The sequence below is a fragment of the Massilia forsythiae genome (assembly GCF_012849555.1).
GTDB classification, from domain to species: domain Bacteria; phylum Pseudomonadota; class Gammaproteobacteria; order Burkholderiales; family Burkholderiaceae_D; genus Telluria; species Telluria forsythiae.
Genome location: NZ_CP051685.1, coordinates 5288290 through 5345644, shown reverse-complemented (window position 1 = coordinate 5345644; position 57355 = coordinate 5288290). Strand labels below are relative to the sequence as shown.

Sequence of the window (57355 nt, the reverse complement as noted above, 5' to 3'; positions counted from 1 at the left end):
GCCTGCGCGAAGGCACCTACCTGGCGCGCGTGGTCGAGCATGTGACGCTCGGCCTGCAATGCCTGGCCGGGGCGCCGGCCTCGTTCGGCCGCACCCGTCCGGTGGCGGGTGTGCCCGGCCAGTACCGCGTGGTGTGCGCCTACGGGCTGGAAAAGGTGGCGCAGCCGGCGTTCGCGCTGGCGGTCGAGATCGTCGACGCGCTGGCGCACGGCCGCCCGTTCGAACTGGCGCCGCGCCTGGACGAGCTGCGCGAGCTGGCCGAGCACTACGCGATCGGCACCAGCACGGCGGCGGTGCTGGCGGCGGCCCGGGAGCGCGGCATTCCGGTGCAGCGCATCACCGAGGACGCCAACCTGTTCCAGCTCGGCTGGGGCAACCGGCAGAAGCGCATCCAGGCCACCGTTACCGGCGAGACCAGCAACATCGCGGTGCGCATCGCCAGCGACAAGGGGCTGACCAAGCAATTGCTGGCGGAAGCGGGCGTGCCGGTGCCGCAGGGGGAGACCGTCACCGGCATCGAGGATGCGCTGCGCGTGGCGCATCGGCTGGACGCGCCGGTGACCGTCAAGCCGCTGGACGCCAACCAGGGCAAGGGCGTGACCGTGAACTGCCGCAGCGACGACGAGATCGAGCAGGCCTACGCGTTTGCGCGCAAGCACGGCCGCCGCATCATCGTCGAGCGCCACATCGACGGCGTCGACTACCGCGTGCTGGTGGCCGGCGGCCGCGTGGCCGCGGCCTCGTGCCGGCGTCCGGCCCACGTGGTCGGCGACGGTGAGAAAACCATCCGCGAACTGGTGGAAATCGAGAACCGCAACCCGGCGCGCGGCGAGGGCCACAGCGGCATCCTGACCCGGATCGCGCTCGACGCGCATGCCGAGGACATGCTGCGCAAGCAGGACTTGCTGCCGGACGCGGTGCCGCCGGCGGGCGTCGTCGTCTACCTGCGCGGCAACGCCAACCTGTCGACCGGCGGCACCGCCGAGGACGTGACGGAACTGCTGCCGGAATCGACGCGTGAACTGTGCGTGCGCGCCGCCGCCAAGATCGGCCTGGACGTGGCCGGCATCGACATCGTCTGCCGCGACATCGCGCTGCCGCTGGACCAGCAGGGCGGGGCGGTGATCGAGGTGAACGCCGCGCCCGGCATCCGCATGCACCAGTACCCGAGCAACGGCCAGCCGCGCGACGCCGGCGACGCCATCGTCGACGGCCTGATGGGCGATTCCGACGGCCGCATCCCGGTCGTCGCCGTCACCGGCACCAACGGCAAGACCACCACCACGCTGCTGATCGCGCACGCGGTGCGCCTGGCCGGTCGCGTTACCGGCGTCACCACCACCCACGGCGTGTTCATCGACGGCAAGCCGGTGACCAAGGGCGACTGCACCGGCTACTGGTCGGCGCGCACCGTGCTGGCCTCGCCCGACGTCGACTTCGCGATCCTGGAAACGGCGCGCGGCGGCATCCTCAAGCGCGGCCTGGCGTTCGACCGCTGCGACGTCGGCGTGGTGCTGAACGTGGCGGCCGACCATCTGGGCCTGGACGGCATCGACACCGTGGAAGACCTGGCGCAGGTAAAGGCCGTGGTGCCGATGGCGGCCACGCGCGCGGTGGTGCTGAACGCCGAGGACCCGCTGTGCGTGGCGATGGCGCGGCGCGTGCGCCCGGACGTGGAAATCGTCTACTTCTCGATGGAGGCGGACGACCCCGTGCTGCTGCGCCACCTGGAAGACGGCGGCCGCGCCGCCTACGTGCAGGACAATGCCATCGTGGTGGCAGACGGCACCTACCACCAGCAGCTGCTGCGCGTGGAAAGCATGCCGATCTCGATGGGCGGGCGCGCGCGCTACAACATCGCCAACGGCTTGGCCGCCGCGGCGGCGCTGATGGCGTCCGGCTTCGGCAACCTGCAGATCGCCACCGGCCTGTCCACTTTTGTGAGCGACGGCAGGAACAACCCGCTGCGCACCAACGTTTTCGACGTGCGCGGCGTGACCGTGATCGTCGACTACGCCCATAACCCGGCCGCCTACGGTGCGCTGGCCGAGATGGCGCGCGCGCTGCTGCCCGGCCAGCTGGTCGGCATCGTCACCGCGCCGGGCGACCGCCGCGACGTCGACCTGCGCGAGGTCGGCCGCGTGTGCGCCGAGCGCTTCGACGAGCTGGTGGTGTACGAATCGGCCAGCCGCGGGCGCAAGCCGGGCGAGGCGGTCGACCTGATCCTGCGCGGCGCGGAAGAGGCGGTCGGGCTGTCGGACACGTTGCACCGCGAGCTGGAAGTGGGCAAGGCGATCCGCCTGGGGCTGTCGCTGTGCCGGCGCGGGGACGTGCTGGTGTTCGCGTGCGGGACGTCGCTGAAGGTGTTCGTGGAGGCGGTGCGCGAGATGGATCCGGAGAGCGCGGAAAAGATCGCGGCGCAGGTGGGGTGATAGCAGCGGAAGCGAGGAAGCGCTTCCCACGACCGGTAAACTTTACACGTCGTCCCCGCGCAGGCGGGGACCCATACCGAGTTTCGGAACTCGTAACGCCCGCACTGCGCCGGTTTATTCGAAGCCCCAGTTTTGCATGCTCACCATGGGTCCCCGCCTGCGCGGGGACGACGTCAGGCTGCCTGCTGCGGGATCGTGGAAGCGCGCAGGCTCGCCCGCAAATTCTCCCTGGCCTTCTCTTCGTAGGCATCGTGGAAGCGCTGCGTCGCGAAGATGCGGCTGCGCCCCAGGTAGCCCTCCAGCACCTCGCGCCGCTTTTCGCGGTACAGCGCGTCCGGCACGTGCGCATATTCGGCGCGGATCTGGCGTTCGTATTCGGCGAAGCGCTCGGGCGTAGAGCCCAGGATGGCCAGGTCGACGTCGATCAGCACCGCGCGGTCGGGATCCCCTTCCGGCACATGGTGGCGCGTGGACATGATCAGGGCATCGACCCGGTCGATCACCGCTGCGCCGGCGCCGGCCGCGCGCAGGCAGTCGCGGGCCATCTCGCTGCTGCGCGCCTCGTTGTCGTTGCGCTGGGCGTCGTAGACGGCGTCGTGGTACCACAGCGCCAGTGCGATCTCGCCCGGGTGCGGCCCTTCGTCGACGAGGCGGTCGAAATTGGCGAAGCATTCGTCCAGGTGCTGCAGCGTGTGGTAGTGGCGGCGCGGTTCGCGGTAGCCGGCCAGCAGCGCCTCGAATACGTCCTGGGGAGGCAGCGGCATGCCGAGCTGCTGCCAGGTCTGCTGCCAACGTGTCGTTCGATCCATCATGTCGGTCTCTCTTCTGAAAAGGCATTCTTGCGAGCGCGGCGTCTCGTGTGGAAGCGCCGCGGCTGTTGCCATTATTGTAAAGAGGCGGGGGCGCACGCGTAGCGCGTTACACAGTTTTACACCTGGGTCGACGTCGGGGCGGTGAGGTGCAGGGCGCGGTTGAGCATGGGTCGGGTGGACGCGTGGACGGCGTCGGCGGTGGCGTGATGCGCGCGGCGGGGTGCAGCCGCCTCGCCGGCCGCGTCCACCCTACGCCTGCATGAGGAGCCCGGAGGGCGTCGCTGCCATCCCGGCGTGGAGGGATCGGCGGTCCCGGCGCCTACACGGCCGCTTCGGCCTCGATGCGTTGCGCCGTCGCCGGCGAGGTCGGGCGGATCGCTTCCAGCAGTTCGCTGATCGACGAGCCGCAGCCGAACACCAGCACGTCGCCAGGCGCGCAGCGCGCCAGGCCGGCGCGGATGGCCTGGTGCACGTCCAGCTGCACCTGCAGGTGGTCGGTCTCGAAGTTGCCCAGGCGCGCGCCGCGCACCAGCAGGGCGGCGACCTCGCCGGCGGCGCGGCCGCGGTTCTCGGATTCGTACACCACGAGCTCGTCGAAGCCGGCGCCGCAGGTGGCGCCGATGTCGACCAGGTCGGCGTCGCGGCGGTCGCCCGGTGCCGCCACCACGCCCACCAGGCGGCCCGGGGTCAGGGCGCGCGCGGTCTCCGCCAGCGCGGCGTAGGCGGCGCTGTTGTGGGCGTAGTCGACGATCACGGTGACGCCGTCGACGTCGAACACGTTCGAGCGCAGCGGGTTGTGCTTCCAGTCCGAGACGAAGCTGCGCAGGCCGTCGGCGATTTCGTCCAGGCCGAAGCCGGACGCCGCCAGCGTGGCCGCCGTGGCCAGGCCGTTGGCGATGTTGTAGCGCGCCGCCCCCTTCATCGCCGCCGGCATGGTGCGGGTGTCGAGCAGCGCCTCGTGGCGCGCGCCGTTCACCAGCACCATGGTGTTGTCTTCCAGGTAGGCGGCGCGGCCGCCGTCCTCGATGTGGCGCAGCAGGACCGGATTGTCGGCGTCCAGCGCGAAGTACAGCACCTCGACGCCATCGGCCAGCTGGCCGGCCATCGCCACGCAGTGGTCGTCCTCGGCATTCAGCACCACGGCGCGGGTGGCGCGCCGGGCCACCACCAGCTTGACCTTGGCCAGGTCCTCGACGCTGTCGATGCCGTCCAGCCCCAGGTGGTCGCTGGACACGTTCAGCACCACCGCCACGTCGCAATGGTCCCAGGCCAGGCCGCGCTTGAGGATGCCGCCGCGCGCCGTCTCCAGCAGCGCCACGTCGACCTCGGGCGAGGCCAGCACGGTGCGCGCCGAGCGGTAGCCGGTGCAGTCGCCCCGGGCGATGCGCCTGCCGTCGATGAACACGCCCTCGGTGGTGGTGACGCCGGTGCGCAGGCCGGCCATGCGCACCGCGTGGTCGAGCATCAGCGTGGTGGTGGTCTTGCCGTTGGTGCCGGTGACGGCGATCAGCGGAATGCGGCCGTCGTCGTCGCCGAACAGCGATTCGACGATGGCGGCGCCGGCGTCGCGCGGGGTGCCTCGGCTCGGGTATTCGTGCATGCGGATGCCGGGCGCGGCATTGACCTCGATGATGCCGCCGCGCTGTTCGCGCAGCGGCAGCGCGATGTCCTGGCACACGATGTCGATGCCGGCCACGTCCAGGCCGATGGTGCGCGCGGCGCGGATGCAAATGTCGCGGGTTTCGTCGGGCAGCAGGTCGGTCACGTCCTCGGCGGTGCCGCCGGTGGACAGGTTGGCGTTGCCGCGCAGGTCGACGGTGACGCCTTCCGGCAGCACGTCGTCCAGGGTATGGCCCTGCCTGGCCAGGATGTCGATCGCCAGCTGGTCCAGCGGGATCTTCGTCAGGATGTTGGTGTGGCCCTCGCCGCGCGCCGGGTTGCGGTTCTCGATCCCGACCAGCTCACGCACGCTGTGCTCGCCGTCGCCGGTCACGTGCGGCGGACGGCGCCAGGACGCGGCGGCGACCTTCCGGCCGGTGACCAGCACGCGGTAGTCGCGCCCGCGCAGGTATTCCTCGACGATCACGTGGCGGCCGTACTCGGACGCAAAGGCGAACGCGCGCTCGACTTCGTCCGGCGTGGTGCAGGTGGCGGTCACGCCCTTGCCCTGATTGGCGTCGAGCGGCTTGACGGTGACGCTGCCGATGCGCCGCGCCACGCGCTGGGCGTTGGCGAGCGTGGTGACGGTCTCGCCGGCCGGGACCGGGCAGCCGGCCTGGTCGAGCAGGGTCTTGGTGAGCTGCTTGTCGCTGGCGATGCTGACCGCGATGTGGCTGGTGGCGCCGGTGATGGTCGCCTGCAGGCGCTTCTGGCGGCTGCCCCAGCCGAGCTGGAACAGGTTGGCCGATTCGGTCAGGCGCATGCTCGGGATGCCGCGCTTGTGCGCGGCGTTCACCACGGCGCCGGTGCTGGTGCCGATCGCATGGCGCTGGGCGGTGTCGCGCAGGGACGCGATCTCGGCCTGGATGTCGACCTCGTCATGGCGCGCCAGCGCGGCGAACAGGCTGCAGGCGCTGCGCAGGGCGGCGCCCGCCAGCTTTTCGATGGCGTAGCCGCACACCACGCGCACCCGCTGCGGACCCGCTGCCACCCCGGAGGCTGCCGCGGCTGCCACGGTGCGGCTGAAGGCGCCGGGGGCGCCGGCCAGGCGCTGCAGTTCCATCACGACCGGCTCCAGCGCCTCGAGCGGGCTGTGGCAGTCGGACAGGCGCGCCGCCGCCTGCGGGCACATGCCGGGCAACAGCGCCAGCAGGCGCGCGCCCAGGCCGGCGATGCGCTCGTCCGGGCCGGCGGCCTCGGCCACCGCCATCAGGCAAGGGGTGGCGGCGTAGTAGTTGGGGCCGCGCAGGGTGCGTTGTTCGATGATTCTCATGAGATCGGATTCCGTTTCGTTACATTTTCCAAGAACTCGCTCAGCGCCGGCGGCACGCGGCGCACGTCGTCGCCCTGTTCCTGTCCCGGCAGCCGGTAGTTGCTGCCCGACGGCAGCAGGTGCAGGCGCACGTCGATCAGTTCCGGCGTTTCGCGGTTGGCGATGTCGGCCAGGTTGGTGATCATGCGGCGGCCGTCGACGACGGTGACCGCGCCTTGCCCGAGCACCTCGATGCCGACGCCGCGCTCGACCACCAGCGCGGTATCCTCGTCGATGCCGATGCCCATCAGGTACGGGTTCTGCGCCACCACCGACAGCAGGCGCGACAGGCGCTGGCGCTCCGAGAAGTGCTGGTCGACCACCACCTTGTGCAGGAAGCCGAGGCCGGCGCCCAGGTGGACGGATCCCTTTTCCGGGTGCAGCTCGGCGCGGCCCTGGGTCAGCATGTGGCCGGACATGGCCGAGGCGCCGGCGCTGGTGCCGCCGATGACGGCCCCGCGCAGCTTGAGCGCGGCGTGCATCTCGGCGTCCAGCGCGGTGCCGCCGATGATCGCCAGCAGGCGCTTCTGGTCGCCGCCGGTCATGAAGATGCCGTCCGCGTCCAGCACGTCGCGGATGTGGTCTTCGTCGTTGGCGTCCTGGCGGCTGGCCAGTTCCAGGTGCACGTGGCGGCTCACGCCGAGGTCGCCGAAGGCGGCGTCGTACATCTTCCACATCTCGCCGGCGACCGAGCTGGCGGCCGAGATGACGACGATCTTGGCATCGGCGCCGCCGCACAGTTCCACGAAGCGGGCCAGGATCTGCTTGTCGTGCTGGCGGTCTTCATGGCCGCCGATGATGACCAGGTGGCCGGGACCGGCGCGGCGCCCTGCGGTGCGCGCCGGCGCCTGCCGCGGCGCCGCGCCCTGCCGGAACGCGGCGCCCGGCGCGTCGATCTGGTCTTGCAGCGGCGGTTCCTGCGGGAACGCTCGTTCTTTCGCGGTGTCGGTCATTCCTGGACGATCCTTGCTTGCGGCATGTCGCGGTTGCTGTGGGAAGCGGCTTCGGTGCGCGAGACGGCGATCAGGCCGACCGGGACCGCCGGGTCGAACAGGCCGATGCCGCGCCGCAGCGCCTGTTCCAGCGGCATGCCGTCCTCGATCCAGCCGTAGACGCGGCTGGCGAGCAGGTGCCGCACGATGTGTTCGCCGATGCCGGTGGCGGCCACCGCGCCGGCCGGGCCGGCATAGAAACCGGCGCCGATGATCGGGGTGTCGCCGACGCGGCCCAGCAGGGCCGGCGCCGAGCCGCCGGTGGACGAGGCCACGGCAAAGTGGCCGTCGGGCGCGCGCACCACCGCGCCCACCGTGTCGCAGGCGGCGCTGTCGGGCAGCTGGAGCGGGGTCTGGTAGTTCCAGAAGCGCAAAAAGGCGCCGTTGCTCACGCCCGGCATCTTCGGCACCGAGCCGGCCAGTTCCTTCAGCAGCGTCCTGTGGGCCTGGCGCTGGCGTTCGGAGATATCGTGGTGGGACGGGTGGCCGATGGCCGCGGCGAAGCGGTTGGCGCCATCGCCGGCCAGCAGCCAGTGCGGGGTGTCGGCCACGGCGCGCGCCAGCAGCACCGGATTGGCGACGTTCTGCACGCAGGCGACCGCGCCCAGGCGGCCGCGCGTGTCCATGATCGAGGCGTCGAGTTCCACCGTGGCGCCGTCCAGGCCCAGCACCGCGCCGCTGCCGGCATTGAAGCGGCCGTCGTCCTCGAGTGCGGTGACCGCGGCGATCGCCGCCTCCAGCGCATCCGCGCTGAGGGCCAGCTCGCCGGCGGCGCGCCGGGCGGCATCGCTGCAACCGTCGTCGAAATCACGCGGGCTGCCGACCCCGCCATGGACCACGATGGCACATCCCGTCCCCGTCACGCTCATTCTTGTTTTCTCCATTAAATGCAATGCCGCCGTTCATGACTGCATGCGCAGGCAGGACGGCGGCGAATGGCGCATTATGCAAAAAATGTCGGAAACGAAACATCGGTAGCGCCGCCGTGTGAATGTAAGAGGCCGCTTACAAGACGCCGGGCAGATCAGGGCAGGATCGAGACGCCGCGCAGCGCCTGGCGCAGCTCGCGCGCCACCTGGCGCCGCCTGGCCTCGGTGACGAAGCGGCCGATCTCGACGCGCACGCCGCGCTATTCCAGCCGCACCAGCGCGCGCCGGCCGCCATCCGCCACCACCACGCGCGTCCACAACGGATCCAGGCGCGCCTGGCGGCGCTCGCCGGCATGCACCGATTCCACCAGCAGGCAGCCGTCGGCCAGCAGCACGCGCTCGTGGTCGGTGGCATGGCGCGCGTACAGTACCAGCGCCAGCGCCACCAGGGCCAGTTCGGGCAGCGAGAAGGCCAGCACCAGCCACACGCCGTTCAGCAGGAAGCCGGCGGCGACGGCCAGCGAGACGCAGCACAGCCCGGCGTAGGCGCGCGCCACCTGGCGCGGGGCCAGGGAACAGTTGCGCTGCAAGGTCCATTCATGCGTCGCGGCGGGCATGGCGCCATCTTACGATTGCCATGCCGGCATGTCGACGCTTGCACGGAAGACGCGCCGCCACGGCCGCATTGTGGCGGCGGCGCGACAAGCTGGACGGGTGCAATGCGCTGCCTTGGCGGCGGTGGTGGCGCTATGTCGGCAGCGGCGGGAATCTGGTAACATTTCGCCCTTTTGTTCGAACCATCTGAAACTATGGCCAACGCTTGCGGCGTCGATTTCGGCACTTCCAATTCCACCGTCGGCTGGGTCCGTCCCGGCCAGCCCAGCCTGCTCGCGCTCGAGGACGGCAAGGCGACCCTGCCGTCGGTCGTGTTCTTCAACGCCGACGAGGATGCGGTGCGCTACGGCCGCGCGGCGCTGCTGGACTACCTGGAAGGCTACGACGGCCGCCTGATGCGATCGCTGAAAAGCCTGCTGGGCACCAGCCTGATGGACGGCCAGACCGAAGTCGCCGGGCGCGCCTTGCCGTTCCGCGACCTGCTCGGCCACTTCATCGGCGAAGTCAAGCGCCGCGCCGAGCAGCAGGCCGGGCGCGCGTTTTCCAGCGCGGTGTTCGGGCGGCCGGTGTATTTCATCGACGACGACGCCGCCGCCGACCGCCTGGCCGAGGACACGCTGGCGGACATCGCGCGTTCGGTGGGCTTTCGCGAGATCGGCTTCCAGTACGAGCCGATCGCCGCCGCCTTCGACTACGAGTCGCGCATCGAGCGCGAGGAACTGGTGCTGATCGCCGACATCGGCGGCGGCACCTCGGACTTTTCGCTGGTGCGCCTGGGGCCGCAGCGCGCCGGCCGCAGCGAACGGCGCGACGACATCCTGGCCACCGGCGGCGTGCACATCGGCGGCACCGACTTCGACAAGTACCTGAGCCTGGCGGCGGTGATGCCGCTGCTCGGCTACGGCAGCACGCTAATATCCGGCGCCGCGGTCCCCAACAGCTATTATTTCAACCTGGCGACCTGGCACACGATCAACCAGGCGTATACGCGCAAGAGCGTGGCGCAGCTGGCGGAACTGGCGCGCGACGCCGCGGAGCCGGCCAAGCTGGCGCGCTTGCGCCACCTGATCGACGAGCGCGCCGGCCACTGGCTGGCGATGCGCGTCGAGGAAGCCAAGATCGGCCTGTCGGACGCGCCCGAGGTCGCGCTCGACCTCGACCGGCTGGCGCCGCCCGAGGTGCTGCGCATCGGGCGCGACCTGTTCACCGATGCCATTGCCGGCATGGTGGACAGCGTCGCCGCCACCGTGGGGCGCCTGCTGGTGGATGCCGGGGTGGCGCCGGAGCGGGTCGATACCGTGTTCTTCACCGGCGGCTCCAGCGGCGTGGCGGCGCTGCGGGATCGCATCGGCGCCATCGTGCCGGGCGCGCGCCGGGTCGAGGGCGACCGCTTCGGCAGCATCGGCGCCGGGCTGGCGCTGGACGCGGCGCGCAAGTTCGGCAACTGACGCCGGCCGGGGCGCGGACGCGGGCGCCGGGTCTTGGCATCCGCCGCCGCGGCCTCATCTATCCGGTTTGCACAAGAAAGGATCAGCAGTGTATCAACGTCCGATTGTCATGCTCGACTTCGAGACCACCGGCCTGTCGCCGGAAGCGGGCGACCGCATCACCGAGGTGGCGGCGCTGCGCATCGCCGGCGGGCGCGTGGTGGAGCGCTTCGTCTCGCTGGTGAATTGCGGCGTGCGCATCCCGCCCTTCATCGTGCAGTACACCGGCATCACCCAGCAGATGGTGGACGGCGCGCCGCCGGTGGACGAGGTGGTGCCGCAGCTGCTGGACTTCATCGGCGCCGATCCGCTGGCCGCCCACAACGCCAGCTTCGACGAGAAATTCCTGAAGGCCGAGGGCGCGCTGCTGGGGCGCGACTGCCGCCATTCGGCGCTGGTGTGTTCGCTCAAGCTGGCGCGCCGCGTGTACCCGCACCAGGACAGCTACAAGCTGGGCCAGCTGACGCGCGCGCTCGGCATCCGCTTCAACGGACGTGCCCACCGCGCCGAGGCCGATGCCGAGGTGGCGGCCGAACTGCTGCTGCACATCGGCCGCCACCTGGGCCGGTCCTACGGCCTGGACCGGGTCGAGCCGGACCTGCTGGTGTCGATCAACCGCCTGGCCGCGGCCAAGGTGCACGGCTTCGTCGGCCAGTACGCGGCCGAGCGGCGCGCCAACGCCTGAGCCTGACCGGGCGTCCGCCCGGTGTCCTGCCCCGGCACGCCGTTGCGCGTGCAGCACAAAACGCCCGATCGCGTCCGCGCAGCCGGCGGCGCGCATGCGCATGGCATGCCTGCGCACATGCCGGCATACCGCGCGCATGCGCGCCGTACCCCGTAGAACGCATTTCGTGCGGATTTTACGCGTGCCGTCCATCCCCTCCCTATTGTTCCAGATCAAATCCGCCAAGCTGGCATTTATTAAACTTTTGCCAACTCTTCCATTGCAGCGGTCATCTGGAGAACCAGCATGCATTTTCCCAAGCCCGAATCCGAGCCGGCGCCGGTCCCGTCCGTGTTCGCCTGGTTCGCGCGCGCGGCCGCGCGCGGCGACGCCTATGCCCAGTTCAACCTCGGCCTGCTGTACCGTAACGGTGACGGCGTGGCGCGCGACGATGGCATGGCCTGCCTGTGGCTGTCCAGGGCGGCGCGCCAGCGCCTCGCCTTCGCCCAGAACCACCTGGGCAGCATGTATTCGCAGGGGCGCGGCGTGGCCCGGTCGGACAGCCTGGCCGCCTACTGGTTCGGCCTGGCGGCGGCCCAGGGCGATGCCTCGGCCCAGCAGAACCTGGGCGACCTGTACCGCGCCGGGCGCGGCGTGGCGCGCCAGCCTGAGCAGGCGGTGGCCTGGTACTACAAGGCGGCCGAGCAGGACCTGGCCAGCGCCCAGCGCCTGCTCGGCCAGTGCTACCTGGCCGGCGAGGGCGTGCCGGCCAGCCATCCGCTGGCCATGGCGTGGTTCCGCAAGGCCGCGCTGCTCGAGGATGCGGCGGCCGAGGTCGAGCTCGGCCTGATGTACCGGCGCGGCCAGGGCGTGGCCGGCAGCGAGCGCGAGGCGCTGTACTGGTTCCGGCGCGCCGCCGGACGCGGCCATGCGCCGGCGCAGCGCCTGCTCGGCCTGTCCTGCCTGGAACGCGACCGGCGCGCCGGCCGCACCGCTGCGCGGCGCACGGCGGGACCGGCGTCGCCCGCCGCGCGTGCCACATCCGGCACCGCTGCGCATGCGGCCTCTCATTCTGCTTCGCAGTCGGCTTCGCATTCAGCCTATGTATTGCTGCATCGCGCCGCGCGCCAGGGCGACGCCGAAGCCCAGTTCAGCCTGGGCCGGCTGCTGGCCGGCGGCCCCGAAGGCCGCGCCGGCGCGACCGACCAGGCGCGCGCGCTGTCCTGGTACGCGCGCGCGGCGCACCAGGACCATGCGCCGGCCCAGTACTGCCTCGCCAACATGTACGCCCACGGCCGCGGGGTGGCGGCCGACCCGCAGCGCGCCCTGTACTGGTACCGGCGCGCCGCCGAGCAGGGCGCAGCCAATGCCCAGTTCACCCTCGGCGTGATCCATGCCAACGGCCAGGGTGTGCGCCGCGACGCGGCCCAGGCTGCCGAGTGGTACCGGCGCGCGGCCGAGCAGGGCGACGCCAGCGCCCAGAACAACCTCGGCGTGCTGTACGCCAACGGCCAGGGCGTGCGCCGCAACGACGCGCTGGCGGTGCACTGGTACCGCATGGCGGCAGAGCAGGGCCATGCGCTGGCCCAGTACAACCTGGGCGGCATGTACAACAGCGGGCGCGGCGTGGCGCGCGACAGCGTGCGTTCCTACATGTGGATGCTGCTGGCGGCCGATGCCGGCGACCCGGCCGCCGGCGCCAACAAGGCGATCGTGGCGCGCCGCCTGTCGCCGCAGCAGATCGACAGCGCGCACGACCTGCAGCGCCAGTGGCGCCGCGCGCACGGCGCCGAACACCCGGAGCGGCGCGCCGCCTGAAGGAGCGCCCGGCGCCGGCGGCGCTCGAATTGCTTCCCGGCGGACATTTATCATCTGGACAATTCGCGCTATCATGCCCCACGGCATGAGCCGACAACCGTCCAGGACCATCAACATGCACATCAGATCCGCCATCCGCGCCATCCGTGTCACCACGCTTGCGGCCGCCACCGCGGGCGCCTGCGCCGTCATCGGCGCCGCCCCCGCGAGCGGCCAGACCTGCGCCGGAACGCCGCTGGCCTATCCGGTCGCCAGGAAAGTCGACCAGGCCGACGATTACCACGGCACGCTCGTGGCCGACCCTTACCGCTGGCTGGAAGACGCCAACAGCGCCGAGACCAAGGCATGGGTCGACGCCGAGAACAAGGTGACGCAGGCCTGGCTGGCGCAGATCCCGCAGCGCGAAGGCATCCGCCGCCGCCTGACCCAGCTGTGGAACTTCGAGCGCTACAGCACGCCGTACAAGGAGGGCGGGCGCTATTTCTACAGCCGCAACGACGGCCTGCAGAACCAGGCGGTGCTGTACACGATGAAGTCGCTGGGCGACACGCCGCGCGTGCTGCTCGACCCGAACACCCTGGCCGCCGACGGCACGGTGGCGCTGGCCGGCGCCGCGGTCAGCCCGGACGGCAAGCTGCTGGCCTATGGCACCGCGGCCTCCGGTTCCGACTGGAACGAGTGGAAGGTGCGCGACATCGAGACCGGCAAGGACCTGGACGACCACCTCAAGTGGGTGAAATTCTCCAGCACCGCCTGGACCCGCGACGGCAAGGGTTTCTTCTACAGCCGCTACGACGAGCCGAAGGAAGCCACCAAGCTGGCCGACGTGAATTACTACCAGAAGCTGTACTACCACCGCGTCGGCACCGCGCAGGATGCCGACGTGCTGGTCTACGACCGTCCCGACCAAAAGGAATGGGGCTTCCAGGCCACCACCACCGACGACGGCCGCTACCTGCTGGTGACCGCCACCAAGGGCACGGCGCACAAGTACCGCGTGTTCTACAAGGACTTGAGCAAACCGGACGGTAAGGTGCAGGCACTGGTCGACAACTTCGACGCCGCCTACGACTTCATCGACAACGTCGGTCCGGTGCTGTACTTCGCCACCGACCGCAAGGCGCCGAAGAAGCGCATCGTCGCGATCGACCTGCGCCGCCCGCAGGAAACCAACTGGAAGACCATCGTGCCGGAAGCGCAGCAGACGCTGGTGTCGAGCCACATGATCGACAACAAGCTGGTCAACGAATACCTGGCCGATGCGCGCGCCGTGGTCAAGGTTACCGACCTCAAGGGCAAGGCGCTGCGCGAGATCGCGCTGCCGGGCATCGGCACCGTGTCCGGCTTCAACGCCAAGCGCACGGACACCGAAGCCTTTTATTCGTTCACCGGCTTTACCACGCCGTCGACCATCTACCGGGTCGACTTCAAGAGCGGGGCAAGCAGCGTGTTCCGCCAGCCGAAGCTGCAGTTCGATCCGGCCGCCTACGAGACGCGCCAGCAATTCTTCACCAGCCGCGACGGCACCAGAGTGCCGATGTTCATCGTGTCGAAGAAGGGCATCAAACTGGACGGCAACAACCCCACTTACCTGTACGGCTACGGCGGTTTCAACATCTCGATGACGCCGGCGTTCTCGCCGGCCAACCTGGCGTGGATGGAAATGGGCGGCGTCTACGTCAGCGCCAACCTGCGCGGCGGCGGCGAGTACGGCGAAGCCTGGCACGAGGCCGGCACCAAGCTGCACAAGCAGAACGTGTTCGACGACTTCATCGGCGCGGCGCAATGGCTGATCGACAACAAGGTGACTTCGCCGTCGAAACTGGCGATCGGCGGCGGCAGCAACGGCGGCCTGCTGGTCGGCGCCGCCATGACCCAGCGCCCGGACCTGTTCGCCGCCGCCATCCCGCAGGTCGGCGTGATGGACATGCTGCGCTTTCACAAGTTCACCATCGGCTGGGCCTGGACCTCGGACTACGGCTCGTCGGACAACGCGGACGAGTTCAAGGCCCTGGTGAAATATTCGCCGCTGCACAACATCAAGCCCGGCACCTGCTACCCGGCCACCATGATCACCACCGCCGACCACGACGACCGCGTGGTGCCCGCGCACAGCTTCAAGTTCGCCGCCACCGCCCAGGCCGCGCAGGCCGGGGGCAACCCGGTGATCATCCGCATCGACACCAAGGCCGGCCACGGCGCCGGCAAGCCGACCGGCAAGCAGATCGAGGAAGTGGCGGACCGCTGGGGTTTCCTGGCCAGGGCGCTCAGGATGGACGAGGCGCCGGCGGTGGCCGGCGGCGCCGAATAAGCTCGTGCAAGCCTAAATGGCGCCGTTCGAGCACGCCGTTCGAGCGTTTTCGCAGCCGGTACCTCGTCGTCCCCGACCTGGCCGGCCGCCTTGGCGCACTGCTGTCCAAAATAAGCGTTAGCTCTGCTTTAAGTGAGTTTTGTTCCTAGCAGTCACGCTAAATCATTCTTAGCCAACAGCTCGTCGTTCCCGGCACTGCCGAGAACGACTCCCCGCGAAGGCGGGGATAATGCCACTGGCATTATCCCCTCCATACTGAGCTAGAAAATTTGGTATTTCAGAAGAAGCGAAAGTGCTTCCAAAATCCCAACTTTGGATATACAGCATGGGTCCCCGCCTTCGCGGGGAGTCGTTTCAGGCAGTGCCTGGAACGACGGTTTTTAAGCCAGCAATACTATCTTGGACAGCAATGCGCCTTGGCGGAGACCCAGGCTCGGCACCAAGCATCGTTACGTCACGAGCACCTCGAACTTTCGACGCATTCGAGTTGCTTCCGGCCGAGGGCTGGCGCCAAGCCGTCAACCCGGCAGCAGATGGCGGAAAGTCGGTTCGATGTTCTTGGCATGCAGGCAACGCACGATGTCTTCCAGTGTCGCATCCTTCAGCAGCAAGCCTTCCGGCACGTCGGTGGATGGTGCTGCTGTACGGCCAGCATAAGCCGGGTGCGCCGCCGCTGCGGCATCCACCGCCGGCATACCCGATGCGGCGCCCGGCGCTGCCGGAGCTGCAACTGTCGTCGCGGCAAGTGGGCCTTCCGTTGCGGCGGGCACGCCGTGCGCCTGGCGCAGCACGGCCAGCGCCCGGGCGAACGCGGCCGCGCCGATGCTTTCCAGGCCTTCCAGCAGCGCGGCCTGGCCGGCGGACGGCGGCGCCATGTCCAGCCCCGCCTCGTCGGCGAACGCCGCGCCCATGCCCGGATGGATGAAGGCGGCCCATTTCCCGCTGGCCGGATGCAGGCAGGGCGGCAGCGCCACCGGCGCGTCGGCCGCGGCGCCGGCGCGGTCCATCTCCGGATAAGCCCGGCGCAGCAGGTCGACGAAGGCTTGCGCCTGCGCCAGCGGCACGGGCGCCGCCAGCGACAGCCACAGGCGGTAGCCGTGGTCGCCGGCGATGCTCACCGCTGGCGCCGGCAGGCCGAGATCCGCCTGCAGCGCGTTGGCGAGCGCGCACAGGCGCGGCCAAGGCTGGCTTTCCTCGTCCTTGCCGCGCTCGTCGAAGGCGATGACGATGGCGCGCGTCAGGCCGCCGTACGACAATGCCAGCGGCTGGGCATCTTCCCCGCGCAGGCGGCCTGCCAGCGATGCCGGCACGCCTGCCCCATCCACGTCCGTCGCCAGATACAGGCGCGCCAGTTCGGCAATCAGTTTTTCCATATACGTTCTTTCGATTCGCCCGGGACGGGCTGCGACCGCGATGATAACGTGCTGGGCGTCGCCACGCCGGGCGTCGCCACGCCGGGCGTCGCCACGCCGCGCGTCGCCACGCCGGCCGTCACCGTGCCGCGTCCGCCGTGCGGGCGCCGGCCCGCCATCATCTATCCGCGGCGCGCCCCGGCTGGATGGCCGCGCGCCACCAGTCGTCGATCATCTGCTTCTCGGCCGGCCAGCGTTCGTCGCGCGGGTAGGTGCCGATGCGGTTCAGGTAGTTGCGGTCGCTCAGCAGCGCGTCGCCGTCCGCCACGGGACGGCCGCCTTCCGTGAACGCGTAGTGCAGGCGCATGCGCGGCCAGTCGCCGCGCTCGCGGATGCGGATGGCGTCGGTGCTGAAGCCGTTGGGACGCTCGCGCCCGGCCAGGTCGACGTCCAGCACGTCGATGACCAGGTCCTGCCCCGGCGGCAAGGTCTTGCCGAGCTGGCGGAAGTGCTCGGCCAGGTCGTCCAGTACCTGCTGGCGCTGCCACGGGATGCGCGGCAGGTCGGTGAACTTGTCGGCGTCGACGTAGTTGACGGTCACCGCCGCCAGCGCCGCGCCCTGGGATGCCAATAGCAGGCCGGCCAGTGCCAGCAGGCGGAATCGTCGGTTCATTGCCACCTCCATCGGAATCGGTCTTGGCTGCGGATGTGGCGTTCAATATACGCCGTTCGTGCCGGCCGCGCCCGCCCGGTGCAAACGCGCACCCGCTGCGGCGCCAACGCTCAGCGCTGCACCACCACCAGCAGCGCGCGCGCCTCGGTCTTGCCTGCATTGCGGATCACGTGGGCCTGGTCGGCCGGGTAGCGCGCGGTGCCGCCGTGCTTGATCCTGCGCTTTTCCGGACCCACCTCCAGTTCGACCGCGCCGGTGAGGACGGTCAGGTGTTCGCTGGTGCCCGGGTCGTGCGGCTGCGAGGCCAGTTCGCCGCCCGGCGCCAGCGTCAGTTCGTACCACTCGTACTTGCCGGCCAGGTCCATCGGTCCCAGGATGCGCAGCGCGTAGCCGGCGTGGGCGCCGGGCAGGGTGGGGGTCTCGTGGGCGTCGACCACGCGGATCAGGTCGACGCTGCGCACCTCGGACGACAGCAGGTCGCCGATCTCCACGCCCAGCGCGTTGGCCAGGCGCCAGGTGATGGCGATGGTCGGATTGGCCTTTTCGCGCTCGATCTGCGACAGCATCGATTTCGAGACGCCGGCGATGCGCGACAGGTCTTCCAGCGTCAGGCCGCGCGCCAGGCGCAGGCGCTGCAGTGAGGCGCCGACTTCCGGCGGGGCGCTGTGGGTGATCGTTTTGTTCATTCGGTGTGCTTGGTTCGTCCGCATGCGCGGCCGGCTTGCCAAGTTCAATGGCCAGGAGTAAGATTCATTATATTGAATTTCTGTTCGACATACAGAACGACGCTCGGAGCAGCGAACTTCGTACAGCGAATGGACCAACGGTACAACATCCGCCAACCACCGGTCAAGACGGCCAGCAAAGGACGAACACATGAGCGACCAGGCATTCTATAGTTCCCTCCAGCAGAAACTCGACACGCTCAAGGGCGAGGGATTGTTCAAGCCCGAGCGCGTGATCGCCTCGCGCCAGGGTTCGGAAGTGGTGGCCCAGGACGGCCGCACCCTGATCAACATGTGCGCCAACAACTACCTCGGCCTGTCCGGCGACGAAGAGACCGTGCAGGCCGCGGCCGCCGCGCTGGAAACCTACGGCTACGGCCTGTCGTCGGTGCGCTTCATCTGCGGCACCCAGACCGTGCACAAGGAACTGGAAGGGGCGCTGTCGCGCTTCCTCGGTCTTGAAGACACGATCCTGTACGCGGCCGCCTTCGACGCCAACGGCGGTGTGTTCGAGCCGCTGTTCGACGAGAACGACGCCATCATCTCGGACGCCCTGAACCACGCCTCGCTGATCGACGGCATCCGCCTGTGCAAGGCGGCGCGCTACCGCTACGCCAACAACGACATGGCCGACCTGGAAAAGCAGCTGCAGGCGGCCACCGATGCCGGCAAGCGTCACAAGGTGATCGTCACCGACGGCGTGTTCTCGATGGACGGCACCATCGCCCAGCTCGACAAGATCGTGGCACTGGCGGAACGCTACGGCGCGCTGACCCTGGTCGACGAATCGCACGCTTCCGGCTTCATGGGCAAGACCGGGCGCGGCACCCACGAGCACTGCGGCGTGCTGGGCAAGATCGACATCATCACCGGCACGCTGGGCAAGGCCCTCGGCGGCGCGATGGGCGGCTTCACGGCCGGCCGCAAGGAAGTGATCGAGACGCTGCGCCAGAAATCGCGTCCCTACCTGTTCTCCAACACGCTGGCGCCGATGATCGCCGGCGCCTCGCTGGCGGTGCTGGAGCGCATCAGCAAATCGACCGAACTGCGCGACCGCCTGCACGAGAACACCGCCTACTTCCGCCGCGAGATCGAGCGCATCGGCTTCACCATCAAGCCGGGCACGCACCCGGTGGTGCCGGTGATGCTGTTCGACGCGCCGGTGGCGCAGAAATTCGCCGCGCGCATGTTCGAATTGGGCGTGCTGCTGTCCGGCTTCTTCTACCCGGTGGTGCCGATGGGCCAGGCGCGCGTGCGCGTGCAGCTGTCGGCGGCGCACACCCGCGAGCAGCTCGACACCGTATTGAAGGCCTTCGAGCAGGCCGGGCGCGAACTCGGCATCCTCGAAGCCTGAGGCCGGCCGCCGCAACCAACCGCCACCACGGCCGGCCGCGTGCCCACGAGGCGCCGGCAGCCATACCAGCCGGGCCCGGACCGGGGCCGGCGCATTCAGCATTCAGCAGGAACAGGACGACAAGCATGGAACGCATTCTCATCATCGGCGCCAACGGCCAGATCGGCAGTGAACTGGCGGCCTTCCTGGCGCAGCAGCACGGCGCCGACAACGTGATCGCCTCGGACATCGGCGCGGACAACGTCTACGGCGCGGCGCGCTACACGCGCCTGGACGTGCTCGACCGCGACGCCGTCGCCGGCCTGGTGGCCGCCGAAGGCATCACCCAGGTCTACCAGCTGGCGGCGCTGCTGTCCGCCACCGGCGAGAAGGCGCCGCTGAAGGCCTGGACGCTGAACATGGACGGCTTGCTCAACATCCTGGAAATCGCGCGCGAGCGGGTCGAGGCGGGCACGCCGCTGAAGGTGTTCTGGCCATCCTCGATCGCCGCCTTCGGCCCGAACACGCCGGCGGAAAACACCCCGCAGTACACGGTGATGGACCCGACCTCGATCTACGGCATCAGCAAGCTGGCCGGCGAGCGCCTGTGCGAGTACTACCACGCCAGGTACGGCGTCGACGTGCGCAGCATCCGCTACCCCGGCATCATCAGCTTCAAGTCGCCTCCGGGCGGCGGCACCACCGACTACGCCATCGCGATCTTCCACGCGGCGCTGCGCGGCGAGACCTACGAATGCTTCCTTGGCCCGGAGACCACGCTGCCGATGATCTACATGCCGGACGCCATCCGCGCCACCGTCGAGCTGATGGACGCGCCGGCGGAGAAGGTCGCGATCCGCTCCTCTTACAACGTGGCCGGCGTCTCGTTCAACCCGCGCGAACTGGCGGCAGCCATCGGGCGCAAGCTGCCGGCGTTCCGTATCGCCTACCGGCCGGACAGCCGCCAGCAGATCGCCGATTCCTGGCCGCAGAGCCTGGACGACGCCCGTGCCACGGCCGACTGGGGCTGGAACGCGCGCATCGGTGTCGATGAGATGGTGGCCGACATGCTGGAAAACGTGGATGTGGGGCAGGCGGCCTGAATTTCGGTCTGGAGACATTGCGGTCCATTTTCTAGGCGACGTCCTGTAAACCGTCGTCCCCGCGCAGGCGGGGACCCATGCTGAGTATCAGAAATCGTTACATTGAGAGCATCGCGGTGCTTTCGAGTATGTGACTTCGCAAGCTCGGTATGGGTCCCCGCCTGCGCGGGGACGACGTATCGGGCGGCGCGTCCAGGCAGGCCATTTGCAGCACTTTATAAGCAACAAAGCAAGCAACAAAGGAGACACCCCATGGACATGAGCGTATTCGACCTCTTCAAGATCGGCATCGGCCCCTCCAGTTCCCACACGGTCGGCCCGATGGTGGCGGCGCGCCGCTTCCTGCTCGATTACGTGGGCGAGTTCGGCAACCTCGACGAGGCCGCCGGGGTCGAGGCGCACCTGTACGGCTCGCTGGCGCTGACCGGCGTCGGCCACGCCACCGACAAGGCGGTGATCCTGGGGCTGATGGGCGAGACGCCGCAGGACATCGACCCGGACACGGTCGAGGACAAGCTGGCCGAGGCCGAGCTGGACGGCGAATTGTCGCTGCTGGGGCAAAAGACGGTGCCGTTCGGCGCGCGCACCGGCCTGGTCTGGCACAAGCAGTCGACGCTGCCCGGCCACCCGAACGGCATGCGTTTCGTGCTCAAGCTGGTCGACGGCAGCGTCATCGAGCGCATCTATTACTCGGTCGGCGGCGGCTTCATCGTGGCGGCCGGCGATACGCCGCAAGCCGCGGCGGAGGCGGCGCCGCCCGCGGTCCCGTTCCCGTTCGACACCATGGCCGGGCTGCTGGCGCAGGGCCGCGCGCATGGCCTGGGCATTCCCGCCATGCTGCGCGCCAATGAGCTGGTGCGCATGACCGAGGCCGAGCTGGACGCCGGCCTGGACCGCATCTGGCACGTGATGCGCGACTGCATCGCGCACGGCCTCGTTACCGAGGGCCAGTTGCCGGGCGGGCTGAACGTGAAGCGCCGCGCCGCCAAGCTGTGGCGCCAGGAGCAGGACGCCAAAGGGGTGGCGAATCACCTGCCGCACGACGCCGTCAACCAGGTCAGCCTGTACGCGATGGCGGTGAACGAGGAAAACGCTGCCGGCGGGCGCGTGGTGACGGCGCCGACCAACGGCGCGGCCGGCATCATCCCGGCGGTGCTGCGCTACTACGCCGAGGATTGCCGTCCGAGCGACCCCCAGCGCGGCGTGCGCGATTTCCTGCTGACCTCGGCGGCGATCGGCATGCTGTGCAAGAAGAATGCCTCGATTTCCGGCGCCGAGGTCGGCTGCCAGGGCGAGGTCGGCGTGGCCTGCGCGATGGCGGCGGCCGGCCTGGTGGCGGGCTTGAAAGGCACCAACGAGCAGATCGAGAACGCCGCCGAGATCGGCATCGAGCACCACCTGGGCATGACCTGCGACCCGATCGGCGGCCTGGTGCAGATCCCGTGCATCGAGCGCAACGGCATGGGGGCGATCAAGGCGATCACCGCGGCCTCGCTGGCGCTCAAGGGCGACGGCACCCACATGGTCAGCCTGGACGACGTGATCGAGACCATGCGCCAGACCGGGGCCGACATGCAGGCCAAGTACAAGGAAACCTCGCTGGGCGGACTGGCGATCCACGTGGTGACGGTCAACCACGCCGCCTGCTGACGCGGACGGACAGGCGCTGCGCAGGGTGGACGCAGGCCCGTCCACCGTACGCATTACCCGCTTTCTAACGGAACAATATTCGGTAAAAAGACAACTTTCCGCGGGCCGGACTATAATGAATGTCCCTTGCCAGCCACCCCGGAATCTTTTCATCGTATGCATTATGTGTCCACCCGCGCCACCGGCGCGTCCGCAGCACGACAACCCGATACCTTCTCCGACATCCTGCTGAGCGGCCTGGCGCCGGACGGCGGCCTGTATTTGCCGGCGGACTACCCGCAAGTCAGCGGCGCCGAACTCGACGCCTGGCGCACCCTGTCCTACGCCGAACTGGCCTTCGAGATCCTGCGCAAGTTCGCCACCGACATTCCCGAGCAGGACCTGAAGGCGCTCACCGCCAAGACCTATACCGCCGAGGTCTACCGCAACGCGCGCGCCGATGAAAGCAGCGCCGAGATCACGCCGCTGCGCGTGCTGGAGCAGAGCGGCGAGCGCACGCTGCTCCTGCAGGGCTTGTCGAACGGTCCCACGCTGGCCTTCAAGGACATGGCGATGCAGTTGCTGGGCAATTTGTTCGAATACGCGCTGGCCAAGGACGGCGACGAGCTGAACATCTTCGGCGCCACCTCCGGCGACACCGGCAGCGCCGCCGAGTACGCGATGCGCGGCAAGCGCGGCATCCGCGTGTTCATGCTGTCGCCGCATGCCAAGATGAGCGCCTTCCAGACCGCGCAGATGTTCAGCCTGCAGGATCCGAACATCTTCAACATCGCGGTGGAGGGCGTGTTCGACGATTGCCAGGACATGGTCAAGGCGGTTTCCGGCGACCTCGCGTTCAAGGTGCGCCAGAAGATCGGCACGGTGAATTCGATCAACTGGGCGCGCGTGGTGGCGCAGGTGGTGTACTACTTCCGCGGCTACCTGATGGCCACGACCTCGAACGCGCAGAAGGTGTCGTTCACGGTCCCGTCGGGCAATTTCGGCAACATCTGCGCCGGCCACATCGCGCGCATGATGGGCCTGCCGATCGACAAGCTGGTGGTGGCCACCAACGAGAACAACGTGCTGGACGAGTTCTTCCGCACCGGCGTGTACCGCGTGAGGAAAAGCAGCGAGACCTACCACACCAGCAGCCCGTCGATGGACATCTCCAAGGCGTCCAACTTCGAGCGCTTCGTGTACGAGCTGGTCGGGCGCGACCCGGAGCGCACCCATGCGCTGTTCCGCCAGGTCGAGACCGAGGGCGGCTTCGATCTGTCGGGCGCGCCGGGCAGCGACGGCGACGAATTCAAGCGCGTCGCGCAGTACGGCTTCGTGTCCGGCCGCTCGACCCACGCCGACCGCCTGGCCACGATCCGCTCGGTGTTCGACGACTACGGCATCACCATCGACACCCACACTGCCGACGGCATCAAGGTGGCGCGCGAACACGTCGAGCCGGGCGTGCCGATGATCGTGCTGGAAACCGCGCTGGCCGCCAAGTTCAACGAAACCATCCTGGAAGCGCTCGGCAGCGACGCCGCGCGCCCGGCCGGCTTCGAGGACATCGAGACGCTGCCGCAGCGCTTCGTGGTGATGCATCCGAACGTGGCGCAGATGAAGGAATTCATCGCCGCGCATACGGGGCTGGCGCAGGCGGCGCCGGCAGGTGCGGAGCCGGCTCGATGAGCGCAGCGATGGACAACGGCGCCGCCGCGCCGGCGCACGGAGGCGCGCCGGCGCGCAAGCCGATGCTGACGGTGCGCGCCGCGCTCGACGTCCTGTTGTCCGCGGCGCGTCCGGTGGACGGCATCGAGGAGGTCGACACGCTGGCCGCCGCCGGCCGCGTGCTGGCGCGCGACCAGGTGGCGCTGCTGGACGTGCCGGCCGCCGACAACACGCAGATGGATGGCTACGCGGTGCGCGCCGCCGATTGCGCGAGCGGGTCGGCGACGCTGCCGGTGAGCCAGCGCATCCCGGCCGGCACCGTCGGCCAGCCGCTGGCGCCGGGCAGCGCCGCGCGCATCTTCACCGGCGCCCTGATTCCCGCGGGCGCGGACGCGGTGGTGATGCAGGAACAGTGCGAGGCCGATGGCGGCCGCGTGGTCGTCAAGCATGCGCCGCGCGCCGGCGAATGGATCCGCCGCGCCGGCGAGGACGTGCGCAGCGGCGCCGTGATCCTGGCGGCGGGCACGCGCCTGCGCGGCCAGGAAACCGGGCTGGCGGCGTCCGTCGGCCTGGCCACGCTGCCGGTGCGGCGCCGCCTGCGGGTGGCGGTGTTCTTCACCGGCGACGAGCTGGCGATGCCGGGTGAAGCGCTGGCCCCGGGCGCCATCTACAACTCGAACCGGTTCACCCTGCGCGGCCTGCTGCAGGACCTCGGCTGCGAGATCAGCGACTACGGCATCGTGCCGGATTCGCTGCCGGCCACGCGCGACACGCTGCGCCGCGCAGCGCGCGGGCACGACCTGATCATCACCTCGGGCGGCGTCTCGGTCGGCGAGGAAGACCACATCAAGCCGGCGGTGGAGGCGGAAGGGCGCCTGGACATGTGGCAGATCGCGGTCAAGCCGGGCAAGCCGCTGGCGTTCGGCGAAGTGCGTCGCGCATCGTCCGGCAGCGCTGCCGCTGGTGCTCCCGACAGCGCCGCGCAGCAGGCCGGCACCGCCTTCTTCATCGGCCTGCCGGGCAACCCGGTGTCCAGCTTCATCACCTTCCTGCTGTTCGTGCGGCCGTTCGTGCTGCGCTTGCAGGGCGTGAGCGGCGCGGTAGAGCCGCGTTCGCTGCCGCTGCGCGCCGACTTCGACTGGGTGAAACCCGACCGCCGCAACGAATTCCTGCGCGTGCGCATGAACGCCGAGGGCGGCCTCGATTTGTTCCCGAACCAGGGCTCGGGCGTGCTGACCTCGACCGTCTGGGCCGACGGCCTGGTCGACAATCCGCCGGGCCAGGCGATCGCGCGCGGCGACACGGTACGCTTCATCCCGTTCGCCTTCCTGCAACATTGAACAACGAAGGAACACCATGAATATCAAGCTGCGTTTCTTCGCCAGCGTGCGCGAAGCCCTCGGCAGCGCCGGCGAGACGCTGGACCTGCCGCCGGACGTGACCACGGTCGGCGCGCTGCGCGACTTCCTCGCCGCGCGCGGCGGCGCCTGGGCCGAAGCCCTGGCCCCCGAACGGGCGCTGCGCACGGCCTTCGACCAGGCCATGTGCGACCCGGCGACCCCGCTGCGCGACGGCGCCGAAGTGGCCTTCTTCCCGCCGGTGACCGGGGGCTGAACACCGGAACAAGGAGCAGCGCACCGTCGTCCCCGCGCAGGCGGGGAGCCATACTGACTCGCCGGAGTCGATCGATGTGAAACACGGTGGCCTATCGGAGGACGGCGACTCCGGTTAATCTGCATGGGTCCCCGCCTGCGCGGGGACGACGCAGGCGCACGCGGGCCCTTGTCGGCGTGCCGGACCGCCGGACTGCCGCACCACCCGGCACTCAAGCGATCGTCTTTTCCGCCAGCGCCAGCAGCCTGGCGCAGGTGGCGTTGCGTTCGCCGTAGTCGCGCCAGGCGGTGTTGCGCGCGATATCCTGCCACTTGCGCAGCGAGTCGCCGTTGAGGTCGACCGTGCGCCCGCCGGCGCCCTGGAACAGCGCCGCCACCGCGGCGTCGTCCATCTGCGCCGACTTGCGCGCGAAGCCTTCCAGGTCGGCGCCGATCTTCGTCAATGCCGCCTGCTGGTCGCGCGGCAGGCGGTCGAACGCGGTCTTCGACATCAGCAGCGGCTCCAGCATGAACCAGTAGGCGCCGCCGCGCGCGGTGGTGACCGACTTCGAGACTTCGTCCAGGCGGAACGAGATCAGCGAGGACGACGAGGTCATGGCCGCATCCAGCGCGCCGTCCTGCATCGCCTTGCGGATCTGGTTGGACGCCATGCTGACCACGTCGGCACCGGCTTCCTTGAGGATCATGTCCATCTCGCGCGAACCGCCGCGCACCTTCAGGCCGGCCGCATCCTGCGGATCGACGATCGGCCTGGCGCGCGAGGCGACGCCGCCGGCCTGCCATATCCAGCTCAGGATGACGATGCCGCGTTCGGCCAGCACGCGCTTGAATTCCTGGCCGATTTCGGCATCCTTCCAGGCGTAGCCCTGTTCGTAGGAGGTGACCAGCCCCGGCATCGACACAACGTTCAGTTCCGGCATGGCGGCGCCGGCGGCCGACAGCGGCACCAGCGTGAGGTCGAGCGCGCCCTTGGCCAGCGCCGGGATCTGCGCTTCGCTCGGCATCAGGCGCGAAGCCGGATAGATCGAGAATTTCAGCTTGCCCCGGGTGTTGCGCTCGGCCTCGGCGGCGAACATGCGGCACAGGCGGTCGCGGAAATCGCCTTCGGCGACGCTGCCGCCGGGGAACTGGTGCGAAATCTTGAGATTGGTCGGCTGCGCCCATGCAGCCTGTAGCCAGAGCGGGCTGGTCGCGATCGCGCCCAGTAGAGTCCTGCGTGTCACTACCGACATTGTCATCCTCCAAGATGGTCTTTCGGACTACCGGACGAATCGTGCAAGCCCCAGGATGCCGAGCGGCGGCGTACATCGTTCGCAAGTTGGCGTACGCTGTAAGCATAGGCTCGGCAGTAACAGTGTCAAGAAATTATTTTTCTTGATAACAATGCACTGCAACACGGATGGCTGTGCTACGCGACGACCTCGAAGAGCACAGTGTGGCAGACCTGAGAGGGACAAGTTTGCGCGATCGCCAAGCTATGCCGATTGGGTAGTGTTGCAGCGCAATGCGGGTATGGCGGTAAAGAGACAATCGCGCCGATGATTCGGCAGCGCCATCGCTGGCACATGCCGCGGAGAAACGCGCCGGCTGCATTTTCCCGGTCGGCGGCGAGACGCTAGGGCGTAACAAAAGCCCGCCAAAAAATCCGGGTAATCCGCTTTCAACGGAGAAAGTTTTGCTATAGTGGAGGTCTGCGCCGGGTTCGCGCGCAAAAATCGCGACAATCAATTACAAGTTACGCAACATGACACCAAAACTGGACCGGGTCGATCTGCGGATCGTGGAAGAGCTGCAGGGCAATGCCCGGCTGTCGAGTACCGAACTGGCCGAGCGCGTCTCGCTCTCGACCTCGCCATGCTGGCGCCGCGTCAAGCGGCTCGAGGAAGAAGGCGTGATCCGCGCCTACCAGGCGCGCATCGACCCGAGCAAGCTGGGCTACCAGGTGACCGCCTTCGTGCACATTTCGCTCGACAAGAAGGACACCCGCAACCTGCAGGAATTCGAGCGCGCCATCCAGGCCATTCCGCAGGTGCTGTCCTGCCACCGCATCTCCGGCCGCTACGACTACCAGCTGATGGCCCTGGCCGAGGACTTGCACGCCTACGGCGCGTTCGCCGAGACCTTCATCAACGCGCTGCCGTGCGTGAAGGAGGTCTATACCTCGTTCGTGATGCGCGAGGTCAAGGCGCCCGGCAGCGTGCCCCTGCCGGGCTGAAACCGGCGCTGCGACCGGCGCTGCGCTTCTGACTTCACATCGTGCACGTCAAAGCGTCTTGAGGTAGGCGCGGATCGCTTCCTCGACCCTGGCCGGCTCGTCGATCATGGCGAAATGGCGCGCCGGCGCCACCGTCACCACCTGCAGCCGCGGCGTTCCCGCCAGCAGCGCGCGGTAATAGTCCGCCTTTTCCTGCTCGCCCAGGCCCTGCTGGGTGGCGTCGAGGTCGAACCACGGCACGATCGCCAGCACCGGCGCGGTGATCGACGTCAGTCCCGGGCGCAGGTCCAGGTCGAGCGCATCGGCCGCGTACTGTCCGATCGCAGCCGGATCGCTGCGCGCCGACAGTTCGGCCAGCGCGTCGGCCTTGTCCATGTCGAGCACGCCGACGGTGCGCATGTAGCTGCGCTGCCCTGCTGCGAACTGGGCCGGCGGCTGCGCCGCCATGCGTGCGCGCATGGCCTGGGCATACGCGGCGCGCTGCGCCGGCGCCAAGTCTTCGGTGCCCGGGAACACCGGCAAGCCGTCGATGGCGACCACGCCGCCGACCGCATCCGGGAGGTCCTCGGCCACGGCCAGTCCCAGCGTGGCGCCCAGGCTGTGGCCGACGATCACCGGCTTGGCCAGGCGGCGCTCGGCGATCAGCCGGGCCACGGCGGTGCGCGCCCCGGCCAGGCCATCCTTGCCGGCCGGGCGCCCGTCGAAGCCGGGCAGGGTCAGCACGTACACCGGGTAGTCGCCGGCAAAGGCGCGGATCGTGTCCTGCCACGCCCAGCTGCCGCTGCCCAGGCCGGGGATCAGGATCAGCGGACGGCCCTTGCCGGCGTGCCGTTCGACCAGCACGCCGCCGATCTCGAAGCGCTCGGCCGGGACGATGGCGGCGGCGAAGCGGTTGGCGGGGACGGCTGCGGACCGGGCAGCGGATTGCGCCATGGCGGGCGCTGTTGCGCATGTCGACAAGGCCAGGACGGCAGTGCAAAGCAGGGCGGACAACGGTTTGATGTTCATGCGGACTCCTGGTCGGGAAAGAAAATCGCTTCGATCGGTTGGGTGAACAGCCTGGCGATCGCGAACGCCAGCGGCAGGCTCGGGTCGTACTTGCCGTTCTCGATGGCGATCACGGTCTGGCGCGACACCGCCAGCAGCTCGGCCAGGTGGGCCTGGCTCCATCCGTGTTCGGCGCGCAGGTCGCGCATCAGGTTCTTCATTTGTCGAACCAGGCGCGGGCGATGCCGACCAGCGCCCAGCTGGCGCCCATCACCATCCACACGCTGAACATCGAGATGTGCGGGAAGCCGGCGGTTTCCAGGAAGCCGTAGCTGAAGGTGACGGCGCCGGTGATCGCGAAGGCGAGGCCGATCGATTCGAGCATGCGCAATCTCTGGTATTCGTCCACGCGCCGCACCTGGCGCGCCACCGCGCGGATCATCAGGCCGAAGCCGATCATCGGCAGCAGCAGGACGACGGTGCGTAGCGCGCCTTCCGCCAGCGGCCGCCCGAACTTGATCGATCCCATCAGCAGGACGATGTACACCACGATCGCGGTCCACAACTCCTTGTGGTAGGCCCGCGCCACCTGTTTTTCGTACATGTGGTACCTCCCGGCTGAATGTTGATACGCATCGATGATGTAAAGTACGCTTTACATGCTAGAGGTGCTCGTATGCGGTGTCAAGCTTCCTTTACATCTTTTTTGCTGTCGTGCCGGCGGCTATGGCGGCCGGCGCTTCTCGACTACAATGCGGGCCTCCCGTACCCGTGCCATCCAGCCTTTCGTCGACGCCGACCGCCATGACCCAAGCCTTTTCCTCTCCACGCCGCGCCATCGTCATCGGCGGCGGTCCCGCCGGCCTGATGGCGGCCGAAGTGCTGGCTGCCGGCGGTGCCGCCGTCGACCTGTACGACGCCATGCCCTCGGTCGGGCGCAAGTTCCTGTTGGCGGGCAAGGGCGGCATGAATATCACCCACTCGGAAGCGCACGACGCCTTCGTCGGCCGCTACGGCGCGCGCAGCCACGAGGTGGCGCGCTGGCTGGACGGTTTCGGCCCGCACCAGGTGCGCGACTGGATCCACGGGCTCGGCGTGGACACCTTCGTCGGCAGTTCGGGCCGCGTGTTCCCGGCCGACATGAAGGCGGCGCCGCTGCTGCGCGCCTGGCTGCACCGGCTGCGCGAATCCGGCGTGCGCTTGCACATGCGCCACCGCTGGATCGGCTGGCGCGACGGCTGCCTGCTGTTCGCGACGCCGGAAGGCGAGCGCCTGGAGCGGGCCGGTGCGACCGTGCTGGCGCTCGGCGGCGCCAGCTGGGCGCGCCTGGGATCGGACGGTGCCTGGGTGCCGCTGCTGGCCGAACGCGGCGTGCCGGTGGCGCCGCTGGTGCCGATGAACTGCGGCTTCGACGCCGACTGGAGCGAACATTTCAGCAGCCGCCATGCCGGCGCGCCGCTGACCACGGTGGCGCTGGGGCTGGACGAGGGCGCCGCGACGGTAATGCGCAAGGGCCAGTTCGTGGCCAGCGCCAGCGGCATCGAGGGCAGCCTGGTGTACGCGCTCTCGGGCGCCATCCGCGACCGCATCGCCGCGCAGGGCAGCGCCACCGTGCTGGTCGACCTGCTGCCGGACCATTCGCCCGAACGCGTGCTGGACGAGGTGACGCGCGGACGCGGCGCCCGTTCCATGTCGAGCCACCTGCAGGGGCGGCTCGGCATCAAGGGCGTGAAGTCGGGCTTGCTGCACGAATGCCTGTCGAAGGAAGCGTATGCCGATCCGCTGCAGCTGGCGCGCGCGCTCAAGGCGCTGCCGCTGGTGTTGAAGCGCCCGCGCCCGATCGACGAGGCGATCAGCAGCGGCGGCGGCGTGCGCTTCGAGGCGCTGGACGGCGCCGGCAGCATGCTGCGCGCGCTGCCGGGTGTGTTCGTCACCGGCGAAATGGTCGACTGGGAAGCGCCTACCGGGGGCTACCTGCTGACTGCGTGCTTCGCCGGCGGACGTGCGGCAGGCAAGGATGCGCTGGCGTGGTTGCAGGCTTCCAACACCTTTTAACATTTACGCTGCGAAACCTATCTTTGCGGCGCAGGATGTAGCTTTAGTGCAAGTTTGCTGTTAGTCTCGTAGGACAAATCTTACTTTTCCTCCGAGCGTATGCACAGCCGCACTGCCTACATCCGTAGTCACAGGTCGTTTTCGATGCTGAAAAGCCGCCTGGCCGCCTTTACCGTGATCGGTCTCGCGGGCGGCGCAGCATTGCTGGTCCTGCTGCCGGCAGCGCAGATGCTGCGCGCGCCCGCGGTCCCGGAAGCCGCGCCGGCGACGGTGCCGGCGACGCTGCGCATGTCCGCCCGCGCGGCGGCGCCTGCGGCCGCGGCGGACAAGCCGGCGCCGCGCCGCGTCTACCGCTTCTCGATCGTGCCCGGCGGCCTGGCCAGCCGCGACGAGCTGCTGCAGGCGATCGCGCACGACCCGGTGGTGGCGGCGCACTACGCCGGCTTCGACGCCGACAAGGCACGCGCGGTCACGGTCGACAAGGCGCGCGCGGTCTACGTCTCGTACCGCAAGGGCGACCAGGTCTACTGGACCGCGAAGAAGCTGACGCTGGCGCCGGGCGAGACCGTACTCACCGATGGCGTCAACGAGATCCGCGGACGCTGCGGCAACCGCATCTCGGACGTGCCCCGGTTTCCGGTCGAGGCCCACGGCCCGAGCGAACGCGACCTCGATTCCTCGACCCTGCAGCCTGCCGACGGAGGCCTGGAGAGCGTTTCGTATGCACCGGCCGCCGCGCAAGGCTACGACGGCCAGTCGCACCAGCTGGTGTCGTTCCCGTACGGCGCCGGCCTGCTGACGCCGGGCGCGGGTTCGCCGGGTTCGACCGGCCGCTTCGGCACCCTGGACGGCAACGAGACGCCGCGCTTCCCGTACGCCACCCGCTACCCGGTCACCGCGGCCACGCCGGTCGGTCCGGCCACGCCGGTCGATACGGCCGCGCCGGTCGGCCCGGCCGTGCCGTCCGCACCGGGCACGGACGGCCTCGTGCCCACGACCCAGCCGGTGCTTGCCGCCTCCGACCCGGTGGTACCGGTGGTGTCCGCCGACGTGCCGGCCACGCTCCCTGCCACCGATACCACGGGCGCCAACGTCGCCGATCCGGGCAACCTGCCGGCCCCGGTGGCGCTGGATCCGTCGCTGTGGCCGCCCGGCCTGGCCGCCGCTACCCCGGCGCCGACGCCGGCCAGCGCCGAAGCGCCGGAGCCGGGCTCGCTGTGGCTGGGCGGCGTGGGCCTCGCCGCCATGCTGCTGCTGCGCCGTCGCCGCTCCACATGAAGGCGTGCACAGGCAGGAACCCATGCTGGGCAACGATATCCGATCATCGAAAACGACCCGGCACCGTCGACGGCCAGTGCGGCATTGCCGGAGCCTGCGAGCGGCATCCTGTATGATGTCTGCATTCTCCCGACCTCGTCCAGCATGAACGACAGCGCCCCCGCATCCCCGTCTCCGCCGTCCGCCGCTTCGACCTTCCGCGACGGCGCCTACCGCAATGTCGACCCGATGCACAAGCCCGGCCTGGGCGAGATGGTGCGCATCTGGTGGACCTTCATGTTCGACAAGCCGGCCGGCACCGTGCCGCGCCAGGCGATCCCGGTGCATACCTTGACCACCGATGCATTGCTGGCCGCGCCCGACGCCACCCTGTACCGCCTCGGCCACTCCACCATGCTGATCAAGCTCGGCGGCGCCTTCTACCTGACCGATCCGGTGTTCTCGACACGGGCGTCCCCGGTCGGCTGGGCCGGTCCCGAGCGCTTCCACGCGCCGCCGATCGGCATCGACGCGCTGCCGCCGATCGCGGCGGTGATCCTCTCGCACGACCACTACGACCACCTCGACCGCGCCGCCGTGCTGGCGCTGGATGCGCGCACCGAGCACTTCGTGGCGCCGCTGGGCGTGGGCGAACGCCTGGTCAAGTGGGGCATCGCGCGCGCCAAGGTGCGCCAGCTCGACTGGTGGCAGGAGACCGACATCGATGGCGTGCGCCTGGCGGCCACCCCGGCGCGCCATTTTTCCGGGCGCGGCCTGGGCGACCGCGACGCCACACTGTGGGCGTCGTGGGTGATCATGCACGGCGACCTGCGCCTGTTCTTCAGCGGCGACAGCGGCTACTTCGGCGGGTTCCGGGACATCGGCGACAGGTACGGCCCGTTCGACCTGGCTATGGTGGAAAACGGCGCCTACAACAAGCAGTGGCCGGACGTGCACATGCAGCCGGAAGAGACGCTGCAGGCCTTCCTCGACCTGCGCGGCAAGTGCCTGATGCCGATCCACAACGGCACCTTCGACCTCAGCATGCACCGCTGGCAGGAACCGCTCGAGCGCATCGCCGCGCTGGCCGAACGGCACGGCGTGGCGCTGGCCACGCCCGCGATGGGCGAAGCGCTCGACCTGACGCGACCGCGCGCCGAGACGCGCTGGTGGCGCGGCCTGGAATAGCTTTCTAATCGCGGAACACCACGCTGCCGCTGCCGTTGCGGCTGACCTCGTGGCGCGCCGGATTGCCGTGGATGACCACGTCGCCGCTGCCGGTCAGGCGTACGTCGGCGTCCCGGCGCGCATACAGGGCGCTGTCGCCGGAGCCGACGTGGGTCAGGTGGACGGCATCGGCCTGCAGGTGGCGCGCATCGAAGTCGCCCGAGCTGTTCACGTGCGCCTGCAGTTCGCGGCTGCTGCCGACCAGGGTCAGGCGCCCGGAACCCATCATCGACGCCGCCACCCGTTCGCTGCTGCCGCCGGTGACGTCGAGGTCGCCGCTGCCCTGCAGCGAGGCGGTGATGTCGCGGTAGCGGCCATTGAAGCGCATGCCGCCCGAGCCGCCCAGGGCGAGTTCGATGCGTTCGCCGGCGAAGCCGCTGACGGTGTGGCTGCCGCTGCCGTTGACGCTCAGGCTGCGCAGCGCCGGCAGGGTCAGGATCACTTCGATCGGTTGGCGGTGGCGCAGCAGGATGCCGCGTGGGCCGATGTGCAGCACGCCGCCGTCGCTGGCGGTGTCGATGTTGGCCAGCAGGCGTTGCTCGCCGCGCACCTCGAGGCCGGGCGGGCCCTGGCGCAGGGTCAGGTTGAGCGGGCCGCTCAGGTCGACGCTGTCGATGCCGGCCGCCACCGGGCGGCGCTCGCTCGCCACCAGGCGGCTGCCGGGGCTGGCCGGGCCGCCGCTGCCCTGGGCGCGCAGCAGGGTGTACGAGGCGCCGATCAGCCCGAAGGCGATCAGCAGCAGGAAGAAACCGGTCTTCAGCAGGGCGCGCATGGTGTTCTCAACCCTTCAGCAGGGAACGGTTCATCTGGACGTAGCGCCGGCACCCGGCCAGCGTGTAGCGGCTGACCACCAGCGACACCAGGAACAATGCGATCCCGCCCAGCACCATGCCCAGCCCTACCAGGGTCTGGGTGGTGCGCGACTCGGCGTCCATGCCGGTGCTGATGCGCACGCTGCCGTCGGCCACCGCCTCGGCGCCGCGCAGCACGCGCGAGCGCTCGCTGCGCCGCTGCGGCGCGGCGTCGCCCGGCGCATCCTGGTCCGCTGCGTCCGCTTCGCCTTCCTGCGGCGCGCCGTCGTCCGGCGCTCGCGGGCGCGCGCCATCGCCGTCGCGCTCGCGGCGCACTTCGATGCCGCTGGGGCCGATCAGTACGCGCGTCTCGCGTTCCGGGCGGTTGTCCCGGGCGGCGGCCGGCAGCCGCGAGGGCCAGTCCAGCACCAGTTCGTTGACGCCGGCCAGCCCGCTGGCGGTGGTGGCGATGCCGGCCAGGTAAAAGGTCAGTGCGCACAGGTACAGCGAGAACAGCAGGGCGGCGTACACCAGCGCCGGCACGATCATGAACAGGTTGAAGATCGCCAGCCCGAGCGCCGACGCCGCCAGGCGCAGCGCGTTGACGGGCCGCGGCAGGGCGCCGGCACGCGCAGCGGCGCCGGCCGCCTGCGCGCTGCCGGCCGGCGCTTGCGCGGCGCTTGCGCGCCCTGCGTCATCGGTTGCGGCCAGCGTGGACAGGTGGGCGCTGGCGCGCAGCGTCATGGCGATCTTGCGCGGCTCGTCCAGCTCGTCGGCCACCTCCTGTTCGCTGCGTCCGGCGACCAGACCGTCGACGAAGCGCTGCTCGTAGTAGGCGAGCGTCCTGGCCTGCGTCGCCGGCGGCAGGCCGAGCATGGCGCGCTTGAGCGCATCGAGGTATGCCAGCTTGTCCATTGCCGCGCCGCGTCAGTGGTGCCCGACGAGGGGCAGCAGGCCCAGGGCCGGGTTGGGGCCGGCGGCGCCGACCAGGGCCGGGCTGGCCAGCAGCACGGTGGCGGCGGCCACCAGCGCCAGGATGGCGAGCGTGCGCAAGCCCAGTTGGAAATTCATGAGGAACGCTCCTGTGCGATCGGATGACGCGGTTGTCGACACTCGGAGCGTAGCGGCGTCCGGCCGCGCGCACCACGGCGGTGCGACGGCCTGCAGGATTCGCGGCGCAGGCTGCATCAGGCGGCGACGGACGCGCCGGCCGGCTGCGCCGGTTGCCGCCCGCTTGGCTGCCCCGCCAGGCGCGCCGCCTGCAGGCCGCTGCGCACCGCCGATTCGAGCGTGGCCGGATAGTCGCTGGCGGTGTAGTCGCCGGCCAGTACCAGGCCGGCGATGCCGGTGGCGTTGGCGGGGCGGTCGAGGGCGGGCGTGCAGGCGAAGGTGGCGCGCTTTTCGCTGATCACCTGGTGCCAGGCCGGCCGCGCCAGCGCCGCAACGCCGAAGGCGTGCGCCAGCTGGCGCGCCACCGCCTCGGCCAGCGCCGCGCGCGGCAGCCCGGCGGCGGCCGAGGCGCCGCTGATCACCACCGCCAGCAGACCGCCCTGGCCGGGGTCGAGCTGGCCGCGGTCGAACACGAACTGGCCCCAGGCGCCGCGCTCGGGCTCGTCGAGCAGGGCGCAGAAGGGCAGCGGCAGGCGCAGCGCCGGTTCGTACTGCAGGTAGACCGTGGAGATCGGTTCGTAGGCGAAGGCGTCGAGCCGGTCTGCCAGCGCTGCGGCGCCGGGCAGCGCGCGCAGCAGGCCGGCGGCCTGCCAGGGCGCGGTGGCCAGCACCACCGCGTCGTACGTGGCCGCCGTGGACGGTGCGGACGGTGCCGCCGCGCCAGCCTGCGCACCCGGCGCCACGCCGGCCGCCGGCAGCGGGCCGGACGGCGCGGCGCTTGCCGGCTGCGCACCGGCCGCCATGGCGCACGCCTGCACCCGCCAGAGCGCGCCGTCCTGCGCCAGCGCCTCGACACGGGCGCCGCACAGCACGCGGCCGCCGCGCGCTTCCACGTGGCGGCGAGCGGCTTGCGGGAACAGTTCGTCCAGCAGCAGGCGCGGCAGCAGCATGTCGGAAGCCGCGCGCCTGGCGCCCAGGCTGTCGCGCAGCACCGCCAGAAACACCTGGGCCGAGGCGTGCTCGGGCGCGGTGTTCAGCGCGGCCAGGCACAGCGGACGCCACATCAGGCGCACCAGGCGCGCGGTCTGGTCGAAGCGCTCCAGCAGTTCGGCCACGCTGCAATCGTCGTTCAGCTGCCAGCCCATCCAGCGCGCGCTGGTGGAAAAACGCGCCAGCGCCAGCTTGTCGGCGCGTTCCAGCCCCTTGGCGCGCAGCAGCGCGGCCAGCATGTGCAGCGGCGCCGGCAGGCGCGGCGCCACGAAGTCCATCCACGGCTGCTGCGGGTCGGCGGCGTGCCGGGCGCCGGCCGGCGGATAGCGCATCTGCAGCGGCAGGCGCAGCAGCGCCTGGCGCGCGTCGATGCCGACCCGGCGCAGCAGGCCCAGCGTGTCGGCGTAGGCGCCCAGCAGGATGTGCTGGCCGTTGTCGAGGCGGCGCCCGTGCGCATCGAGCGCGCGCGCGCGGCCGCCCAGCGTGCGCGCCGCCTCGTACACGGTGACGGCGGCGCCGGCGTCGGCCAGCGCCACGGCGGCGGCGCAGCCGGCCCAGCCGCCGCCGACCACCGCCACCCGCCGTGCGGGCACCTCGCTTGCCGCTGTCCTGCTAGTTGCGGACATAGGTCTTCCAGGCCAGCCACAATTTGCGCAGCGGCGTCAGCGAGATGCGCTGGGTCAGCACGTGGAAGCCGTCACGCTCGACCTCGTCGAGCACGGTGCGGTAGATCGCCGCCATCATCAGGCCGGGCCGCTGGGCGCGCCGGTCCTGCTTCGGCAGCAGCGCGAAGGCCTCGTCGTAGATGGCGCGCGCGCGGTCGGCCTGGAACTTCATCAGGGCTTCGAACTTGTCGCTGTGGCGCGCGTTCAGCAGGTCGGCCGCGGTCACGCCGAACTGCTGCAGTTCGTTCACCGGCAGGTAGATGCGGCCCTTGCGCGCATCCTCGCCGACGTCGCGGATGATGTTGGTCAGCTGGAACGCCAGGCCCAGCTTTTCCGCATACTGCAGCGTCTGCGGGGTGCTGACGCCGAAGATGCTGGCCGACAGGATGCCGACCACGCCGGCCACGTGCCAGCAGTACTTGCGCAGGCCCGCATAGTCGAGGTAGCGCGACTGGTCCAGGTCCATCTCCATGCCGTCGATGATCGCCTGCAGGTGTTCCTGCTTCAGGTCGTAGGCGCCCAGGTGCGGCTGCAATGCCAGCATCACCGGGTGCGTGGGCGTGCCGCCATACATCGCCGCCACCTCGTTGCGCCACCAGGCCAGCTTGATGCGCGCCACCGAACCGTCGCTGGTCTCGTCCACGGTATCGTCGACTTCCCGGCAGAACGCGTACAGCGCCGTGATCGCCCGGCGCCGCTCGGGCGGCAGGAACAGGAAGCTGTAGTAGAAGCTGGAGCCGCTTTGTACGGTCTTTTGTTGGCAGTATTCGTCGGGAGACATATGAAAAATGCAAGTTTGCGGAGCAAGTCCGCTATTCTATATCCGATGGAAGCGCAGATGAGGGCGCAAGGCGGTTTTTACAGCACGCTTGTTGCGCCCTCGAACGGCGCTGGTCGGATGCCGGCCTACATGCGCAGCGCGCGCCAGCCGACCGCCAGCCAGTCCATGCGTCCCAGCCTGGGCCGCCTGCGGAAGACGTCGTAGTCGGCGCGCTCGATCGCTTCCAGGATGCGCAGCCCGCCTTGCACCACCATGCGCAGCTCCCAGCCGATGCGCCCCGGCAGGCGCGTCGCCAGCGGCGCGCCCTCCAGCATCAGGGCGCGCGCCCGGTCGACCTCGAAGCCCATCAATGCGCGCCAGGCCGGGCCGGTGCGCGCTTGCCCGATATCCGCTTCCGCCACGCCGAAGCGCTGCAGGTCTTCCTGCGGCAGGTAGATGCGGCCCTTGCCGATGTCGATGCCGACGTCCTGCCAGAAGTTGATCAGTTGCAGGGCGCTGCATACCGCATCCGAACGGCGCAGGCTGGCCTCGTCGGCCACGCCGTACAGGGCCAGCATCAGGCGCCCGACCGGGTTGGCAGAACGGCGGCAATAGTCGAGCAGGGAAGCGTAGTCGGCATAGCGCGGCGTGACCACGTCCTGGCGGAACGCGCTCAGCAGGTCGCGCAGCGGCTGCAGCGGCAGGCGGTACTGCCCGATCACGGCGCCCAGGCGCGCGAACATCGGCGCATCCGGGCCGGCCGGCGGCGCCGCGCCGTGCCCGATGGCGTCGAGCGCGTCGTCGTACGCCTGCAACGCGGCCAGGCGCGCGGGCGGCGCGGCGTCGCCCTCGTCGGCCAGGTCGTCGGCGCTGCGCGCGAACGCATAGATCGCCTCGACCGCCGGCACCAGGCGGCGCGGCAGCAGGATCGATGCGACAGGAAAATTTTCGTAATGATCGACGGGCATGGGACAATTCGGCGCAAGGCCGGCAAGGACATTCATGACGCATTCGTCATTTCTGTCATTTACTGCAATGTATTTGCATGATTATAATTGCTGGGATAAAAATCAAGGAAGCCTCGAACCACTCCCCGGCAGCAGCATGATCGGCCGCTGCAGCAGGCAATGCGCAGCAGGTTCGCAGAAGTGCCCAACCGTCCCGGCAGGCGCCGTGACCATAGAGGAAGACACCGTGTCCGTTTTTCGTTTCATCCCGCCGTGCCTGCCGCAACGCGCAGGCGGCGCGCGCAGCCTGGCCTTGCGGTTGCGGGCGCCCGGCGCCTCCAGGGTCTTGTCCGCATTTGTACTTCCCGTGCTGTTCTCCTCGCTGCTGGCGGCCTGTTCCAAGCCGGCGCCGCCGGTGGCGGACGTGCGTCCGGTGCGCGCCGCCACGCTGGCCGCCGCCAACGGCGACGTCAGCGCCGTGTTCTCGGGCGACGTGCGTCCGCGTTATGAATCCGGACTGGGTTTTCGCGTCGGCGGGAAGATCAGCGCGCGCAAGGTCGACGTCGGCACCGTGGTCAAGCGCGGCCAGCTCCTCATGCAGCTCGATCCGCAAGACTTGCGCCTGGGCCAGGCGCAAGCGCAGGCCAACCTGCGCGCGGCGCAGACCACGCTCGACCTGGCGCGCGCCGAACTCAAGCGCTACCAGGACTTGCGCGCCCAGAATTTCGTCAGCCAGGCGGTGCTCGACCAGAAGGCGGCGGCGCTGCGTTCCGGCGAGGCCAGCGTCGAGGCGGCGCGCGCCGCGCTCGGCGAACAAGCCAACCAGGCGCGCTACGCCAACCTGGAAGCCGACGCCGACGGCGTGGTCACCGCCATCGACGCCGAGGTCGGCCAGGTGGTCCAGGCCGGCGCGCCGGTGCTACGGGTGGCGCGCACCGACGAAAAGGAAGTCGTGATCGGCGTGCCGGAAGATCAGGTATCCCATATACGCAAGGTCGACGACGTCAAGGTGCGCCTGTGGGCCGACCCCGGGCGCAGCATCCGCGGCAGCATCCGCGAGGTGGCGCCGATGGCCGATGCGGCCACCCGTACCTATGCGGTCAAGGTCAGCGTGCCGGCGCGCGACGACGTGCGCATGGGCATGACCGCCGCGGTGGAGCTGGTGCGCCGGGGCGGGGCCGGCGCCGCCGGCCAGGTGCGCGCCCCGCTGTCGGCGCTGTACCAGGACAAGGGCGCGACCTCGGTGTGGGTGATCGAGAACGACGCCGTCAAGCTGACGCCGGTGCGGGTCGGCGGCGTCGTCGACAACGACGTGCTGCTTGCGCAGGGCGTGCGTCCCGGCCAGGTGGTGGTGACGGCCGGCGTCAACCTGCTCAAGGAAGGCCAGAAGGTGCGCATCCTGCGCGCCGACGTGGCGCGCCGCGGCGATGCCGAGGCGGAAGCCAACGGCGGCGCGGGCACGGGCGATGGCGCCAAGGGTGCCGGCGCAGCCGCGCCGGCGGCCCCGCCGTCGGCCGCTGCCGGCACGCCGTCCGCCGCTCCACAGGCGGCGCCCGGCGCAAGCGGCAGTACGGCCACGGGCGGCAGTACGGCCAGCGGCAGCAGCGGCGCGGGCGCCACGGCGTCCGGCAGCGGCACGCCTGCCGCGGCGGCGCCGGCGATCGCCGCGCCCGCGCTGGGCGTGGCCGGCGTCGCGGCGGGCGGGCTGGTCGCCTCCAGCCTGGCGCCGGCCAAGCCGGCCGCCGCGCCGGCAAGCAATGCCGCGGCCAAGCCGGCATCGAAGCCGATCGACAGGCGCGCTGCCGGAAAGAGCGGCAAGACAAGCCCGAAAAAGGCCGACAAAAACCACCAGAAAAAGGCGGACAAGCGTAGCGGCGGCAAGAACGGCAAGAACGTCCATCCAAGCGCCAAGGCCGCCGCGCGCCATCCGGTGCACGCGGCCAAGGCCGCCGGAGCGGCCCGATGAAGGGCTTCAACCTGTCGCGCTGGGCGCTGCAACACATTCCGCTGACGCGTTACCTGATCGCCGCGCTGCTGGTGGCCGGCATCCTCAGCTACGGCAAGCTGGGCCAGGACGAGGACCCGCCGTTCACCTTCCGCGCCATGGTGATCAGCGCCTACTGGCCGGGCGCCACCGGCGTGCAGATGGCGCAGCAGGTCACCGACAAGCTGGAGCGCAAGCTGCAGGAAACGCCGTACGTGGACAAGATCCGCAGCTTTTCCAAGCCGGGCGAAACGACGATCATCCTGGAGCTGCGCGAATCGACGCCGCCCAAGGAAACCTCGGCGGTCTGGTACCAGGTGCGCAAGAAGATCGGCGACATCGCCGGCACCCTGCCGGCCGGCGTCAACGGCCCGTACTTCAACGACGAATTCGGCGATACCTACGGTTCCATCTTTGCCCTGTCCGGCGACGGCTTTACCTATGCCGAGATGCGCGACTATGCCGACTTCGTGCGCCAGCAATTGCTGAAAGTGCCGCTGGTGGCCAAGGTCGAGCAGTTCGGCGTGCAGGAAGAAAAGCTCAACATCCGCTTCTCGCAGCAGAAGTTCGCCCAGCTCGGCATCCCGTTCGACACCATCGTCGCCCAGATCGCCGGTCAGAACGGGGTCGAGACCTCGGGCCTGCTGGTCACGCCGGGCGAGAACCTGCAGGTGCGCGTGAGCGGCGCCATCAAGAATGCCAGGCAGCTGGAAGACCTGAGCCTGCGCGCCGGGAACATGAGCTTCCGCCTGGGCGACTTTGCCAGCGTCGAGCGCGCCTACCAGGACCCGCCGCACGACAAGATGCGCTTCAACGGCAAGGACGTGATCGGCCTGGGCGTGTCGATGGAAAAGGGCGGCAACATCGTCGAACTGGGCAAGGGCCTGGAAGCCTCGGTGGCGCGCGTGCGCGCCCAGCTGCCGGTCGGCATCGAGCTGGAGCGGGTATCGAACCAGCCGGCGGCGGTCACCGCCTCGGTCAACGAATTCATGCACACGCTGGTGGAGGCGGTGGTGATCGTGCTGGTGGTGTCCTTCCTGGCGCTCGGCCTGCACAACAAGCCCAAGCTGCGCATCGACGTGCGCCCCGGCCTGGTGGTGGCGCTGACGATTCCGCTGGTGCTGGCGATCACCTTCCTGTTCATGGAAATCTTCGAGATCTCGCTGCACAAGGTGTCGCTGGGCGCGCTGATCATCGCGCTCGGCCTGCTGGTGGACGATGCCATCATCGCCGTCGAGATGATGGTGCGGAAAATGGAAGAGGGCATGTCGCGCCTGGAAGCGGCCACCTATGCCTATACGTCGACCGCGTTTCCGATGCTGACCGGCACCCTGATCACGGCGGCCGGCTTCCTGCCGATCGGCCTGGCCAAGTCGGCCGCCGGCGAATATACCTTTTCGATGTTCTCGGTGAACGCCATCGCGCTGCTGGTGTCGTGGGTGGTGGCGGTGACCTTCACCCCCTACATCGGCTTCGTGCTGTTGCGCGTGCAGCCGCATGCCGACGGCGCTGCCCACGGCCACGAGGTGTTCGACACGCTCGCCTACCGGCGCTTCCGGCGCGCGGTGAACTGGTGCGTCGAGTGGCGCTTCACCACCATCGCGCTGTCGCTGGCGGTGTTCGGCCTGGGCGTGTTCGGCTTCAAGTTCATCGAAAAGCAGTTCTTCCCGGATTCGGCGCGCCTGGAGCTGATGGTGGAGACTTGGCTGCCGGAAGGCACCAGCTTCGCCGCCAACGAAGCGGTGGCGAAGAAGTTCGAGCGCTTCGTGCGCGCCCAGCCGGAACTGGATAGCGTCACCAGCTACGTCGGCACCGGCAGCCCGCGCTTCTACCTGCCGCTCGACCAGATCTTCCCGCAGTCGAACGTCTCGCAATTCGTGGTGCTGCCCAGGGACGCGGCGGCGCGCGAGCGCCTGCTGCACAAGATCGAACAAGTCTTCGCCACCGATTTCCCGGAAGTGCGCGGACGGGTCAAATTGCTGCCGAACGGGCCGCCGGTGCCGTATCCGGTGCAGTTCCAGGTGACCGGCCCGGACATCGCCACCGTGCGCGGCTTGGCCGACCAGGTCAAGGATATCCTGCGCGCCAATCCGAACGCGGTCGGCGTCAACGACAACTGGAACGAGGCGGTCAAGGTATTGCGCCTGGACCTCGACCAGGACAAGCTGCGCGCGCTCGGCTTGACGTCGCAGGCGGTGCGGCGCACGGTGGCGATGGTGCTGTCCGGCACGCCGGTCGGCCAGTTCCGGGAGAGCAACCGGCTGATCGACATCGTGGTGCGCCAGCCGCTCGAGGAACGCTCCAGCATGTCGGTGCTGGCCAATACCAATATCGCCACGCCGTCCGGCAAGCCGGTGCCGCTGAGCCAGGTGGCGCGCATCGAGTTCGTATGGGAGCCGGGCGTGGTCTGGCGCGAGGCGCGCGAGTGGGCGATCATGGTGCAGTCGGACGTGGTGGCCGGCATCCAGGGGCCGACGGTGTCCAGCCAGGTGAGCGAGCGCCTGGCGGCCCTGCGTGCCAGGCTGCCGGCCGGCTACAACATCAAGCTGGCCGGCGCCGCGGCCGACAGTTCCCAGGCCGAGGCCTCGATCGCCGCCAACGTGCCGCTGGTGCTGTTCATCGTGTTCACGCTGCTGATGCTGCAGCTGCACAGCTTTTCGCGCGCGCTGCTGGTATTCCTCACCGGGCCGCTCGGCGTGGCGGGCGCGGCGATGGCGCTGCTGGTCCTGCACCGGCCGTTCGGCTTCGTCGCCAACCTGGGCGTCATCGCGCTGTTCGGCATGATCATCCGTAACTCGGTGATCCTGGTCGACCAGATCGAGCACGAGATCGCGGCCGGCGTGCCGGCCTGGGATGCCATCGTCGAATCGGCGGTGCGGCGCTGCCGCCCGATCCTGTTGACCGCGGCGGCCGCGGCGCTGGCCATGATCCCGCTGTCGCGCTCGGTGTTCTGGGGGCCGATGGCGGTGGCGATCATGGGGGGCTTGCTGGTGGCGACGGCGCTGACGCTGCTGTTCCTGCCGGCCTTGTATGCGGCCTGGTTCCGGGTCAAGCGGCCGGCGGGCAAGGGCAGCGCGCGCAGGGTGGACGACGCGACCGTCGACGCGTGATTCGACGGACCATGCGCGTCGTCCACGCGTCGAAACGTAAATCGTTGATATTGTTTGAGAAAAATATTTTGCTATGGATTCATTGCGTGAATTGACGATCCACGCAGGGCGCACGAATCAAAAATCGCCCATTAGTGTCAGATAATCCAGTAAAATATCGGGTTGAAGTTGTAGCCCCTAAACGGAATAGTGCAGGGCGGCCGGTTTGGATGTCGGACGCCCTTTGTTTTTGCGGCAAGATGCAGCAATCCTGCGCGAGGATGGCGAAATTGGTAGACGCACCAGGTTTAGGTCCTGACGCCAGCAATGGTGTGGGGGTTCGAGTCCCCCTCCTCGCACCACGAATAATTATTTTTTTGGACGATTTTTACAATGGCAACTGCTGTCGAAAACCTGGGTAAACTCGAGCGCCGCTTGACGATCACCTTCCCGCTGAGCGACGTTCGTTCGGAAGTCGAAAAGCGCCTGAAGAAGCAGGCCAAGACCGCGCGCGCCCCGGGCTTCCGTCCGGGCAAGGTGCCAATCAAGATGGTCGCCGCCCAGTACGGCTACCAGATCGAATCCGACGTGCTGAACGACAAGGTTGGCCAGGCATTCAACGACGCCGCCAACGAAAACCAGCTGCGCGTCGCCGGCATGCCGAAAATCGAACCGAAACAGGAAGCGCCGGAAGGCATGCTGGCCTTCGACGCGACCTTCGAAGTCTATCCGGAAGTGTCGCTGCCGGAACTGGCCGACGTCGACGTCGAGACCGTCAAGACCGACGTCACCGACGCCGAGATCGACAAGACCCTGGACATCCTGCGCAAGCAGCGCGTGCACTTCCATGCCAAGGGCGAAGAAGGCGAGCACGGCACCGGCGGCGATGCCGTGGCCGCCAACGGCGACCGTGTGACCGTCGATTTCACCGGCGCCATCGACGGCGTCGAGTTCGACGGCGGCAAGGCCGACGACTATGCCTTCGTGCTGGGCGAAGGCCGCATGCTGCCGGAATTCGAAGCCGCCACCGTCGGCCTGAAGGTCGGCGAAAGCAAGACCTTCCCGCTGGCCTTCCCGGAGGATTACCACGGCAAGGACGTGGCCGGCAAGACCGCCGACTTCACCATCACCCTGAAGAAGCTGGAGTGGGCGCACCTGCCGGAAGTCGACGACGAGTTCGCCAAGTCGCTGGGCATCGAAGACGGCAGCATCGACAAGATGCGCGAAGACATCAAGACCAACCTGGAGCGTGAAGTCACCGCCCGCATCAAGGCCCGCAACAAGGAAGCCGTGATGGATGCGCTGGTCAAGCACACCGAGATGGACGTGCCGCAAGTCATGGTTGCCCAGGATTCCGAGCGCCTGGCCGAACAGACCCGCCAGGACATGGCCCAGCGCGGCATGGACGTCAAGAGCCTGCCGTTCCCGGCCGACCTGTTCGCCGCCAAGGCCGAGCGCCGCGTGCGCCTGGGCCTGATCCTGTCGCAACTGGTTGCCGACAACAACCTGCAAGCCACGCAAGAGCAGGTGAAGGCCCAGATCGAGGACTTCGCGCAGAGCTACGAAGATCCGAAGGAAGTGCTGAAGTACTACTACAGCGATCGCCGCCGCCTGAGCGAAGTCGAGGCTCTTGTATTGGAAGAAAACGTCGTTAACTATGTCCTCGGCAAGGCAAAGGCGACCAGCAAGGACATCGCCTTTGACGAACTGATGGGTAGCAACGCCGCACAAGGCTGAGCCGTCCCACAGGAGCCCCGGCCCGGTGCGGTGTGAGCTTCGCCGGGCCGGGGCGCATGTAAACTATTACAAGGATGATGACAGGTATGAACCATAATCCCGCATTGGATACCCAGGCCCTCGGCCTCGTGCCGATGGTGATCGAGCAGAGCGGTCGCGGCGAGCGCGCCTACGACATCTATTCGCGCCTGCTGAAGGAGCGCGTGATTTTCCTGGTCGGTCCTGTCAACGACCAGATGGCGAATCTGATCGTGGCCCAGATGCTGTTCCTGGAAAGCGAGAATCCGGACAAGGACATCTCGCTGTACATCAATTCGCCGGGCGGTTCGGTTTCGGCCGGCCTGGCGATCTTCGACACCATGAACTTCATCAAGCCGGACGTGTCGACTCTGTGCACCGGCATGGCGGCGTCGATGGGCGCCTTCCTGCTGGCCGCCGGCGCCAAGGGCAAGCGCTTCTCGCTGCCGAACTCGCGCGTGATGATCCACCAGCCGTCCGGCGGATCGCAGGGCATGGCTTCGGACATCGAGATCCAGGCCAAGGAAATCCTGTACCTGCGCGAGCGCCTGGCGCGCATCATGGCCGACAATACCGGCCAGACGATCGAGCAGATCCACAAGGATACCGACCGCGACCGCTTCCTGTCCGCCGAGGAATCGGTGGAATACGGCTTGATCGACCGGGTGCTGACGAACCGCGGCTGATCAGCCGGCGAGCTGCCGACGATTGTTGCTCAAATACGCCCGGTCGCAATAGCGGTTCGGGCGTTTTGCTTTCAAATCGGGTAGCATGGAGAGCGTTGCACTTGTTGCGCTCTCGTATTAGCGATATATTCATTGCAATTCAACATAAGATTGCCCCATGTCTGACAAAAAATCCTCCAGCGGCGAAAAACTCCTGTACTGCTCGTTCTGCGGCAAGAGCCAGCACGAGGTCAAGAAGCTGATCGCGGGACCCTCGGTCTTCATTTGCGACGAGTGCATCGACCTGTGCAACGACATCATCCGCGATGAGACCTCGAACGTGGAAACCGTGGCGGGCGGCGCCAAGTCCGACCTGCCGACGCCGCACGAGATCAGCGAGTTGCTCGACCAGTACGTGATCGGCCAGCAGACGGCGAAACGCATCCTGTCGGTGGCGGTCTACAACCATTACAAGCGCCTCAAGCACCTGGGCAAGAAGGACGAGGTCGAGCTGGCCAAGAGCAACATCCTGCTGGTCGGCCCCACCGGTTCCGGCAAGACCCTGCTGGCGCAGACGCTGGCGCGCATGCTCAACGTGCCGTTCGTGATCGCCGACGCCACCACCCTGACCGAAGCCGGTTACGTGGGCGAAGACGTCGAGAACATCATCCAGAAGCTGCTGCAGAGCTGCAACTACGAAGTCGAAAAGGCCCAGCGCGGCATCGTCTATATCGACGAGATCGACAAGATTTCGCGTAAATCGGACAACCCCTCGATCACGCGCGACGTGTCCGGCGAAGGCGTGCAGCAGGCGCTGCTGAAGCTGATCGAAGGCACCATGGCGTCGGTGCCGCCGCAGGGCGGGCGCAAGCACCCGAACCAGGACTTCGTGCAGATCGACACGACCAACATCATGTTCATCTGCGGCGGCGCCTTCGACGGCCTGGCCAAGGTGATCCAGAACCGTTCCGAAAAGAGCGGCATCGGCTTCGCCGCCAGCGTCAAGAGCCAGAGCCAGCGCTCGGTCAGCGACGTGCTGATGGAAGCGGAACCGGAAGACCTGATCAAGTTCGGCCTGATCCCGGAACTGGTCGGCCGCCTGCCGGTCGTCGCCACCCTGAGCGAGCTGACCGAAGACGCGCTGATCCAGATCCTGATCGAGCCGAAGAACGCGCTGATCAAGCAGTACTCGAAGCTGCTCGACATGGAAGGCGCCGAACTGGAAATCCGCCCGGCTGCCCTGCATGCGATCGCCAAGAAGGCGCTGGCGCGCAAGACCGGCGCGCGCGGCCTGCGTTCGATCCTGGAACACGCGCTGCTCGACGTGATGTACGAGCTGCCGAGCCAGCAGAACGTGGTGAAAGTCGTGATCGATGAAAATACGATTACGAACGGTGCCAAACCACTATTGATCTATAGCGAAACGCCAAAAGTATCGGGAGAAAACTGATCTTTCCGTGCGTACACGCAACGGAATGAAACGAATCGCGGAAACTTGAAGGTACAATTTACTTCAATAAAAGACGCGGCTTCATTCGTAAAGCCACTCGCAACTCAGGTTGTGTAGTGGCTTTTTCTTTTGTTAAAAACCGTGGACAGTGGTGTTGTGGCGGAAGCACAAGCGCGCCGCGCCACGCTTGTTTGCGGTGATAAACGTGCTTCGGTGGAATCGGCTATAGTCGAGTCGAGCCTGTTAATTATTTACTTGGCAGAAAATTTTTTGCAGCGCCAGTCTTGTGTTTCACGGGGGTGCGCCCAACATCCTCTGTACGCTTTTTATAAGGTATGCCATGACAACCACTAAATTTACCGAGCAAACGACGCTGCCCCTGTTGCCCCTGCGCGATGTGGTGGTGTTCCCGCATATGGTGATACCGCTGTTCGTCGGCCGTCCCAAATCGATCAAGGCCCTGGAAGCCGCGATGGAGCAGGGCAAGAGCATCATGCTGGCCGCCCAGAAGGCTGCCGCCAAGGACGAACCTTCGGCCGCAGACATCTACGAGATCGGCTGCGTGGCCAACATCCTGCAAATGCTGAAGCTGCCCGACGGTACCGTGAAGGTGCTGGTCGAAGGCGCCCAGCGCGCCCGCATCGACCAGATCACCGACGGTCCGAGCCATTTCATCGCCGAGCTGACCCCGATCGATTCCGAAATCGGCGACGACTCCGAAGTCGAGGCGATGCGCCGTGCGATCGTCCAGCAGTTCGACCAGTACGTCAAACTGAATAAAAAGATTCCGCCCGAGATCTTGGCATCGCTGGCCGGCATCGACGACGCCGGCCGCCTGGCCGATACCGTCGCCGCCCACCTGCCGCTCAAGCTCGAGCAGAAGCAGGTCATCCTGGAAATCTTCAACGTCGCCAAGCGCCTCGAGCACCTGCTCGGCCAACTGGAAGGCGAACTCGACATCCTGCAGGTGGAAAAGCGCATCCGCGGCCGCGTCAAGCGCCAGATGGAGAAATCGCAGCGCGAGTACTACCTGAACGAGCAGGTGAAAGCGATCCAGAAGGAGCTGGGTGAAGGCGAAGAAGGCGCCGACATCGAAGAGCTGGAAAAGAAAGTGATCGCGGCCAAGATGCCGAAGGAAGCGCTGGAAAAGGCGCAGTCCGAGATCAAGAAGCTGAAACTGATGTCGCCGATGTCGGCCGAAGCCACCGTGGTACGCAACTACATCGACACGCTGATCGGCTTGCCGTGGAAGAAAAAATCCAAGGTCACGATCGACCTGGAAAAGGCGGCGCAGGTGCTCGATTCCGACCACTACGGCCTGGACAAGATCAAGGAACGCATCCTGGAATACCTCGCGGTACAGCAGCGCGTCGAGAAGCTGAAGGCGCCGATCCTGTGCTTCGTCGGTCCGCCGGGCGTCGGTAAGACCTCGCTGGGCGAGTCGATCGCGCGCGCCACCAACCGCAAATACGTGCGCATGGCGCTCGGCGGCGTGCGCGACGAGGCCGAGATCCGCGGCCACCGCCGTACCTACATCGGCTCGATGCCGGGCAAGGTGCTGCAATCGCTGACCAAGGCCGGCGTGCGCAACCCGCTGTTCCTGCTCGACGAGATCGACAAGATGGGTGCGGACTTCCGCGGCGACCCGTCCTCGGCGTTACTTGAGGTGCTGGACCCGGCGCAGAACCACACGTTCAGCGACCACTACGTCGAAGTCGACTTCGACTTGTCGGACGTGATGTTCGTGGCGACCTCGAACTCGTTCAATATCCCGCCGGCGTTGCTGGACCGGATGGAAGTGATCCGCCTGTCGGGCTACACCGAGGACGAGAAGACCAGCATCGCCCAGCGCTACCTGCTGCCCAAGCAGATCAAGGCCAACGGCTTGCGCGACGGCGAGATCAAGGTCGAGGAAGATGCGATCCGCGACATCATCCGCTACTACACCCGCGAAGCCGGCGTGCGTTCGCTGGAGCGCGAAATCTCGAAGATCTGCCGCAAGGTCGTCAAGATGATGCTGCTCAAGAGCGACAAGCGCGTGGTCGTCTCGGCCGGCAACCTGGACAAGTTCCTGGGCGTGCGCCGCTACGATTTCGGCGTGGCCGAGAAGGAAAACCAGATCGGCCAGGTGGTCGGCCTGGCGTGGACCGAAGTCGGCGGCGACCTGCTGACCATCGAGGCCGTGCAGGTGCCGGGTAAGGGCGCGGTGATCCGTACCGGTACGCTGGGCGACGTGATGAAGGAGTCGATCGAGGCCGCCCGTACCGTGGTGCGCAGCCGCGCCGCGCGCCTGGGCATCAAGAGCGAGGTGTTCGAGAAGTCCGACATCCACATCCACGTGCCGGAAGGCGCGACGCCGAAGGACGGTCCGTCCGCCGGTATCGCGATGACCACCGCGCTGGTGTCGGTGTTCACCGGCATCCCGGTGCGCGCGGATGTCGCCATGACCGGCGAGATCACGCTGCGCGGCGAGGTGCTGCCGATCGGCGGCCTGAAGGAAAAGCTGCTGGCGGCGCAGCGCGGCGGCATCAAGACCGTCCTGATTCCCGAGCAGAACGTGAAGGACCTGGCCGAGATTCCGGACAACGTCAAGAACCAGCTCGAGATCGTGCCGGTGCGCTGGATCGAAAAGGTGCTGGAAGTGGCGCTGGAACGCCAGCCCGAGCCGGTGGTCGAGGTGCCGGCGGTGGCCGCGGTGCCGGCCCCGGCGGCCGAGGGGCAGGGTGGGGTGGTCAAGCACTGACCTATCAGGTTCCAGAGTAGCACCGTCGTCCCCGCGCAGGCGGGGACCCAAGCTCACGTGTCTTTTCACCTTTACGGTGCGAGATGCTCGGTATGGGTCCCCGCCTTCGCGGGGACGACGTTTTTGGCGCGTCGCGTACGAATACGCTGGCTGATACGCGTCATCCTTGTTGGATGTACGATGCGTTGCCGCACGGCATCATCATTGCTTGACACAAAGCATGGCGCCCTTGTCTAATATGCGTTTACGGTCGGGCCTGGCGTTTCCAGGCGCACCGTGTCTGGAACGTATAAAGAGGGAAAAGAGTGAACAAAACTGAACTGATCGAAGAAATCGCGAAGTCCGCGGACCTGACCAAAGCCTCCGCCGCGCGCGCCCTCGATGCCATGATCGATGCAGTGACCAACACCCTGAAGAACAACGACAGTGTGACCCTGGTCGGCTTCGGCACCTTTACGGTGGGCGAGCGCGCCGAGCGCACCGGCCGCGATCCGCGCACCAAGGAAGCCATCAAGATCAAGGCGGCCAAGGTTCCGAAATTTAAGGCTGGTAAAGCATTAAAAGATGCAGTAAACTAATGCCTCCGCTGCGCTGACACGCAGCAGGAAGCATCCGGCGACATGTTCTCATCGAATCGTTCGCCGCGGATGACCGGGCCTCTCGGTCGTCCTCGGATGTCGGTAGTACCCAGTATTTCGTGGAGCGGTAGTTCAGTTGGTTAGAATACCGGCCTGTCACGCCGGGGGTCGCGGGTTCGAGTCCCGTCCGCTCCGCCACGAATGCGCAGTCGGCGTGTTGTCCCTGCGGACAACACGGTTTGGGACTCGAAGGGAATCGCTTGCAAGCGATTCCGCGGCCTGCAGGATGTAGGCGAGTCCCGTCCGCTCCGCCACGAAATGCCAGAATTTGGAGCGGTAGTTCAGTTGGTTAGAATACCGGCCTGTCACGCCGGGGGTCGCGGGTTCGAGTCCCGTCCGCTCCGCCAGATTTGAGAAGGAAGAAGTGCCGCCCCTGCGGGCGGCACGGGTCGGGACTCGAAGGGTTCCGCTTGCAAGCGGAACCGCGGCCTGCGGTATGTAGGCGAGTCCCGTCCGCTCCGCCAATATGTTGCGGTAATGTCGGTTGTAACGCGGTCTTCGTAGATTGCGCCGGTAACCGCTAGTTCTGAAAAAGAGGCGAACGCGAGTTCGCCTTTTTTTTTAGTTTTTGAAAACGCATCTTCAACCTTGATTGGCTGACCATGTTTGAATTTATCCGTAACCACCAGCGATTGATGCAGTTCCTGTTGCTGCTGCTGATCCTGCCTTCCTTCGTACTGGTCGGCGTCAGCAGCTACAACGAGCGCGGCGGCGGCAACGATGGCGTGGCCACCGTGGACGGTAAGAAGATCACCCAGCAGGAATGGGAAAACGCCCAGCGCCGCCAGATCGACCAGGCGCGCCAGGCGCAGGGCGCCCAGTTCGATCAGAAGCAGTTCGAGACCCCGGAAGCCAGGCAGGCCGTACTGGACAACCTGATCGCCGAGCGCGCGATCAATGCCGAAGTGGCGCGTAGCCACCTGACGGTCAGCGACGACCGCCTGCAGAAGCAGATCCTCGACATCCAGCAGTTCCGCAAGGCGGACGGCAGCTTCGACATGGACCAGTACAAGGCCGCGCTGGCCGCCCAGGGCATGACCCCGGAAATGTTCGATGCGCGCCTGCGCCAGGACATGGCGGTGCAGCAGCTGGCCGGCGCCATCCAGCAGACGGCGTTCGCGCCGCGCTCGGTGAGCACGCGCCTGTCGGACATCAACGACCAAGAGCGCGAAGTCCAGGAACTGGTGTTCCCGGCCGCGAACTACGTTGCCCAGGTCAAGGTCACCGACGACATGATCAAGGCCTTCTATGACAAGAACCCGACCCTGTTCCAGGTGCCGGAACAAGTCAAGGCCGAATACGTCGTCTTCAATGCCGACGCGGTGGACAAGCAGGTGACGGTGTCCGACGCCGAAGTGGTGGCCGCCTACGACAAGAGCAAGGCGCGTTTTTCGACCCCGGAAAAGCGCACCGCCAGCCACATCCTCATCAACGCCAAGGCAGACGCCAAGCCGGCCGACGACGCCGCCGCCAAGGCCAAGGCGCAAGCCATCCTGGACGAGTTGCGCAAGAACCCGAACGACTTCGCCAAGGTCGCCAAGGCGCAGTCGCAGGATCCGGGTTCGGCCGAGCTGGGCGGCGACCTGGGCACGGTCGAGAAGGGCGTGTTCGTCAAGCCGGTCGAGGATGCGATCTATGCGCTCAAGGCCGGAGAAATGAGCGGCCTGGTGCGTTCGGAATTCGGCTACCACATCATCAAGGTGACCGCGGTCACGCCGTCGACCCAGAAATCGCTGGAAGAAGCCAGGCCGGAAATCGTCGCGGAACTGAAGAAGACCAAGCTGTCCGCCAAGTACGCGGAACTGGCCGAAACCTTCACCAATACGGTGTACGAGCAGTCGGACAGCCTGAAGCCGGTGGCCGACAAGCTGGGCCTGACGATCCAGACCGTGGACGGGCTGACGCGCACGCCGAATCCGGCGCTGGGCGCCTCGCCGGTGAATAACGACAAGTTCCTAAAGGCGATCTTCTCGAACGACGCCCTGGCCAACAAGCGCAACACCGAAGCGGTGGAAACGGCGCCGAGCACCCTGGTGGCCGGCCGCGTGGTGACCCTCACGCCGGCAAGCAAGCGTCCGCTGGCCGACGTGGCGAATGCCATCCGCCAGCGCGTGACCCAGGAAGAAGCAGTGCGCCTGGCGCGCCAGGCCGGCGAAGCCAAGCTGGCCGCCGCCAAGGCCTCGGGCGACGCCGCCGGCTTCGGCGAACCCAAGATCGTTTCGCGCACCAAGCAGCCGACCATCAACCAGACCGCCGCGCTGGCCGTACTGAAGGCCGATGTCGCCAAGCTGCCGGCCTACATCGGCGTCGAGGTGCCGGGCCAGGGCTATGGCGTGTACCGCATCGCCAAGGTATCGCAGCCGGCCCAGCCGGACGCGGCGCGCCGCAGCCAGGAAGCCGAGCAGATCGCACGCGCCGTCGGCGGCGCCGAGATGTACGGCTACGTGGAAGCGCTGAAGCAGAAGGCCAAGGCCAAGGTCAACGTCAAGCCGGGCGACCTGGGCGTCAAGGCAGAGTAAGCAGGCGGGCACGAGCCCGCGCCAAAACCAAACCCGGGCGCCGCATCACGCGGCGCCCGGGTTTTTTATCGTGTGTGTCGCGGATCGTCGGACGGGCGAGGTTAATGAACGTATCGGTAGGGTGGACGGCTTTGCCGTCCACGCGTCCAACGATCGCATGCACCGTTCGAACGCGTGGACGGCAGAGCCAGCTAGGCGCCCCCGTCCATCCTACGCCAGATCAGCGCCCGTGCAAGCTGCGCGCCGCCGCCATGAAATCGTCCTCGCCGATGCCGACCAGTTCCAGCACCTCGGCCTGCGGATACTGGGCGAAATTACGCTCGATCGAGCGCAGGTAAGCCGGATCGTAGTGCTCGACCAGCAGCTGGTCGACCAGTTCCGGCATGCGTCCGTCGTTGGCCAGCGCGTGCCAGGCATCGATGCGCGCGCGGCCGTGCAGCTGCACCAGGTGATCCAGTTGCATGTTCAATGCCGCCGGGTCGACCGCGAAATGCTCGTAGTCTTCCATCAGCAGGCGCACCCGGTCCGGCTGCGCCAGCGCAAGCGACACGCAGGGCGCCGCGCGGATGCGTTCCATCACCGCTTCCGGCACGCGCAGGTTGCCGACCTTCTTGCTCTCCGATTCGACGAAGACCGGCCGGCTCGGATCGAAGCGGCGCAGACGCTCCCAGATGCGCGTTTCGAACTGCTTCTGGGTCGGCTGCGGTTCGCCCGGCAGGTGGCCCAGCACGGAGCCGCGGTGCGCCGCCATGCCTTCCAGGTCCAGCACCTGGGCGCCGGCGGCTTCCAGCGCATGCAGCAGGCGCGTCTTGCCGCTGCCGGTGGTGCCGCAGATGACGCGCAAGGGCAGCGCCGGCGGCGCCGCCAGCGCTGCGCTGACGTAGGCGCGGTAGGCCTTGTAGCCGCCGTCGAGCTGCACCACGGGCCAGCCGATGCGCGCCAGGACATGCACCATCGAACCGCTGCGGTTGCCGCCGCGCCAGCAGTAGACCAGCGGCTTCCAGTCCTTCGGCTTGTCGGCGAACAGGGTGTCGATGTGGCGCGCGATGTTCTTCGCCACCAGCGGCGCGCCCAGCTTCTTGGCCTCGAACGCGCCGACCTGCTTGTAGGTGGTGCCGATCAGGATGCGTTCGGCGTCGTCCAGCACCGGGCAGTTGATGGCGCCGGGCAGGTGGTCGAGCGCGAATTCGGATTCGCTGCGGGCGTCGATGACGGTGTCGAAGGCATCCAGTTGCGGGAGGATCTCGTCGAAGCTCAGGACTGCGGGGTATTTCATTGAAGGAGGGGGGCGACTTGTGGCCAGATATTGTTGAGGATGGTGGGATGGGCGCTCGCCAGCGGATGCAGGCGGTCGGGCTGGAAGCTGGACGCTTCCTGGGCCACGCCCTCCAGCATGAACGGCACCAGCGGCACCTTCATTTCGCCCGAGAGTTCCTTGTACATGCCGGCGAAGCGCTCGGTATAGGCGCGCCCGTAGTTGGGCGGCATGCGCATGCCGACCAGCAGCACGCGCGCGCTGTTCTTTTGCGCCAGCGCGATCATGGTGCGAAGGTTGTCCTCGGCGGCATTCACCGGCAGGCCGCGCAGGCCGTCGTTGGCGCCCAGTTCCAGCACCACCAGGTTCGGCTTGTGCTGCTGCAGCAGCGCGGGCAGGCGCGTGCGCCCGCCGCTGGTGGTGTCGCCGCTGATGCTGGCGTTGACGACGCGCGCATCGATCTTCCGCTGCTTCAGGCGCTGTTCCAGCAGCGCCACCCAGCCGCTGCCGCGCGCGATGCCGTACTCGGCGGACAGGCTGTCGCCCACCACCAGCACGGTTTTTGGTGCAGAATAGGCGCTCCCCGACGCGGCCAGCGCCAAGGCGGCTGCGGCGCCGGCAATTCCTTTACTGATCTTGAAACGAGCGAGCATGCGTGATATTCCCGAGGCTTCCAAACGTGAGGCTTCCAAAGTGGGCGGATCCGGTCCGGCGATCCAGGTGATCGGTCTGTCGAAGCGGGTGGCGGACGCCAGCGGCGAACTCGTCATCCTGCACGACATCGATTTTACCGTGCAACCGGCCGAGACGCTCGCCCTGGTCGGCGCCTCCGGTTCCGGCAAGTCGACCCTGCTCGGCCTGCTGGCCGGCCTGGACGGGCCATCGGGCGGCAAGGTGATCCTGGACGGCACCGATATCTTCGCGCTCGACGAGGATGGCCGCGCCGCCTTCCGCAAGGCCAAGCTCGGCTTCGTGTTCCAGTCGTTCCAGCTGCTGGCGCATTTGAATGCTGTGGAAAACGTGATGCTGCCGCTGGAACTGCGCGGCGACGGCCGCGCCCGCGAAAAGGCCGAGGCGATGCTCGGGCGCGTGGGACTGGGCAGCCGCCTGCGCCACTATCCGAAATACCTGTCCGGCGGTGAGCAGCAGCGCGTGGCGCTGGCGCGCGCCTTCGTCACCGAGCCGCCGCTGTTGTTCGCCGACGAGCCGACCGGCAGCCTCGATGCCGCCACCGGCGAAGCCGTCACACAGCTGATGTTCGAACTCAATCGCGAACGCGGTTCGACCCTGGTACTGGTGACGCACGATCCCGCCATGGCGGCGCGCTGCGGACGTACCTTGACCATCACCGCCGGGCGCCTGGCTGCCTGATGGCGTAGCCCGGACCGGCTTGGCAGCGTCGATGCATTGTTGTCACGACGTCCAGTTTCACAAAGTTGTTTCAAGATGTCACAAGGTATGCATGTAACAATCGTGCTTCCAACATCGGTCTTTTGTAAGTAAAAATCAGTCATCTCGGTTCGACAGCGCTCATGCATATCTGACCCGGTGGTCAGTTAAAGGCTGCTTCGTTACAGTTCCTTACGGTTTGTGTAATGGTTTTAACAACCGGCGGTGTTAAGTTGTCGGTACGCGATTCACGGGGAATCGTGTTTCAGACCACGAAACACCAAAAAGGAAGAGATATGAAAAAGCTGATCGTTGCCATCGCCGCCGGCGTCGCCGCCATGGGCGCCGCCCAGGCCCAGACCACCGCCACTGAAATCATCGCGCAACCGACCCACCCGTACGTCGGCGTCGCCGTCTCCGGTTCCAAGAACCAGGCATCCGACGACTGGAAAGCCAGCCCGAAAGTGTTCGCAGGCTACGACCTGACCCCGAACTGGGGCGTGGAAGCCGGTTATACCCGCTTCCGCAAGGAAGGCTACAGCACCATCGTGGCACCGAACACCGTTACCGGCGCCAACGTGCGCGGCTCCAGCTCCTACGTCGCCGCCAAGTTCATGACGCCGGTGAACGAGCGTGTGTCGGCCTACGCCAAGCTGGGCGCTTCGTATAACGAGCGCAAGGTTCGCGTCGATGGTTTCAACGATGGCACCGAACGCGACACCGGCGCCTACGGTGCGCTGGGTGCACAGTACGCATTCAACCAGAACCTGTCCCTGGTCGGCGAGTACGAGCGCTACGGCAAGGACAAGTACCAGGGCGCCAAGGCCGACGCCGTGTCGCTGGGCCTGAAGTACGGCTTCTAAGCCATCCATCGTCGCCTGACCGGCGTCGCGCCAGGCGCGCGCCGGTTTTGTCGACGGCAACACCAACGCGGCGGGCACCGGCAGGTCCCGCCGCGTTTTTTCATATGCAGGCTGCAGCACTCAATCGGGCAGGTCGTGCCCTTCCTGGGCCATCCGGTGTCGTGCGATCTCGCCTTGAATCGTGCCCTGCTCTTCCAGTTCGCGCTGCGCCAGCGCACGCAATTCGCCGGACTCCAGGCCTGCCAGCAAGGCGGTGCGCAGGGAATCGGCTTCCTGTTCTCGTCCGGTGCCGCGCAGGACGGCGATGCCGATGCCTACGTCGCGGGTGAGGTTGCTCAGTTCCGCGGCCAGGCGCGGCGCCTGGCGTTCCTGCGGAAAGAGCGGATAGCGGCGGGCGGCCGCATTCACCTGGTTCAGCAGTTCAAGCGGATTTTTGCGATAGCGCTCGGCCAGCGCGAAATCGCCGGCCGCGACGATGTCCGGCAAGGCTTGCCACGCATAGCGCCGCGCCAGCGCCGGCTGCGCGGCGTCCAGCTGCAGGAACAGGTCGCGCGTCGCGCCGGGATCGCCGAGGATCGCGTTCATGTCGACGATCAGCGAAAAGCGCCCGACATGCCACAGCGATTCCGGCGCCTGCACGCCGGCGCCCACGTACTGGTCGCCCGCCAGCAGGCGTGCGACCTGGCGGTCGCGCTGCTCGCGCAGGGCCGCCTGCGCCGGCGCATGCACCTCGCCCAGGAAGCGCCATTCCAGCATCGGTATGAACAGTCCGGAACGGGCCGGCACGATGCCGTCCTCGACCTCGTCGAACAAATGCTGCAGCAGTGCCAGCGCCTCGGCATGTCGTCCAGCATCGCGCAAGCTGCCAAGTTCGCGATGGCGCGGATCGAAATCGGTCATGGGACTCCTCGATGTCGGGAAAGCGGTCGATGCG

47 protein-coding genes and 3 tRNA genes (1 of these 50 cut by a window edge) are annotated in these 57355 nt (G+C 68.0%); 28 read left to right on the top strand and 22 right to left on the bottom strand.

The window, feature by feature from the left end; genetic code table 11:
* Nucleotides 1–2432, top strand: the 3' portion of a protein-coding gene (cphA, locus tag HH212_RS22400; protein ID WP_170204520.1) for a cyanophycin synthetase. It extends 202 nt beyond the left edge of the window; the window shows 2432 of its 2634 coding nt (coding positions 203–2634); its start codon lies off the left edge, out of view; the stop codon is at nucleotides 2430–2432.
* Nucleotides 2433–2605: 173 nt separating this feature from the next.
* On the opposite strand, the gene HH212_RS22395 is transcribed toward cphA (HH212_RS22400), so the two are convergent.
* The 6 genes from HH212_RS22395 to HH212_RS22375 all read right to left on the bottom strand — a co-directional run bounded on the left by HH212_RS22395 (nucleotide 2606) and on the right by HH212_RS22375 (nucleotide 8693).
* Nucleotides 2606–3244: an HD domain-containing protein gene (locus tag HH212_RS22395; RefSeq protein ID WP_170204519.1), complete on the bottom strand. Its 639-nt coding sequence runs from the start codon at nucleotides 3242–3244 to the stop codon at nucleotides 2606–2608.
* Nucleotides 3245–3563: 319 nt separating this feature from the next.
* Entirely contained in the window at nucleotides 3564–6176 is a 2613-nt protein-coding gene (gene cphA, locus HH212_RS22390; protein WP_170204518.1) for a cyanophycin synthetase, read from the bottom strand.
* Nucleotides 6173–7168 (bottom strand): cyanophycinase, encoded by a 996-nt coding sequence (locus HH212_RS22385; RefSeq protein ID WP_170204517.1) that lies wholly within the window; start codon nucleotides 7166–7168, stop codon nucleotides 6173–6175. Before HH212_RS22385 ends, cphA (HH212_RS22390) begins: the two co-directional genes overlap by 4 nt.
* Nucleotides 7165–8076, bottom strand: coding sequence for an isoaspartyl peptidase/L-asparaginase (locus HH212_RS22380; protein ID WP_170204516.1), 912 nt, complete (start codon nucleotides 8074–8076; stop codon nucleotides 7165–7167). The genes HH212_RS22385 and HH212_RS22380 overlap by 4 nt, the downstream gene beginning before the upstream one ends.
* Before the next feature lie 155 nt (nucleotides 8077–8231).
* Nucleotides 8232–8330 carry a DUF2244 domain-containing protein gene (locus tag HH212_RS27470; protein WP_229217411.1) on the bottom strand — a complete coding sequence of 33 codons (99 nt, stop codon included), beginning with the start codon at nucleotides 8328–8330 and terminating at the stop codon, nucleotides 8232–8234.
* Nucleotides 8331–8336: 6 nt separating this feature from the next.
* Complete coding sequence (locus HH212_RS22375; protein ID WP_229217410.1) at nucleotides 8337–8693, bottom strand: DUF2244 domain-containing protein; 357 nt, start codon at nucleotides 8691–8693, stop codon at nucleotides 8337–8339.
* A 192-nt stretch (nucleotides 8694–8885) separates the two neighbouring features.
* Here HH212_RS22375 and HH212_RS22370 point away from each other — a divergent pair, with 192 nt between their 5' ends.
* The 4 genes from HH212_RS22370 (at nucleotide 8886) to HH212_RS22355 (ending at nucleotide 14971) form a co-directional block, all read left to right on the top strand.
* Nucleotides 8886–10139 (top strand): Hsp70 family protein, encoded by a 1254-nt coding sequence (locus HH212_RS22370; RefSeq protein WP_170204515.1) that lies wholly within the window; start codon nucleotides 8886–8888, stop codon nucleotides 10137–10139.
* A gap of 88 nt (nucleotides 10140–10227) precedes the next feature.
* Nucleotides 10228–10863: a 3'-5' exonuclease gene (locus tag HH212_RS22365; RefSeq protein WP_170204514.1), complete on the top strand. Its 636-nt coding sequence runs from the start codon at nucleotides 10228–10230 to the stop codon at nucleotides 10861–10863.
* Between the two features lie 285 nt (nucleotides 10864–11148).
* Nucleotides 11149–12660 carry a tetratricopeptide repeat protein gene (locus HH212_RS22360; protein ID WP_170204513.1) on the top strand — a complete coding sequence of 504 codons (1512 nt, stop codon included), beginning with the start codon at nucleotides 11149–11151 and terminating at the stop codon, nucleotides 12658–12660.
* Between the two features lie 115 nt (nucleotides 12661–12775).
* Entirely contained in the window at nucleotides 12776–14971 is a 2196-nt protein-coding gene (locus HH212_RS22355) for a prolyl oligopeptidase family serine peptidase (protein WP_170204512.1), read from the top strand.
* Between the two features lie 518 nt (nucleotides 14972–15489).
* Here HH212_RS22355 and HH212_RS22350 read toward each other — a convergent pair.
* From HH212_RS22350 to HH212_RS22340, 3 genes are all read right to left on the bottom strand, one after another.
* Nucleotides 15490–16344, bottom strand: coding sequence for a hypothetical protein (locus HH212_RS22350; protein ID WP_170204511.1), 855 nt, complete (start codon nucleotides 16342–16344; stop codon nucleotides 15490–15492).
* 157 nt (nucleotides 16345–16501) lie between these two features.
* Nucleotides 16502–16996: a DUF3016 domain-containing protein gene (locus tag HH212_RS22345; protein ID WP_170204510.1), complete on the bottom strand. Its 495-nt coding sequence runs from the start codon at nucleotides 16994–16996 to the stop codon at nucleotides 16502–16504.
* 110 nt (nucleotides 16997–17106) lie between these two features.
* A complete protein-coding gene (locus HH212_RS22340) occupies nucleotides 17107–17682 on the bottom strand; it encodes a helix-turn-helix domain-containing protein (protein ID WP_170204509.1) in 576 nt (191 codons plus the stop codon).
* A gap of 190 nt (nucleotides 17683–17872) precedes the next feature.
* On the opposite strand from HH212_RS22340, the gene kbl reads away from it, so the two are divergent.
* The 6 genes from kbl (at nucleotide 17873) to moaD (ending at nucleotide 25068) form a co-directional block, all read left to right on the top strand.
* Nucleotides 17873–19075, top strand: coding sequence for a glycine C-acetyltransferase (gene kbl / locus HH212_RS22335; RefSeq protein WP_170204508.1), 1203 nt, complete (start codon nucleotides 17873–17875; stop codon nucleotides 19073–19075).
* A 125-nt stretch (nucleotides 19076–19200) separates the two neighbouring features.
* Nucleotides 19201–20157, top strand: a complete 957-nt coding sequence (locus HH212_RS22330; protein ID WP_170204507.1) for an NAD-dependent epimerase/dehydratase family protein — start codon at nucleotides 19201–19203, stop codon at nucleotides 20155–20157.
* 252 nt (nucleotides 20158–20409) lie between these two features.
* Nucleotides 20410–21807 (top strand): L-serine ammonia-lyase, encoded by a 1398-nt coding sequence (locus HH212_RS22325; RefSeq protein WP_170204506.1) that lies wholly within the window; start codon nucleotides 20410–20412, stop codon nucleotides 21805–21807.
* Between the two features lie 156 nt (nucleotides 21808–21963).
* A complete protein-coding gene (gene thrC / locus HH212_RS22320; RefSeq protein ID WP_170204505.1) occupies nucleotides 21964–23475 on the top strand; it encodes a threonine synthase in 1512 nt (503 codons plus the stop codon).
* A gap of 62 nt (nucleotides 23476–23537) precedes the next feature.
* Nucleotides 23538–24794 (top strand): molybdopterin molybdotransferase MoeA, encoded by a 1257-nt coding sequence (locus HH212_RS22315; protein ID WP_170205619.1) that lies wholly within the window; start codon nucleotides 23538–23540, stop codon nucleotides 24792–24794.
* Nucleotides 24795–24810: 16 nt separating this feature from the next.
* Nucleotides 24811–25068: a molybdopterin converting factor subunit 1 gene (gene moaD / locus HH212_RS22310; protein WP_170204504.1), complete on the top strand. Its 258-nt coding sequence runs from the start codon at nucleotides 24811–24813 to the stop codon at nucleotides 25066–25068.
* 211 nt (nucleotides 25069–25279) lie between these two features.
* On the opposite strand, the gene dctP is transcribed toward moaD, so the two are convergent.
* Nucleotides 25280–26299: a TRAP transporter substrate-binding protein DctP gene (dctP, locus tag HH212_RS22305; protein ID WP_170204503.1), complete on the bottom strand. Its 1020-nt coding sequence runs from the start codon at nucleotides 26297–26299 to the stop codon at nucleotides 25280–25282.
* 512 nt (nucleotides 26300–26811) lie between these two features.
* On the opposite strand from dctP, the gene HH212_RS22300 reads away from it, so the two are divergent.
* The gene (locus HH212_RS22300; RefSeq protein WP_170204502.1) at nucleotides 26812–27282 is read left to right on the top strand and encodes an Lrp/AsnC family transcriptional regulator; all 471 of its coding nucleotides are present in this window, start codon (nucleotides 26812–26814) and stop codon (nucleotides 27280–27282) included.
* Between the two features lie 48 nt (nucleotides 27283–27330).
* Here HH212_RS22300 and HH212_RS22295 read toward each other — a convergent pair whose 3' ends face one another.
* From HH212_RS22295 to HH212_RS22285, 3 genes are read right to left on the bottom strand one after another with little or no spacing between them, the layout of a single operon-like run.
* The gene (locus HH212_RS22295) at nucleotides 27331–28290 is read right to left on the bottom strand and encodes an alpha/beta fold hydrolase (RefSeq protein ID WP_170204501.1); all 960 of its coding nucleotides are present in this window, start codon (nucleotides 28288–28290) and stop codon (nucleotides 27331–27333) included.
* Nucleotides 28287–28490: a helix-turn-helix transcriptional regulator gene (locus HH212_RS22290; RefSeq protein WP_170204500.1), complete on the bottom strand. Its 204-nt coding sequence runs from the start codon at nucleotides 28488–28490 to the stop codon at nucleotides 28287–28289. Before HH212_RS22290 ends, HH212_RS22295 begins: the two co-directional genes overlap by 4 nt.
* Nucleotides 28487–28873 carry a hypothetical protein gene (locus HH212_RS22285; protein ID WP_170204499.1) on the bottom strand — a complete coding sequence of 129 codons (387 nt, stop codon included), beginning with the start codon at nucleotides 28871–28873 and terminating at the stop codon, nucleotides 28487–28489. The genes HH212_RS22290 and HH212_RS22285 overlap by 4 nt, the downstream gene beginning before the upstream one ends.
* A gap of 200 nt (nucleotides 28874–29073) precedes the next feature.
* Here HH212_RS22285 and HH212_RS22280 point away from each other — a divergent pair, with 200 nt between their 5' ends.
* From HH212_RS22280 to HH212_RS22270, 3 genes are all read left to right on the top strand, one after another.
* Nucleotides 29074–30324 (top strand): TIGR03862 family flavoprotein, encoded by a 1251-nt coding sequence (locus tag HH212_RS22280; protein WP_170204498.1) that lies wholly within the window; start codon nucleotides 29074–29076, stop codon nucleotides 30322–30324.
* Nucleotides 30325–30468: 144 nt separating this feature from the next.
* On the top strand, nucleotides 30469–31602 hold the full coding sequence (locus HH212_RS22275) for a PEP-CTERM sorting domain-containing protein (protein WP_170204497.1): 1134 nt from the start codon (nucleotides 30469–30471) through the stop codon (nucleotides 31600–31602).
* A 144-nt stretch (nucleotides 31603–31746) separates the two neighbouring features.
* Nucleotides 31747–32769, top strand: coding sequence for an MBL fold metallo-hydrolase (locus HH212_RS22270; RefSeq protein WP_170204496.1), 1023 nt, complete (start codon nucleotides 31747–31749; stop codon nucleotides 32767–32769).
* Between the two features lie 4 nt (nucleotides 32770–32773).
* Here HH212_RS22270 and HH212_RS22265 read toward each other — a convergent pair whose 3' ends face one another.
* From HH212_RS22265 to hpnC, 6 genes are all read right to left on the bottom strand, one after another.
* Complete coding sequence (locus HH212_RS22265; protein WP_170204495.1) at nucleotides 32774–33580, bottom strand: head GIN domain-containing protein; 807 nt, start codon at nucleotides 33578–33580, stop codon at nucleotides 32774–32776.
* Between the two features lie 7 nt (nucleotides 33581–33587).
* The gene (locus HH212_RS22260; protein WP_170204494.1) at nucleotides 33588–34514 is read right to left on the bottom strand and encodes a DUF1700 domain-containing protein; all 927 of its coding nucleotides are present in this window, start codon (nucleotides 34512–34514) and stop codon (nucleotides 33588–33590) included.
* Between the two features lie 12 nt (nucleotides 34515–34526).
* Nucleotides 34527–34670, bottom strand: a complete 144-nt coding sequence (locus HH212_RS22255; RefSeq protein WP_170204493.1) for a hypothetical protein — start codon at nucleotides 34668–34670, stop codon at nucleotides 34527–34529.
* 116 nt (nucleotides 34671–34786) lie between these two features.
* On the bottom strand, nucleotides 34787–36325 hold the full coding sequence (gene hpnE / locus HH212_RS22250; protein ID WP_170204492.1) for a hydroxysqualene dehydroxylase HpnE: 1539 nt from the start codon (nucleotides 36323–36325) through the stop codon (nucleotides 34787–34789).
* Nucleotides 36312–37145 carry a presqualene diphosphate synthase HpnD gene (hpnD, locus tag HH212_RS22245; RefSeq protein ID WP_170204491.1) on the bottom strand — a complete coding sequence of 278 codons (834 nt, stop codon included), beginning with the start codon at nucleotides 37143–37145 and terminating at the stop codon, nucleotides 36312–36314. The genes hpnE and hpnD overlap by 14 nt, the downstream gene beginning before the upstream one ends.
* A gap of 125 nt (nucleotides 37146–37270) precedes the next feature.
* Nucleotides 37271–38092 (bottom strand): squalene synthase HpnC, encoded by an 822-nt coding sequence (hpnC, locus tag HH212_RS22240; protein ID WP_170204490.1) that lies wholly within the window; start codon nucleotides 38090–38092, stop codon nucleotides 37271–37273.
* A gap of 226 nt (nucleotides 38093–38318) precedes the next feature.
* Here hpnC and HH212_RS22235 point away from each other — a divergent pair, with 226 nt between their 5' ends.
* The 11 genes from HH212_RS22235 to HH212_RS22185 all read left to right on the top strand — a co-directional run bounded on the left by HH212_RS22235 (nucleotide 38319) and on the right by HH212_RS22185 (nucleotide 52914).
* Entirely contained in the window at nucleotides 38319–40037 is a 1719-nt protein-coding gene (locus HH212_RS22235) for an efflux RND transporter periplasmic adaptor subunit (RefSeq protein ID WP_229217409.1), read from the top strand.
* Nucleotides 40034–43165 carry an efflux RND transporter permease subunit gene (locus HH212_RS22230; protein ID WP_170204489.1) on the top strand — a complete coding sequence of 1044 codons (3132 nt, stop codon included), beginning with the start codon at nucleotides 40034–40036 and terminating at the stop codon, nucleotides 43163–43165. The genes HH212_RS22235 and HH212_RS22230 overlap by 4 nt, the downstream gene beginning before the upstream one ends.
* A gap of 254 nt (nucleotides 43166–43419) precedes the next feature.
* Nucleotides 43420–43506, top strand: a tRNA-Leu gene (locus HH212_RS22225).
* Nucleotides 43507–43537: 31 nt separating this feature from the next.
* The gene (gene tig / locus HH212_RS22220) at nucleotides 43538–44881 is read left to right on the top strand and encodes a trigger factor (protein WP_170204488.1); all 1344 of its coding nucleotides are present in this window, start codon (nucleotides 43538–43540) and stop codon (nucleotides 44879–44881) included.
* A gap of 86 nt (nucleotides 44882–44967) precedes the next feature.
* On the top strand, nucleotides 44968–45585 hold the full coding sequence (clpP, locus tag HH212_RS22215; RefSeq protein WP_211172392.1) for an ATP-dependent Clp endopeptidase proteolytic subunit ClpP: 618 nt from the start codon (nucleotides 44968–44970) through the stop codon (nucleotides 45583–45585).
* Between the two features lie 157 nt (nucleotides 45586–45742).
* Entirely contained in the window at nucleotides 45743–47014 is a 1272-nt protein-coding gene (gene clpX / locus HH212_RS22210) for an ATP-dependent Clp protease ATP-binding subunit ClpX (RefSeq protein ID WP_170204487.1), read from the top strand.
* A 340-nt stretch (nucleotides 47015–47354) separates the two neighbouring features.
* Entirely contained in the window at nucleotides 47355–49757 is a 2403-nt protein-coding gene (gene lon, locus HH212_RS22205) for an endopeptidase La (RefSeq protein ID WP_170204486.1), read from the top strand.
* Nucleotides 49758–50062: 305 nt separating this feature from the next.
* A complete protein-coding gene (locus HH212_RS22200) occupies nucleotides 50063–50335 on the top strand; it encodes an HU family DNA-binding protein (RefSeq protein ID WP_170204485.1) in 273 nt (90 codons plus the stop codon).
* Between the two features lie 121 nt (nucleotides 50336–50456).
* A tRNA-Asp gene (locus tag HH212_RS22195) sits at nucleotides 50457–50533 on the top strand.
* A 132-nt stretch (nucleotides 50534–50665) separates the two neighbouring features.
* Nucleotides 50666–50742, top strand: a tRNA-Asp gene (locus tag HH212_RS22190).
* A gap of 255 nt (nucleotides 50743–50997) precedes the next feature.
* Entirely contained in the window at nucleotides 50998–52914 is a 1917-nt protein-coding gene (locus tag HH212_RS22185; protein WP_170204484.1) for a SurA N-terminal domain-containing protein, read from the top strand.
* Between the two features lie 220 nt (nucleotides 52915–53134).
* Here the strand turns inward: HH212_RS22185 and mnmH are convergent, their stop codons facing one another.
* Nucleotides 53135–54190, bottom strand: a complete 1056-nt coding sequence (gene mnmH / locus HH212_RS22180) for a tRNA 2-selenouridine(34) synthase MnmH (RefSeq protein ID WP_170204483.1) — start codon at nucleotides 54188–54190, stop codon at nucleotides 53135–53137.
* The gene (locus tag HH212_RS22175) at nucleotides 54187–54822 is read right to left on the bottom strand and encodes an arylesterase (RefSeq protein WP_229217408.1); all 636 of its coding nucleotides are present in this window, start codon (nucleotides 54820–54822) and stop codon (nucleotides 54187–54189) included. Before HH212_RS22175 ends, mnmH begins: the two co-directional genes overlap by 4 nt.
* Between HH212_RS22175 and HH212_RS22170 the strand changes: the two genes are divergently transcribed.
* Complete coding sequence (locus HH212_RS22170; protein ID WP_170204481.1) at nucleotides 54821–55540, top strand: ABC transporter ATP-binding protein; 720 nt, start codon at nucleotides 54821–54823, stop codon at nucleotides 55538–55540. The two genes, HH212_RS22175 and HH212_RS22170, sit on opposite strands and share 2 nt — an antisense overlap.
* A 314-nt stretch (nucleotides 55541–55854) precedes the next feature.
* The gene (locus HH212_RS22165; protein WP_170204480.1) at nucleotides 55855–56421 is read left to right on the top strand and encodes a porin family protein; all 567 of its coding nucleotides are present in this window, start codon (nucleotides 55855–55857) and stop codon (nucleotides 56419–56421) included.
* Nucleotides 56422–56541: 120 nt separating this feature from the next.
* Here the strand turns inward: HH212_RS22165 and HH212_RS22160 are convergent, their stop codons facing one another.
* On the bottom strand, nucleotides 56542–57321 hold the full coding sequence (locus HH212_RS22160; RefSeq protein WP_170204479.1) for a hypothetical protein: 780 nt from the start codon (nucleotides 57319–57321) through the stop codon (nucleotides 56542–56544).
* Nucleotides 57322–57355: the final 34 nt, after the last annotated feature.

Excerpts from the sequence above, each read along its gene's own strand:
- HH212_RS22395 (WP_170204519.1), bottom strand. The coding sequence starts at position 3,244 with ATGATGGATCGAACGACACGTTGGCAGCAGACCTGGCAGCAGCTCGGC.
- cphA (WP_170204518.1), bottom strand. The coding sequence starts at position 6,176 with ATGAGAATCATCGAACAACGCACCCTGCGCGGCCCCAACTACTACGCC.
- HH212_RS22385 (WP_170204517.1), bottom strand. The coding sequence starts at position 7,168 with ATGACCGACACCGCGAAAGAACGAGCGTTCCCGCAGGAACCGCCGCTG.
- HH212_RS22380 (WP_170204516.1), bottom strand. The coding sequence starts at position 8,076 with ATGAGCGTGACGGGGACGGGATGTGCCATCGTGGTCCATGGCGGGGTC.
- HH212_RS22375 (WP_229217410.1), bottom strand. The coding sequence starts at position 8,693 with ATGCCCGCCGCGACGCATGAATGGACCTTGCAGCGCAACTGTTCCCTG.
- HH212_RS22370 (WP_170204515.1), top strand. The coding sequence starts at position 8,886 with ATGGCCAACGCTTGCGGCGTCGATTTCGGCACTTCCAATTCCACCGTC.
- HH212_RS22360 (WP_170204513.1), top strand. The coding sequence starts at position 11,149 with ATGCATTTTCCCAAGCCCGAATCCGAGCCGGCGCCGGTCCCGTCCGTG.
- HH212_RS22355 (WP_170204512.1), top strand. The coding sequence starts at position 12,776 with ATGCACATCAGATCCGCCATCCGCGCCATCCGTGTCACCACGCTTGCG.
- HH212_RS22350 (WP_170204511.1), bottom strand. The coding sequence starts at position 16,344 with ATGGAAAAACTGATTGCCGAACTGGCGCGCCTGTATCTGGCGACGGAC.
- HH212_RS22345 (WP_170204510.1), bottom strand. The coding sequence starts at position 16,996 with ATGAACCGACGATTCCGCCTGCTGGCACTGGCCGGCCTGCTATTGGCA.
- HH212_RS22340 (WP_170204509.1), bottom strand. The coding sequence starts at position 17,682 with ATGAACAAAACGATCACCCACAGCGCCCCGCCGGAAGTCGGCGCCTCA.
- kbl (WP_170204508.1), top strand. The coding sequence starts at position 17,873 with ATGAGCGACCAGGCATTCTATAGTTCCCTCCAGCAGAAACTCGACACG.
- HH212_RS22330 (WP_170204507.1), top strand. The coding sequence starts at position 19,201 with ATGGAACGCATTCTCATCATCGGCGCCAACGGCCAGATCGGCAGTGAA.
- HH212_RS22325 (WP_170204506.1), top strand. The coding sequence starts at position 20,410 with ATGGACATGAGCGTATTCGACCTCTTCAAGATCGGCATCGGCCCCTCC.
- thrC (WP_170204505.1), top strand. The coding sequence starts at position 21,964 with ATGCATTATGTGTCCACCCGCGCCACCGGCGCGTCCGCAGCACGACAA.
- HH212_RS22315 (WP_170205619.1), top strand. The coding sequence starts at position 23,538 with ATGCTGACGGTGCGCGCCGCGCTCGACGTCCTGTTGTCCGCGGCGCGT.
- moaD (WP_170204504.1), top strand. The coding sequence starts at position 24,811 with ATGAATATCAAGCTGCGTTTCTTCGCCAGCGTGCGCGAAGCCCTCGGC.
- dctP (WP_170204503.1), bottom strand. The coding sequence starts at position 26,299 with ATGTCGGTAGTGACACGCAGGACTCTACTGGGCGCGATCGCGACCAGC.
- HH212_RS22300 (WP_170204502.1), top strand. The coding sequence starts at position 26,812 with ATGACACCAAAACTGGACCGGGTCGATCTGCGGATCGTGGAAGAGCTG.
- HH212_RS22295 (WP_170204501.1), bottom strand. The coding sequence starts at position 28,290 with ATGAACATCAAACCGTTGTCCGCCCTGCTTTGCACTGCCGTCCTGGCC.
- HH212_RS22290 (WP_170204500.1), bottom strand. The coding sequence starts at position 28,490 with ATGAAGAACCTGATGCGCGACCTGCGCGCCGAACACGGATGGAGCCAG.
- HH212_RS22285 (WP_170204499.1), bottom strand. The coding sequence starts at position 28,873 with ATGTACGAAAAACAGGTGGCGCGGGCCTACCACAAGGAGTTGTGGACC.
- HH212_RS22280 (WP_170204498.1), top strand. The coding sequence starts at position 29,074 with ATGACCCAAGCCTTTTCCTCTCCACGCCGCGCCATCGTCATCGGCGGC.
- HH212_RS22275 (WP_170204497.1), top strand. The coding sequence starts at position 30,469 with ATGCTGAAAAGCCGCCTGGCCGCCTTTACCGTGATCGGTCTCGCGGGC.
- HH212_RS22270 (WP_170204496.1), top strand. The coding sequence starts at position 31,747 with ATGAACGACAGCGCCCCCGCATCCCCGTCTCCGCCGTCCGCCGCTTCG.
- HH212_RS22265 (WP_170204495.1), bottom strand. The coding sequence starts at position 33,580 with ATGCGCGCCCTGCTGAAGACCGGTTTCTTCCTGCTGCTGATCGCCTTC.
- HH212_RS22260 (WP_170204494.1), bottom strand. The coding sequence starts at position 34,514 with ATGGACAAGCTGGCATACCTCGATGCGCTCAAGCGCGCCATGCTCGGC.
- HH212_RS22255 (WP_170204493.1), bottom strand. The coding sequence starts at position 34,670 with ATGAATTTCCAACTGGGCTTGCGCACGCTCGCCATCCTGGCGCTGGTG.
- hpnE (WP_170204492.1), bottom strand. The coding sequence starts at position 36,325 with ATGTCCGCAACTAGCAGGACAGCGGCAAGCGAGGTGCCCGCACGGCGG.
- hpnD (WP_170204491.1), bottom strand. The coding sequence starts at position 37,145 with ATGTCTCCCGACGAATACTGCCAACAAAAGACCGTACAAAGCGGCTCC.
- hpnC (WP_170204490.1), bottom strand. The coding sequence starts at position 38,092 with ATGCCCGTCGATCATTACGAAAATTTTCCTGTCGCATCGATCCTGCTG.
- HH212_RS22230 (WP_170204489.1), top strand. The coding sequence starts at position 40,034 with ATGAAGGGCTTCAACCTGTCGCGCTGGGCGCTGCAACACATTCCGCTG.
- tig (WP_170204488.1), top strand. The coding sequence starts at position 43,538 with ATGGCAACTGCTGTCGAAAACCTGGGTAAACTCGAGCGCCGCTTGACG.
- clpP (WP_211172392.1), top strand. The coding sequence starts at position 44,968 with ATGAACCATAATCCCGCATTGGATACCCAGGCCCTCGGCCTCGTGCCG.
- clpX (WP_170204487.1), top strand. The coding sequence starts at position 45,743 with ATGTCTGACAAAAAATCCTCCAGCGGCGAAAAACTCCTGTACTGCTCG.
- lon (WP_170204486.1), top strand. The coding sequence starts at position 47,355 with ATGACAACCACTAAATTTACCGAGCAAACGACGCTGCCCCTGTTGCCC.
- HH212_RS22185 (WP_170204484.1), top strand. The coding sequence starts at position 50,998 with ATGTTTGAATTTATCCGTAACCACCAGCGATTGATGCAGTTCCTGTTG.
- mnmH (WP_170204483.1), bottom strand. The coding sequence starts at position 54,190 with ATGAAATACCCCGCAGTCCTGAGCTTCGACGAGATCCTCCCGCAACTG.
- HH212_RS22170 (WP_170204481.1), top strand. The coding sequence starts at position 54,821 with ATGCGTGATATTCCCGAGGCTTCCAAACGTGAGGCTTCCAAAGTGGGC.
- HH212_RS22175 (WP_229217408.1), bottom strand. The coding sequence starts at position 54,822 with ATGCTCGCTCGTTTCAAGATCAGTAAAGGAATTGCCGGCGCCGCAGCC.
- HH212_RS22165 (WP_170204480.1), top strand. The coding sequence starts at position 55,855 with ATGAAAAAGCTGATCGTTGCCATCGCCGCCGGCGTCGCCGCCATGGGC.
- HH212_RS22160 (WP_170204479.1), bottom strand. The coding sequence starts at position 57,321 with ATGACCGATTTCGATCCGCGCCATCGCGAACTTGGCAGCTTGCGCGAT.